Raw genomic sequence first — 57671 nt, forward strand, 5'->3', positions numbered from 1 at the left:
TGAAATCTCACTGTCTGAGAAGAATGCGGGAGTTCGGTCTGCACCAGAAGTAGAATTCAGTGCGACTTAACACGCATCCGGATCGGACACGTTCCGCGAACACTCCGCATGAGCCGTTCATCAGAAACAAACGAGGTCGCCTCCTGGAGGGGAAGGCGACCTCGTGGAGCGCGCGAATGCCCTCGCGCCGGTCCATGTGCTCTGGGGAAGAGCGCCATATCTGACCACGGCGCTCGCGCTAGGGTGTGACGACGACATGACACAGCATGTGACAGTTGATCGCATCGGCAGAGTCTTGGGTCGCTCGACCTGATGCCTTCACCACCAACGCGATATTTTATTGTCCCAATGCGTCGTTCTAGTTCTGGACATCCCGGCTAGGCATGACGGGCGTATTGCTCGATGCCCGCGCAGACTATCAAGCGGCTTGAGAAACCTCTGTTCAGATCTTCCACGTCGGCTGCGCGACGCGCAAGAACGGCGCGCTGATTGACGTAGCCCTTGTCAGTAATCTCGCCGCCATCGACAGATAACGGTTCTGCCAGCAAAAGCGCACAAGTGGCGTAGGTGGAAGACCCTCCGCCAGCCGCCTTCAGTTTAGCGAGCCCTTCCCCTATGGACGAACGCACATTTTCGCAACCGAGCGCGGCATCGATGCTCGCTGACTCCGGCAGGCCGGACACAGCACGGCAAGCAGCCAGATTGGGAATAAGCAGGAAGCGTACATCCTCGCCGCCATGCCCGGCCACGACAATATCCTGAACCAAGGGTGCCAATGCGGAGATTCCTGCAACGCGCAGCGCTCCGACGTTGACCCATGTGCCCGATGTCAGCTTGAAATCCTCGGCGATGCGCCCGTCGAACAGTAAACCCCGCTCGGGACGAGCCGGATCTGCAAATGCAACGGCATCGCCGATCAGATAAAAGCCGTCCGCATCAAAAGCTTTCGCGGTAAGGTCCGGCGCCTTCCAGTAGCCTGGCGTTACATTGGGCCCACGCACCCGCACCTCGAACTTGCCGTCCGATGGCACGAGCTTTAGCTCCGTGCCGGGAATCGGCACGCCGATGTTGCCAGATCTCGGCTCCTGAAAATGACAATCGGTCGCGAGCGGCGATGTTTCCGTCGATCCCCAGGCGGAGACCATCGGCAACGAACGCCCGATCGTCTCGATGGAAAGTGTCTCCAGCGCCGACCATGTGCTCTGTGGCAGAGCCGCGCCGGCATAGAAGACGAATTTTACTTCGTTGAAGAAGCGCTCTCGCAACTCATCGTCTTTCCGCAGGGCTGCAATAAGCATGTCGAAGCCGCGCGGCACGTTGAAATAGACCGTCGGCATGACGCTGCGCAGATTGGCGATCGACGTCGCGAACAGTCCGGGTGCGGGCTTGCCGCTGTCGATGTACAGCGTTCCGCCGTTGCGAAGCACCATGTTGAAATTGTGATTTCCGCCGAAGGTATGGCTCCAGGGCAGCCAGTCGAGAAGGACAAGCTCGTTCTGCGGAGCTTCGAGAAACGGCCAGGTCTGTGCCTTGGCCTGCTGGCTCGAGGTCAGCATGCGCTGGGTATTGATGACCGCCTTCGGCGCGCCGGTCGATCCCGACGTGAACAGAAATTTGGCGATCGTATCGGCATCGATCGCCGCAAAGGCACGATAGATGGCTGCGCTTACCGGCGTCGTAACCACGTCAGCATATGACCACTCCTCTCCGGCGGTCGCATCACCGCCAATGACGGCAGCGGTGTGAAACGGGGCAATCGCAGCAAGTGCCGGGCCGAACTGGTGCAAGTTCGAGACATAGATGGCACCGGGATCGAGAAGTTGAATCGCGCCGCGTAGCTTTTCGAAGTCCTTCGACATTAGCGAATATGCCGGGGAAATCGCCGCGACGGGCACACCGACATGCATCGCTGCCAGGGCCAAAACCGCATGCTCGATGCCGTTGTCCGATAGCACGGTGAGCGGCCGTTGCGCGCTCATCTCCTGCGAAAGCATCCAGCTACCCGCGCCGCGCACCCGCCGAAGCGTCTCGGCATAGCTCAGCGTCACCCAGGGCGAATCCGGGCTGGACCGGTCCGCCAGAAAGATCCGCTCCGGTGCCTGTTGCGCCCAATGTTCGAGCCAGTCCCCGACACAACGCGTATAAGGGCGCAGTGCTGTATCGGATCGAAGAAGGATCGTCCCATCGGATCGCTGTTCAGCGTGAACCGACGGCGTCAGAAAAAATAAACTGCCTGAGCCAGCCGCATTGTCGCGGTCCAGAGCCATCGCTTCTCTCCCCCATAACGTACCCGTCTTTGTTCTTATTCGGGCTGTTCAATCTAACTGGTCGTTGCCGGCTCGGATCGGATGCAACATCGATCAGTAAGTCTCGACGTGATATCTTCCACCGCCGCGCATCGCCGCTTTCAGATCCGACCAATCCATCGACGCGGCGCGGCAAATATCGGCGAAGGCCTCTTCAACGCCGCTTTCCATGCCTTTCAACCCGCAGATATAGACGTGGGTCTGCGCGTCGCGCAGCAGCGACGTGATCGCAGCAGCTTCGCTGCGGATACGATCCTGCACATAGATCCGTGGCTCGCCGGAGACGCGCGAATAGCAGAAATGTTTGCCCAGCAACGCATCCGGGACTTTCTGCAGCGGGCCGAAATAAGGAAGCTCCTCGGGGCAGCGCGCGCCGAAAAATAGTAACAGGCGCCCGGGCGCGCCGGGCATCGCACGCCGACGACGCTCCGTGAAGCCGCGGAATGGCGCAGAGCCCGTGCCAGTACAGACCATGAGAACATTCGCCGAAGGATCGTTCGGCAGCAGGAAGGTGGCACCGAACGGCCCAGTGACTTCGACCCTGGCGCCACGCGGCAGATCGCACAGGTAATTCGAACACAGTCCGCCGGGCTCACGTTTCACGGTCAGCGCAAGATTGTTGGTGTTCGGCTTCTCGCCGTCCCGCGAGCTCGCGATGGAATAGAGCCGCACCTGATGTGGCTTTCCGTCCGCGCCCAGGCCCGGCACGACGATGCCGATGCTCTGGCCTTCGAGGATGGGAAACGGCTGCTCGCCGAAATCCAGGATGATATGGCGCACGTCGGAGTCGGCGGTCGCGTGGGTGAGCCGGAAATTGCCGGTCACCGTGGCCAGTGCGGGCTTGCCGCGGTTGTAAAGGTTGACCGACGCCTTGCTTGATGACAGCGGCGCGACGGGCTTGCCGCCCAGTCCCTTGCGCGCTTCTTCAAGCAACGCACCGATCTCATCCTCGAGTGCCTCGATGGCGCCCGCGCCGGCACTATTGTCCGCGATCTCCTCCTGCGCCGGCAGGTCACTCCAGGAGAACTGCTCATCGAGCGAATACGGCGCCGCGACGACACGCCAGTTGTCGATCGCGCCGGTCGGACACGGCGAGATGCAATCCATGCAGTAATTGCAGATCTCTGCGTTGACGACATAGTTGTTGTCGTCATGCGTCACCGCATCGACCGGGCAGCTCTCCTCGCAGGTGTTACACCTGATGCAAATTTCCGGATCGATCAGGTGCTGTTTGAAAAGGGCGTTCATGGCAAATCCCGCGCGTACCATCGAGGACTGACAGCGGCGGAAGGAAGCTGGAAATCCTTCCGCCGCGTATGCTCGTTTCAGGCCGCAATCTTCACGTATTCGAAATCGCCGGGCTTGTTGTCGATGCCGACCTTCGGCGCCGATATCCAGTTGGCGAACTTGCCCGGCTCGCTGACCGCCGTCATCAGCGACGCGATGAAATCACCGTCCTCATTGGACGGTAGATAGTCGTTCCTGGCTTTCGCCCAGGCAGCATCACTCATGATGATACCCTTCGGCGAGGCGTTCACATCGCGGAATTCGCCGATCTGGCGATGGAACGCGGTGTGAGGCAGATCGAAGCGGAAATTGACGCCGGCCTTCTCGATAATTTTATTCCAGCGCTCGACGCCCTTGGCGCAATCCACCGTGTAATCGTCGCGCAAGCGCATGTTAAGGGCGGTGAGCGCCGGCTCGTCGACCAACTTGATTTCGCCATCGACGAATTTCAGGACCTGATAGATGTCGTTGGTGAGCTGGTGATCATCCTCGATCTTGGTCTCCTGGAAGCGTCCCTTCAGGCCGGAATTGTAGAAATTCGCGGCATTGGTGGATACTTCGGAGCCGAACAGATCGAGCGATAGCGAGTAATGCAGGTTCATCTTCTTCTGCATGGTCGGCAGATCGATCACGCCGAGCGCGCGGATTTTCTCGATGGCGCTCGGGTCTTCGATCCCCGCCGCCTTCATCGCTTCGCAGGTTCGCTGCAACACGCGGCCGACGCCGGTCTCGCCGACGAACATATGATGCGCTTCCTCTGTCAGCATGAAGCGGCAAGTCCGCGACAGCGGATCGAAGCCGGATTGCGCCAGACTCTCCAACTGCATCTTGCCGTCACGATCGGTGAAGAAAGTGAACATGAAGAAGGACAACCAATCCGGCGTGGCCTCATTGAATGCACCGAGCATGCGCGGCGCATCGGCATCGCCCGAGCGGCGACGGAGAAGATCGTCGGCCTCCTCGCGGCCGTCGCGGCCGAAATATTTCTGCAGCAGATAGACCATCGCCCAGAGATGGCGCCCCTCCTCCACATTGACCTGAAACAGGTTGCGCAAATCATAGAGCGACGGCGCGGTCTGACCGAGATGGCGCTGCTGTTCGACCGAGGCCGGCTCAGTGTCGCCCTGGATCACGACGAGGCGGCGAAGCATCGCACGATATTCGCCGGGGACCTCCTGCCAGGCTGGCTCGCCCATGTGTCGTCCGAAATTCACCTTGCGCTCGGTGTCCTGTGGCGCCAGCAACACGCCCCAGCGATATTCAGGCATCTTCACGTAGTCGAACTTGGCCCAGCCTTTGGGATCGACGGATATGGCGGTGCGCAAATAGACGAGGGATTCCTGAAAGCCTTCAGGCCCCATGTCGTTCCACCAATCGAGATAGCCGGGATGCCATCCCTCCAGCGCCTTGAGCACCTGGCGATCCTCGGCCAGATTCACGTTGTTCGGAATCTTGGTGCTGTAGTCGACATTCATGATGTTCATGACTGGAATCTCCCGCTGTATTTCTGATCGTTCGAATTGGGCAAGCCACCGACTTGCATTTATCCAAAGAGTGACACATGGCCGCGCTGTTCCAGTTGCGGAGGCTACACGCGCGTCATGTCGAACTGCGCCTTCTGGCCGGTGCCGTAACGTCCAAGCGCGCCGTTCTCGCCGACCGCATTGGGCCGCTGGAAGATCCAGTTCTGCCAGGCCGTCAGCCGCGAAAAGATTTTCGATTCCATCGTCTCCGGCCCGACAAAGCGCAGATTGGCTTCCATGCCCGTGAGGCTGTCTGGTGAGAAGCTGCAGCGCTCTTCGAAGAACACACGCACCTCGTCATCCCAGTCGATGTCATCGAGCGCGAAGGTGACGAGCCCGAGCTGCTCGGCGGCTTCCGCATCGAGCGGCTCGCCTATCCGCGCTTTCGCGCGGGTGACATCCTCCGGATCTGCCTGGAAGCGCGACTGCAGCCGCGTCAGCCCGTGGCTCATCGGGTAAGGCCCGAAATTCATCGCGCTCAATACGATGGCCGGCGGCGCGCGGTTGTCACCCTGCTTCTGGCCGACCAGCATGTAGGAGCGGTCCGCAGCGAAAACGAGTTCGGCCAGCGTACCGACAAAGCACGAACCCGGCTCAACCAGCGTCACCAGCGTGCGCGACGTCACATCGATGCGCTTCAGCACCCGCTTCCAGTATTGCCGGATCTCATTGACCAGCCAATGCGCCTTGTGCGCTTCGAGGAAGACGTCATGAGCCAGTACATTGGCGCCGTCACCATGCGACTTGAACACCAGCATAGCTGTCTCGAGTTCATTGATTCGCAGATGCAGAATGGCGTCGTCCAGCTCGCGTGCCACCTGCAGCGGCCAGAAAGCGGCACCCTGCGCCATCATCCCGTCGATATCCGATGGCGCCGCAGCGTCAGGCGCCTTGATCGAGATGGTCGCAATTCGTTCTGCGCGATTGATATCGACATTGACCATGCCGTAACGAATACCGCTGTCATCGAAGCTGCGGTTCAGCGGTGGCAGCTTAAGGCCCTCGCCCGTGCCATTGCGCTTTGACGTCGCCAGAAACTCCTTGGCGCGTTCGGCGACTTTCGCTTCCAGCTTGCTGTTGGCAACGATGTCATCGATCAACCGCCATGCCACTGCGCGCTTGCCTTTGATGCCTTCCTCGATGGTGCAGAAGTAATCGGCGTGATCGCGGCGCACCTTGCGCTTGTCGACCACGCGCGTCAGACCGCCGGTGCCGGGCAGCACCGCCAGCAACGGGACTTCCGGCAGCGCCACCGCCGCCGAGCCATCGTCCGCCATGATGATGTGGTCGGTTGCCAGCGCCAGTTCATAGCCACCGCCCGCAGCGGTACCGTTGATTACCGAAATGAAGCGCTGGCCGGAGTTCTCGCTGGAGTCCTCAAGACCATTGCGGGTCTCGTTGGTGAATTTGCAGAAATTGACCTTGTGGGCATGGGTGGCGCCAGCGAGCATGCGGATATTGGCGCCAGCGCAGAATACGCGGTTCTTGCCGGAGCGTAGCAGCACGACCTTGACCTCGGGATATTCGAAGCGAAGTCGCTGCACAGCGTCGGCAAGTTCAATATCCACGCCGAGATCGTAGGAGTTGAGCTTTAGCTGATAGCCCTCGAACAGACCGCCATTCTCATCGACATCCATGGTGAGTGTGGCCACGTCGTTATCGACACTGAGCTTCCAGTGGCGGTAGCGCGACGGATCGGTTTGGAAGTCGATAAATTTGGCGCCGTTCGAGAGAACGCGTTGCTCTGCGGCCATGCTCCACCCTTTGACAATCTTGATTTATGCGCATGTGCGCCTTGGTTACATGCACAATAATTCATGATATCGATGACGTCTAGGTAAATTCTCCAAAATCCTGCATTTTCTTTCATACTTCGCTGATCTGGATCAAAACCCGTTCGGTCTCTTCGAGAGCCAGTTGATGGGCGATCGCAGACGCCAGCACCACGACGGGAAAGTGCTCGGAAAAGCTTCCGGCAACATCCGCCGGCGGGCGTATAGCGAGCTCATCGAGCTCGGATAGTGCTTCCTGCAGCAATCGATATGCCGCACGCGGCCGCTGCAGACTGAGTTTCAGATTGGCATTGGCAACCTGAATACAGGCACGCAGCAGAATCCGGTCGCGCCCTCTTTGCGGAGCGACCTTCCACACGGCCTCGAGAATTTCGTGAGCCTCCCAGAAGAAGCCTGCATCGTTGAGCGCGAGCCCGTAGCGCAACGCCGGATCATCCGCCGGGACGAACCCTGCATAGCGCATCGGGACCAACGCCTTGGCCAGCGCCAGCGTGTCGTGATCAGCCTTCGTCTGCTGGCCGAGCCGATAGGGCCAGCGCGGCAGGGCGAGATAAGGAGTGACAGTCACGATCATGCCCGCTTACGCAGCGCGCAATTCGCCCTCGCCGTGAAAATGCAGCAGGCGATTGGCGAACTCCGCCGCGGCATCCAGAGTGACCTCGGGGGCTTCGCGATGGGGCGAATGCGCAGCGCCCGGAATGATGGCCACGTCCACCGGGCAATAGCATTCCGTCTCCGCGATCTCGATCTGCTTCATGGTGCCGTAGTGATCGTCCGCGCCCTGCAAAATCTGCACGGGCACGCGCACATAAGCGAGATAGTCGGAAATATCCCAGTCGCGAAACTGCGGATCGAGCCAGGCGCCGTTCCAGCCATAAAACGCGTTGTCGACGTCATCATGCCAGCGCGCCAGTTTGGCTTTCAGGTCACCCTGTTCGTAGGCCGTCTTGATATCGGCGATCGACGTGACGGAAATATCCTCAACGACGAAATGTGGCGCGATCATCGAGACACCGCGGATGCGATGGTCCTGAATGCCGCCGGCATAGATCGCCGCGATGGATCCGCCGTCGGAGTGACCGACCAGCAAGCCGCGGCGAAAGCCGATGGAGTCGAGCAACTGCGGCAGCACCTCAAGTGCTTCGACATGCATGTAGTCCAGCGGCCGCGGCAGCGCGACCGGCGTCGATGAGCCGTAGCCGGCGCGCGAATAGACGAAGACGCCGGCCCCGGTCGCGGCCTGAAGCTTGTCCGGGAAATCGCCCCACAGCGCGACCGAGCCCAATCCTTCATGCAGCAGCACAATGGTCGGCGCCACATCCGGTTGCGGGCCGATCATGCGGTATTCGAGTTCGGACGCACCGATGGTCAGCCGTCCCGCAGATTTCAATGCACTCATCTTGTCATCCATCTCTCGGTTTCAGGCTGCCGTTCCATCGCGCAGTTTGAAACGCTGGATTTTTCCGGTGGCAGTTTTCGGAAGGGAATCAACGACCTCGATCCAGCGTGGATATTTCCACGGACCGATCCGTTGCTTGACGTGATCCTTCAAGGATTCGCGCAGGCCCTCAAGCACGGCATTCGGTTTCAGCACCACGAAGGCCTTCGGCTTCAACAGCCCCTCGGCGTCGGCCTCCGGCACGACCGCCGCTTCGGATATGGCGGGATGGGCGATCAGCGCGCTCTCCACCTCGAACGGGGAGACCCAGATGCCGGACACCTTGAACATATCATCGGCACGTCCGCAGAACGTATAGCGCCCGTCGGCGTCGCGCACATATTTGTCGCCGGTGCGCGTCCAATGACCTTCAAAGGTGCGTCGACTCTTGCTGCGCTGATTCCAGTATCCCTCACCGGCGGAAGGCGCATCAACGAGCAACTCGCCGATCTCTCCATCAGCGATATCGAGGCCCGCATCATCGACGAGCCGTACACGATAGCCTGGCACCGGCCGGCCGGACGTGCCGTATTTGATATCGCCGGGAGCATTCGACAGAAAGATATGCAGCAGCTCGGTTGAGCCGACGCCATCGAGAATGTCGACGCCGAAGCGGCCCTTCCAGCCGTTCCCCACCGGCTCCGGAAGCGCCTCGCCGGCCGAGGTGCAAATGCGCAGGCGCGGGAGGCGAGCTTCCGTTTTGAAACCCTCATCGTTCAGCATCGCCGCGAACAATGTCGGCACCCCGAAAAAGATACTCGGCTGGTATCGGCGCATCAGACCGAATATGATGGCCGGCGTGGGTCGCTCCGGATTGAGCACAGTCGTGGCGCCAACCGACATGGGAAATGTCATGGCGTTGCCGAGGCCGTAGGCGAAGAACAATTTGGCCGCAGACAGTCCGACATCATCCTCGCGGATGCCGAGAACCTGCTTGCCATAGGTGGTCGCCGTTGCTTCCAGACTGGCGTGCAGATGGCGAACGCCTTTCGGCATGCCAGTCGATCCGGATGAATATAACCAGAAGGCAGGCTCGTCCGCATGGGTGGCGACCGTGGTGAAGCTTGTGCTCTCGTCCCTGACTTCATCGGCCAGACTCTTGTGACCATTGCCAGCGCCACCGACCACAATCACATGCTCAAGATCCGGCAAACGGCCAAGCATGTCGTCGACTGCCGGCACAAGCGCCGCGGAAATGAACAACACGCGCGCCCGGCAATCGGCCAGCACATAGGCGTATTGCTCCGAGGTCAGCAGCGTGTTTAGCGGCACCGGAACGATGCCGGCCCGGATCGCGCCAAGGAACACCACCGGAAAGTCGACGGTGTCGAGCATGATCATCGCGACGCGTTCTTCGCGCCGGACGCCGAGCCGCTTCAGCAGATTGGCCAGTTGGCAGCTTTTTGTCTGCAGGTCGCCATAGGTCAGTTCGGTCACGGTATCGGTGAAGGCGAGCTTGCTGCCGCGGCCCTCATCGATGTTGCGGTCGAGAAGCCAGGTCACCGCATTGTAAGAATTGGACGGCCCACTCATGATGCGTTTGCACCCTGGGCGATTCCACAACCGTTGTTCACGGTGCTCTCCCTATCGTCTTTTTGAATTATAATTCATATAAAGTCACCAACTCCGGTTGCTGTCAATCGCGTCCGGAATTATCTTTCCTGAAATCCTCGACGAGCACGCACGCCCCATGACCGACCAGGCCGATCCCGAAACCGCCTTTCTTGAACAGCTCGGCCAGCGTGTCCGCACCATGCGCGGCTTGCGCGGCATGTCGCGGAAGGTGCTGGCGAAAGTGTCTGGGATTTCGGAGCGCTACATCGCGCAACTGGAAAGCGGCAAGGGCAACGTGTCTATCGTGCTATTGCGCCGGGTGTCCGGCGCCATGGGTGCCCATCTCGAAGATCTGATTCCGGCGGACGAACCGACGACGGAGTGGCCGGTCATTCGCGACCTCGTTCGCAACGCGACACCGAACCAGATCGCCCAGGCGAAGGACGTTCTCGCCGGACGCGGGCACGGTCCGCTCCAGAATTATATGTCATTCAACGGCATCGCGCTGATCGGGCTGCGCGGCGCCGGAAAATCGACGCTTGGGAAATTGCTGGCGGACAAGATCGGCTGGAGCTTCGTCGAACTCAACAAGGAGATCGAGCAGCACAACGGATTATCGGTCGCCGAGATCATCGCGCTCTATGGACAGGAGGGCTTTCGCCGCATGGAACAGGCCGCGCTGAACGGCCTGCTGGGACGCAAGGAGCCCATCGTCCTTGCGACCGGCGGCGGCATCGTCTCGGAACCCGTCACCTTCGATCGCGTATTGTCGTCGTTCTATACAATCTGGCTCAAGGCCAAGCCCGAAGAACATATGGCGCGCGTCCGTCGCCAGGGTGACTTGCGCCCGATGGCGGACGACCGCTCCGCCATGCAGGAATTGCGCACGATCCTGCTGAGCCGCGAACCGCTCTATTCCCGTGCATCCGCCATTGTCGATACGGCCGGCCTCAGCAAGGACAAGGCTGCCGCGCAACTGGTCGGCGCAGTGTCGCGCGTGTTGAACACCAATGCCCAGGCTTTCGGACTGAGAAGCGCTGCGTCGTGACACTGGGCGAGCTTCTGCAAGCACGCGGCTTCGATCCCGTCGGTGTCATGGCGATCCGCAATACTCTGCATTCCGAAGACGTCTCAAACGATTTCCGCGATCTCGGCGATGTCATCAGCGCCAATGCGCTGCCGATGTATGACCGGATGCAGGACGGCCCACGCATTGCGCATCAAGCAGCCGTGCTCTCCTTTGCCGCAACTGACGACGGGCAGGCACGCCTGACAAGCCTGCGAACCTTCCTGCTGCGCAAGCCAGGAAACGTTCCCGGCGACATCGTCTATGACTACGAGGCCGCGCACCTGCTGCACAGCTTCATCGCGCGCGCCACGACGCCCTGTTTTTACGACGCCATCGAACGAGACGAGCTCAACGATTTGTTCGGCCGCCTGATAGTACAATGGCCCGAGCCGCTTTCCGACAATATCCTTGCGGCCAATGACGATGCGTTGACCGTCGTCGTGGCTTGATCGCTCAAACGCCGAGATGGCGTTCCAGCACATCCGGCTGCGCGGCTAATGCCGCCGGCGTTCCGTCGAACACCACGCAGCCTTTCGACAGGATCACCATTCTGTCGGCGACTTTCGCCAGACTCCGGAAATCCTTGTCGACGACGATGGTCGCGATGCCCTCGCCCCGGACGATCGCCAGGGTCTGCCAGATAGACTGCGCCACCAGCGGCGCCAAACCTTCCGTAGCCTCATCGATCATGATCATATCTGGATTGGTCATCAGCGCGCGACCGATGGTCAGCATCTGCTGCTCGCCCCCCGACAGTTGATGCCCTCCATTATTGCGGCGTTCGTGCAGACGCGGAAACAGCTCGAAGATTTTCGGCAAGGTCCAGGACTGACGCCCGTGATTGCCTGGTCGTGCAGCCATCACCAGATTTTCGGTGACCGACAGCGAGCCGAAAATGCCCCTCCCCTCCGGTACCAGCGCCATGCCGCATCGCGCGATCGTCTCGGGCGCTGCGTTGCGGATATCATGGCCGTGGAAGCGCAAACTGCCACGGCAGAGCGGCATCAATCCCATCAGCGAACGCAGCAGCGTGGTCTTGCCCATGCCATTGCGGCCGATCAGCGCGACCTGCTCACCGGGCGCGAAGGTCAGATCGATGCCGTGCAAAATCTGACTAGCGCCATAAAACGCATCGAGCTTTTCCACCTCCAGCAAGGCCGTCATGCGATGCCTCCATCAGCACCGAGATAGGCAGCGCGCACGCCGGGATCTACGCGCACGTCCTGCGGCAAACCTGTGGCAATGACACGACCGTCCTGCATCACCGTCAACCGGTCTGCGAGTTCGAACACCGCATCCATGTCGTGCTCCACCACCAGCAGCGCACGGTCGGCCTTCAGCGATGCGATCAATCCGATGATGCCCCTCGCCTCCGATGGTCCCATGCCGGCCAGTGGCTCGTCGAGCAGAATGACCTGCGGATTGGTCGCCAGCACCATAGCGATTTCCAACTGGCGCTGTTCGCCGTGACTGAGTTTATCGGCAATGACCTGCGACCGCGCGGATAACCCGACCCGGTCGATCGCGTCGGTGACCAACTGGTCATATGGCCGGTCGCTTCGCGTACCGCCAAACATCCGGAGCGGCGCGATTGAACGGGCCTGCGCCGCAAGACGCACATTCTCATGCACACTGAATTGCGCAAACAACGTCGTCTTCTGATAGGCGCGGCCGAGGCCAGCACGCGCGCGGCGGTCCGGCGACAACGATGTGATATCCGCACCATTCAGCAGGACCTCACCCGACGTCGGCAGCAATTCGCCGGCCAGCAGATTGATCAGTGTGGATTTTCCGGCACCGTTCGGGCCGATCACCGCATGGATCTCGCCAACGCGAATATCGATCGAGACATCGGAAACAGCCAGCAGCCCCCCGAAGCGCTTCTGCAATCCAGCGGCACGCAGCGCAATGTCATGCATGACGGGCTTCCGCAGCTGCAGGTTTGATCTCGGCCGCGCGTTGAGGCGACGCCCCGAACACCATCGGCCAGATCTGCCGGACACCATTCGGCAGCAGGATGACGATGCCTATGATGATCAGGCCTTCGACAAGCTTCCAGTTGTCGAGATGCGCCTTCAGCACTTCTTCCATGCCGATCAGAACCAGCGCACCGACGAGCGGCCCGGTGACCGAGCGCAGGCCACCGATCAGCACCATGACCAGGATTGTCGCCGATTGGTGCCATCCCAGCATCTGCGGCGCGACGAAGCCGAACTGCGCCGCAGCCAGATAACCGGCAACGCCCGCCAGCGCACCAGACAGGGTGAACGCCGTCAGGCGGAGGCGAAAGATCGGAAAGCCGAGCGACCGCGCCCGGCGCTCATTGTCCCTAGCTGCCGCCAGCGCCCGTCCAAAAGGTGAGCGGACCACTATTGTGAGTAGAGCGATCACGCCCACCAGGAAACCCAGGACGACGAAGTAGAAAGTCACGGGTTTGTCGAGATCGAGCAATTGGCGGCCGGCAATGGCGATCTCGGGCCGGATGTTGATGGAGATACCGTCCGAGCCACCCGCGAATTTGGTATCGTGGAAGAAGAAGAACAGCATCTCACCAAAGGCGAGCGTCACCATGATGAAATAGACGCCGCGGGTGCGCAGCACCAGCGCGCCAATCAGCAGGGCCGCGGCGCCGGAGCACAGGATCACAATCGGAAGCGTCGTTAACATCGACGTCGCATCATAACGAGGCGACAACAGCGCAAGTACGTATCCGGCTAGGCCGAAAAAGGCGGCATGGCAGAGGCTCACCAGACCGCCATGGCCGACCACGAGATTCAGTGACATGGCCAGCATGCCCATGATGAGCGCCTTGGCAAAAAATTGCGTGTAATAGGTCGATACGCAGAATGGCAGCGCAATCGCCATAGCCAGACAGGCGATGCCGAACAATCGGACCCGCAGATTGGGCATGCTCATATCAAGCATCCTGGCGTCCGAGAATTCCACTGGGCCGCCACAGCAACACGGCTGCCATCACCACATAGATCAGAATACTGGAGACGCTGGGAAAGAACACCTTTCCGAACGTATCCGTGAGGCCGATCAGCAGTGCGCCCACGGCTGCGCCGGCGACCGAACCGATGCCACCGAGCACGACCACGACAAAGGACAGGATCAGCATGCTATCGCCCATGCCGGGAAATACTGTCGAGATCGGCGCGATCAGGATACCGCCGAGCGCCGCCAGCGCGATGCCGGCGGCAAAGACGTAGCGATTGACCCGGTCGAACTTGATGCCGAGCACGCGCGCCATCTCACGATTTTCCGAACCTGCCCGTACGATCATGCCGATTTTGGTGCGCGCGATCACGAAGAAGATAACGAGCGCCGCTATCAGGCAGAATACACAGATCGCCAGCCGGTAAACCGGATAGGACAGGTTGTCAGTAAGCTGGATCGACCCCGACAACCACGCGGGTGGAGCGACCGCGTGCACGTCCTTGCCGAACAACAACTGCCTGATTTCATCGATGACCAGGATGAGGCCGAAGCTGAGCAACACCTGTGCCAGATGATCCCGGCCATAGAGAAGACGAACGAAGACGGTCTCAAGCAGAATGCCGGCGATGAAGGCAACCAGCACGCCGCCAAGCAGGGCGACGGCAAAACTGCCGGTCATCAACGTGATCCAGTAAGCCAGATAGGCGCCGAGCATATAGAACGCGCCATGGGCGAGATTGATGACTCCCAGGATGCCGAACACCAGCGTCAGACCGCTCGCGACAAGGAACAGGACCGCGCCGTACTGAACCGCATTCAGCAACTGAACGCCTAGTGTGATGAAGTCCATCAGATCAATCCAGTCACGGCGGGCCACCTTTAGTCGCCGGCGCAATCAGGCATGAGGCCATATCCGGCCGCGCAGCAACACGTCCTTCACGGACGGCATTGCGCGCAACAGGCTTCGACGATTCGATCTCCATCGACAGACCGCGCAACGATGCGTCAGGTCATCTTGCAGCCCCGCGCTGGATCGTCGACATCGGCCTGGGCGACCGAGATCATCTCGTTACGCCCGTTGCGGACCTCGCGCAGATAGATGTTCTGGATCGGGTTATGCGCCTTGTTGAAGGACAGCGGCCCGCGCGGGCTGTCGATCTTCGCAGCCCCCATCGCCGCGATCATCTTGTCACGCGCGTTGAAGTCACCGCCGACGGCCGTCAGCCCTATGTCCAGCAGGGCGGCGCCATCGTAGCCCTGTACGGCGTAGATATCGCCGTCCTTGCCCGTCTTGGCCTTAAAGGCTTTGAGGAAGGCAAGATTGGCGGGATTATCGAGATTGTCCGCGTAGTGCAGTGTTGTCCTGATGCCCTTGGCGGCTTCGCCCTGTGCTTCGATGGTGCCGTCGGTCAGAAAGCCTGCGCCATAAAGCGGGATGGTCTTGTTCAGGCCCGCCGCCGCATAGTCCTTGACGAACTTCACTGCGCCACCGCCTGCAAAGAAGCTGAACACGGCATCGGGCTTCAACTGCGCGATCTGCGTGATCAGCGCCTGAAATTCCACCTCTGGAAATGGCACCGTCAGATCCGCGACGATCTTGCCACCGTTCTTGGTGAAGTTTTCAGCGAAGGCGCCGATCATCTCGGCACCGGCCGTGTAACGCCATGTGATAGTGACAACGTTCTTGATACCGGCATCGGCCATCACCTTGCCCATCGGGTAGGTACTCTGCCAGTTCGAGAACGACGTGCGGAAGATGTTCGGCGCGCAAGCGGGACCCGTCGCATCATTGGCGCCGGCATTCGGAATGATCAGCAGTGTCTTGGTGTCGCGCGCGACCTTGACCATGGCCATGGCCACGCCGGAATGAACGGTGCCGACAACCACGTCAGCCTTCTCGCGGCCGACCAGCCGGTTCATGTTGTCGGTGGCTGCTTCCGGCTTCGATTCATCGTCCACCTGCACGAACGCAATGTCGCGCCCGCCGAGTTTGCCGCCCTTCTGTTCGACATAGAGGCGGAAGCCGTCATCGATGAACTGGCCGAGCTTCGCATAGGTCCCGGTGTAGGGAAGCATCATCCCCACCTTCAACGGCGCGTTCTGCGCGATGGCCGGGCTATGAAGCGGTGACGTCGCAATGAATGTTGCAGCGCCGGCGGTCCCGGACAGCATGGCGCGACGCGTCAGCGGACGCAGAAACCCCTTGGTGGTCATCAGCTCGTCTCCCCTCGGAATAATTGATGACCGGTTGACCCGGCCTAACAATGCAGACGGACGCCGGGCGGAGGCACTGCCTCACCCACGCTCGCTCACTTGCAGCATAATGCACGAAGCTGAAAAAGATCAAGAATTATAATTCATATTAGATCAGATCGCCGGTGCCCGGGAATTATTGATCGGCTCGTATCCCACGACTCTCATTCAAATCAGTCGCTGTTGACCATCATGGAGGCCGCCGGCGTTGCCGGCGCATAGTTGCGCAAGGCGGCAAGAATGGCGCGGGCTCCGCGCCGCGCGCCTTCGGTCTGTACCCAGACCAACGACAGAATAAGTTCAAGCCCGGGATCGACCGGCAGCGCCACGAGGCGTGCATCGAACGAGACGAGCGCGCTTTCGGGGAGTACTGACACGAAGCCGAAATCCAGCATCAGGTTGGCGATGATCGGGATCGAGTCGATTTCCGTGATTGTCAGCGCATCAATCTCTGCTTGAGGCAGCAATTGCGCGAGCAGTCTGTGGGCCGCCTGTCCGAGGCCAGTGCGTCGGCTGGGTAGCGCAAGCGGTTGCTGGCGAAGCACCCGCATGACATCGGGTCGGTCGCCCAGCACCTCGCGCGCACCCACGACCACGAGTTTCGATCGTACCAGCGCGCGGGACGAGACATCGGCGGGGATCGTGTCACTATCGATCAGAGCGACATCGCAGCGCTTGTCCTTCAGGCCGGTGAGAAGATCCTCCGCCGTACCATTGGTAACAAACAGCGGCTGCGTCGGCCGATCCCGCTGCCAGGCAGCGACGAGAAAGGCCAGCAACCGCGCGACATTGCTTTCATGACCGAGCGGCATCACCGCCCCGAGCCTGATCGTGGCATTGGTCGAACGGAAACGTTCGCGCGCGCGCCGCGACAGTCGCTGCATGGTTTTTTCAAGTTCAGCCAGTGACGCGACCAGCAACTGGCATGCCGGCGTCGGCGTGACACCGATACGGGAGCGATGAAACAACACGCTACCGAGTTCATCTTCGACGCGTGCAATCTGTCGCGCAAGTTGCGGCTGACCAAGACGGATGATGCGTGCGGCACGACGAACGCTACCGGTTTCCGCAACCAGTGCGACACGCTGCAAGGCCGTGAGGCTGACATCACGCTCGGCGCAGAAAGCCCGTGCTGCATCGCCTGCCCTGTCAGGCGCGATCATCCCCATCGCGATATCCGCTGCGGCTTCGATCTCATCCAGCATGCGCCGCGCCTCGAGCGTGAGAAAGCTCGCGGCACCCACACGATTCAACAGCGGCGCCGCAATGGAGCGCTCGAACCGTTTCACAGCTGCCGAGAGCGTACTTGGTGCGCGTCCAAGTTGGCGCGCGGCCTCCCGCACATTGCCGCAACGGAGCACCATGGCTGTCATCACCAAGGTCGCAATGTCCATTCCATTGTCATCCGGGTCGGTAGTCGATTTTTCCGCGCTGCAGCGAGAGCGTATAGGATGTCCATCAAATGGGATATCCCCCCGATACGCAATTGCGTTAGCGTTCATGACAGGGACTGCGGAGCCAGATGCCGGCTTGGCCTGGCCGCACCAATGGAGGTGTTCGATGAAAGCAATGATCCTTGCCGCCGGGCTTCTGGCCCTTGCCAGTCCCGCATTCGCTCAGACGCAGGAACCGCTGAAGTCCGCGATCGACTCGACCTTCGCGCCGCATGCCATGCCAAAACTGTCGGGCGGGCTTGAAGGCTTCAACATCGACGTCGTTGACGAAATGTCGAAGCGCATCAAGCGCCCGATCACGGTGGAAGGCGCTCAATTCGCGGGTCTCATTCCGGCCTTGCAGGCCGGCACCTATGACTTCCTGGCTGCCGTTGTCACTGTCACGCCCGAGCGCGCGCAGCAGTTGCTGTTCATGGAAGGCTTCGTCGACGCGGACTATCGCTTCATGACGTTGGCTTCGGCACCTCCCATCACCAAGCTCGAAGATCTCTCCGGCAAGACCATCGCCGTGCAGAAAGGCGCGATCTACGAGAAATGGGTCAACGACAACGCCGCCAAATATGGCTGGAAGTCGGAATCCTTCGCCACCAGCACCGACGCGGCGCAGGCCGTGCTCGCCGGCCGTGCCGACGCCAATATCTCGGCCGCAACCGTCGTCGCCTGGATCGTGAAGAACAATCCGCGGCTGAAGAATGCCTTTCTCTACAAGACGGGCCTCGTCTGGAGCATGCCGCTGCGCAACGGCAATACTGAATTGCGCAACAAGCTCGAAGACGCGCTGGTCTGCATGAAGCAGGACGGCACGCTGAAGAAACTCTACGTGAAATGGTTCGGTGTCGAGCCCGAGGCCGGTTCGGCGACCACCACCATCTATCCTGGCTATGGCGCACCGGGCGTTGCCGGCTATGACGCGACCGAGCAGAAGCCGACCTGTTCATGAGTTCGACAGCGGCAGCGCCTGTGTCCCGTTATCTGCTGGAAGCGCGCGGCGTCCGGAAGAGCTTTGGCCCAACCGAGGTTCTGAAGGGCGTCGATCTTTTGGTCGAGCCGGGCAAGCTGGTCTTTCTGATCGGCCCATCCGGCTCGGGCAAGAGTACCTTGTTGCGCTGCTGCAATCGTCTGGAGGAGCCGGATTCCGGCTCCATCATCATGGATGATGTGGACCTGCTGTCGCCGCGCGCGGACATCAACGCCGCGCGGCGACAGATCGGCATGGTGTTCCAGAGCTTCAATCTTTATCCGCACCTCACCGTGCAGAAGAACATCACACTGGCGCTGCGCAAGGTCGTCGGCATGAGCACGGCCGACGCCAATGCCCGTGCCGCGGAGATGCTGGCACTGGTGGGTCTGCCCGACAAGGCCGCGTCCTATCCCGCGCAACTCTCCGGCGGCCAGCAGCAACGCATCGGCATTGCGCGTTCGCTCGCGCTCAATCCCAAGATCATCCTGATGGACGAACCAACCTCGGCGCTCGACCCGGAACTCGTCGGCAGCGTGCTCGCCGTCGTCAAGGACCTGCGCGACCGCGGCATCACCATGGTCATCGCCAGCCACGAGATGAATTTCGCGCGCGAAGCCGCCGACAAGGTCGTGTTCCTCGATGGCGGGCTCGTCATTGAGGAAGGCTGTGCGGAAGACATCTTCTTGCGTCCGCAGGAAGATCGCACCAGACGTTTTCTCGCGCAGATCAGGCACTAGGCCATGACCGCCGCCGACGCGATGAGCAACTGGGACCGCTTCGTCTTCACCTTCTTCAATGCGGATATAGCGACGAAGTATGGCTGGGAAATCCTGCAGGGCGCCGGCGTTACCATTCTCGCCGGCCTCGCAGTGGTCATCACCGGTATCGGTGCCGGCTTCGGCCTCGCAGCGCTCCGGGCGATCGGCTGGAAGCCTGTCAACTTCTTCATCATCGTGTTCGTCGATATCTTCCGCTCGCTGCCGCCATTGGCGATCATCCTGGTATTATTCTTCGGCTTCCCAAATATCGGCATCGTCTTGCCCAGCCTCATCGTGCTGTGGATGTCCCTCGGCGCGGTGCTTGCGGCCTTTGCCGAAGAGATATTCTGGGCCGGCATTACCTCAGTGCCGAAGGGCCAGTGGCTGGCCGCGCGCTCAACAGGGCTCACCTTCGCTCAGACGCTGCGCTATGTGATCCTGCCGCAGGCGGTCCGCCTCGGCATTCCGCCGCTCACCAACCGCGCGATCTCCATCACCAAGAACCTCGCGCTTGGCAGCGCCATCGGTGTCAACGAGATTCTTGGCCGCGCCAATTCCGCGCTGTCGATGTCCGCCAATGCGACGCCGCTGACCATGGGCGCGCTGCTTTACGTGCTGGTCTTCATCCCGCTGGTGATCGCCTCCCGCACACTCGAACGCAACTATCGGTGGGGTGAGCACTGATGGAGCAGTTCACGCAGGAATTCTTCAATCTCGACGTCATGGCGAAGGTCGCACCGTTCCTGCTGCAGGGCTTGCTGCAGACTCTGCTGCTGTGCTCGTTCCTGATCCCGATCGGCCTCGTCAGCGGTATCCTCGTGATGTTGCTGACCACCAGCCCCTATCGCCTGTTGCGCTGGCCGGCGATCGTCGCGGTCGATTTCTTCCGCGCCTTCCCACCCCTTGTGCTGCTGGTGTTCGTCTATGCGGGCCTGCCCTTTATCGGACTGCGCGTGCCCGCACTGGTGGCTGTGGCCGTCGCCTTCCTGATCAATTCGGCAAGTTACTACGGCGAGATCTATCGTGCCGGAATGGTCAGCGTACCCAAGGGCCAGCGCGAGGCCGCGCGGTCGACCGGTCTCTCCGCGACGCAGACATTGCTTTACGTCACGCTGCCACAGGCGATCCGCAACGTTTTGCCTGATCTGTTGTCCAATACGGTCGAGCTGGTGAAGCTCACGACATTGGCCAGCGTCATCTCGGTGCCGGAGCTGCTGCATTCCGCCAATCTGGCGCGCTCGCTCACCTACAACTCATCGCCGCTGATCCTCGCGGCCATCATCTATTTGCTCCTGCTGTTGCCAGTCGTGCGGTTGATCGCGCGGCTGGAGCACAGGCTCTAGGACACACGGTCCCGCGGGACCATCACGACAAGCCGGCTCGCCGGCGGCGAATGTGGAGTTGCACATGGATTTCGATCTGGTTCTCACCGGCAAGGTGATCGGTCACGACAGCATCATCGAGAACGGCTGGGTCGCGGTCCGCGACGGGCGCGTGGCTGCCGTCGGCGAAGGCACGCCGCCTGCCGCCCGCGCGCGGCAGGATTTCAAGTCAGGCATGATCATGCCGGGCGCCATCGACGCACAGGTCCACTCGCTGTCGCAACGCAATCAGGAAGACTTCGTCTGGTCGACGCGCTCCGCTGCAGCCGGCGGCGTGACCACCATTGTCGACATGCCCTATGATGAAGGCGATCTGGTCTGCTCGGCTGCTGCGGTCGAGCGCAAGATTGCCCATGCGAGCAAACAGGCGCGCGTGGATTTCGCGCTCTATGGCACCATCGACCCCGAAGAAGGTCCGGCACGCATCGCCGAACAGGCCAAGGCTGGCGTCGCTGCCTTCAAGTTCTCCACCTTCGGCACTGACCCGAAGCGCTTTCCGCGCATCCCCGCGCCGCTGCTCGCCGATTGTTTCGCCGCCATTGCGCCGACCGGCCTCGCCGCCGGCGTCCACAACGAGGACGACGAATTCATCCGCGATGCCGTCGCCAAAGTGAAGGCAAAAGGCATTACCGACTGGCGTGCGCATGCAATGTCGCGCCCGCCGCTCGCCGAAATCCTGGCGATGCTGCAGATCTATGAGACCGGCGCCGAGACCGGTTGTCCCGCCCATGTGGTGCATTGTTCTGTCGCACGCGGTTATGACATTGCGGCGTGGTATCGCTCCGAGGGTCATCACGCCACGGTGGAATGCTGCATCCACTATCTCGTGCTCGACGAGGAGAATGACGTCTCCCGCCTCGGCGGCAAGGCCAAGATCAATCCGCCGGTGCGCCCGCGTGCCGATGTCGAGGCGCTCTGGGCAGAGCTTGCAGCCGGACGCGTCTCGCTGGTCTCGACCGATCACGTCAGTTGGTCGGAAGATCGCAAGATCAATCCGGACATGCTCGCCAACGCGTCCGGCGTCCCCGGCCTCGAAGCCATGGTGCCACTGCTGGTAAAGGGCCTCGTCGAACGCAAATTGCCGCTCACCCATGCCGCGAAGCTGATGTCGTTCAATCCGGCGCGGCACTTCCGCATCGACGATCGTAAGGGCGCGCTGGCGCCTGGCCTCGACGCCGACATCACCGTGCTGGTGGACAAGCCCATCGTCTATGACGGTGCCGCAAGCGGCAACAACGTGGTCGGCTGGTCCCCCTATAACGGCATCACGCTGCCGTGGACCGTGGCTGCGACCTACGTGCGCGGCCAACTTGCTTTCGACGGCAGCAAGGTTCTCGCCGAGCCCGGCAGCGGACAATTCGTGCGGCCGCCGCTGCTTCTCCCGGAGCGACTGCCGGTGGCCTGACGCCCGCCGTTCCGATCACCGAACACGTATCGAACACAAGAACATCTGCCGAGGAGACATTCCGATGGGACGTATTCTGACCGAACGCGATATTGAAGCCGCCGTGCGCGGCGGCGGTGTCTACGCTGCCGGAGGCGGCGGCTGGGCGGATCACGGGCGCATGCTCGGCCGCGCCGCGATTCTCGTCGGCAAGCCGGAACTCGTGTCGATCGACGAACTCAACGATGACGACTGGGTTGCCACGGCTGCAGCGATCGGCGCGCCGGCATCAACCACCGCCTGGGAGATGCAGGGCAAGGATTACGTCCGCGCGGTGCAGCTGCTGCAGGATGCGCTGGGTGAACCGCTGAAAGGCCTCATCATCGGCCAGAATGGCAAGTCCTCCACCATGAATGCGTGGCTGCCATCGGCACTGCTCGGCACCAAGGTGGTCGATGCCGTGGGCGACATGCGCGCGCATCCGACCGGCGACATGGGATCGATCGGCCTCGCCGGCTCGCCCGAGCCGATGATCCAGACCGCAGCCGGCGGCAACCGCGCCGAGAATCGCTACATCGAGCTCACCGTCCGCGGCGCCACCGCCAAGGTCTCGCCGATCCTGCGCACAGCCGGCGACATGTCCGGTGGGTTCATTGCCTCCTGCCGCAATCCGGTCCGCGCCTCCTATGTGCGTGACAACGCCGCGCTCGGTGGAATCTCATTGGCACTCCGTCTGGGTGAAGCCATTCTCGCCGCCGAGCCGAAGGGGCCCTCTGCGGTAATCGACGCGATCTGCAAGGACACCGGCGGCTCGATCCTCGGCAGCGGCAGGATTACCGCGAAGAATGTCGTCTATACACCCGAGGCCTTCGACATCGGCACACTGACTATCGGCGAAGGCGACCGCGCCATCACGCTGCATGTGATGAACGAATACATGGCCATCGTCGATGCATCGGGCAATCGTCTCGCGACCTTCCCCGATATCATCGCAACGCTGTCCGACGGTGCGGAGCCGATGAGCGTCGGCCATCTCAAGGTCGGCATGAATGTGCATCTGTTCCATGTGCCGAAGACGATCATTCCGCTTGCCTCCAGCGTCAAGGATCCGGCGGTCTATCCCTCCGTCGAACGCGCGATGGGCATCGAGATCGCACGCTACGCACTGGCCTGAGACACGAAAGGAGTCCGCCATGACATCAGCGAATCCACGGCACCCCGATTTTCCGATTCCTGGCGGCCCGAGGCTGCGCGCCAAGGGCTGGCGGCAGGAAGGTCTGTTGCGACTTCTGGAAAACGTGCTCGCGGTCGGTGAGGATCCATCGAACCTCGTCGTCTATGCGGCGCTGGGGCGCGCGGCCCGTAACTGGCCGGCGCACAAGGCGATCGTGCAGGCGCTGACGACCATGGAGGAAGACCAGACGCTGGTCATTCAGTCCGGCAAGCCGGTCGGACTGCTGCGTACGCACGCCAAGGCGCCGCTGGTGATCATGGCGAATTGCAACATCGTGGGACAATGGGCCAAGGCCGAGATCTTCTACGAACTCGAACGCAAGGGCCTGATCTGCTGGGGCGGCCTCACGGCCGGCGCCTGGCAGTATATCGGCTCGCAGGGCGTCATCCAGGGCACCTACGAGATCTTCATGCGCATCGCCGAGCGTCGCTTCGGCGGCACCCTCGCGGGCCGCTTCGTGTTGACGGCCGGGCTCGGTGGCATGGGTGGCTCGCAGCCGCTGGCCGGCCGCATGGCCGGCGCCGCGATCCTCACCGTCGATGTCGATCCGGAGCGCGCCCGCAAGCGCAAGGAGATCGGTTACCTCGAAGTGATCGCCCCCGATCTTGATTCTGCACTGGATATGATCGCCGCCGCGAAGGCCGAGCGTCGGGCGTTGTCGGTCGGGCTTGTCGGCAATGCCGCCGATATCTATCCGGAGATCGCGTACCGGGGCATCATTCCCGATGTCGTCACCGATCAGACCGCGGCCCACGATCTCGTCTACGGTTATGTGCCACGCACGCGTTCACTCGACGAGGCGCGCGCCATGCGCAAGACCGCGCCGGAACAGTTGATGGAGGAGAGCCGCACCTCGATCGTCTCTCACGTCCGCGCCATGCTGACCTTTCAGGCGCGCGGCGCGGAAGTGTTTGACAACGGCAATCTCATTCGTACCCACGCCAGAGAAGGCGGCGTCACGAATGCTTTTGATATCCCCATTTTCACCGAAGCCTATCTGCGCCCGCTCTTTGCGCGTGCCATCGGTCCGTTCCGCTGGATGGCGCTTTCGGGCGATCCCAAGGATATCGCGGCCATCGACGATCTCGTGCTGCGCCTGTTCGGCGACAACCAGATCGTGTCGAACTGGATCAAGCTTGCGCGCCAATACGTGCCTTTCGAAGGCCTGCCGGCACGCATCGCCTGGCTCGGTCATGGCGAGCGCAGCGAACTGGCGCTGGGCGTCAATGAACTCGTCGCCGATGGCACGCTCAAGGGGCCGGTCGCCTTTTCGCGCGATCATCTCGACGCCGCCGGCATGGCGCATCCGAACATCATGACCGAGAATATGCGCGATGGCTCCGATGCCATCGCCGACTGGCCGCTGCTCGACGCCATGGCATTATGTTCGTCTCAGGCCGATCTCGTTGCCGTCCACTCCGGTGGCGGAGGCTATGCCGGCTATATGACCAGCGCCGGCGTCACCCTGATCGCCGACGGCACCGCCGCCGCGGCAGAACGTCTTGCTATGAGCCTCGACAACGACACCGGCCTCGGCGTCATCCGCTACGCGGATGCCGGCTACGACGAGGCCCTCGATGAGGTCTCACTCAAGCGCGTCCCGCATATACAGCTCTAGATCAGTCGTTCCGACCACGCCATCGTGCGTTAGGCCGGAGCCTGCGCCTGCGGACAGGCTTCAGGAACGTCGCTTTGTGCCAGCTCAGCCGATATCGCCCGTTACGCGAACGCAAAAATCGGAAAATTCAGGGAGCTAGGCGCTTGCGCCGGCAGAAGTCCCAATTGCACAAAAGTCAGTCGCATCCGGAGGGGGGAAACACCGCTGGCAGGTGGTTGAAATTGCGGAGCTCTCTCTATAGACCGACGGAGCCAAAGCGATCCGCGGGTTCGTCCCGCCCTTTATCGCCTTGGCCGTTGGGGCGTCGCCAAGTGGTAAGGCAGGGGATTTTGATTCCCCCATGCGGAGGTTCGAATCCTCCCGCCCCAGCCAAATAGTATAGCAAAATCAAATATTTAAAAATTAGGCACGTTCTACTCCGGAAAGTGATCCCCTGTCTATTCTGGAAAACTGTTTCCAGAACGTTCTCAGGCTGAGCCAGGCCACCAAAGAGGCTGCAAATGAAGCCGACCGACAACGCCTGCAGATTTCTAGACAGCCTATCTGATCTGTCGACGCTGGTGAGGGTCTGCCGAGTCAGTCTCGATCAATTGGAGGTTGATGATGGGTTCTGGGGCAAAGACCTAATCGAAATGGTGGCCGCTAAGATCCGCGGCGCGGTGCGTTTCGCATAGCCGGCATAGCTCTCACGAGTGCGGTGTGCTGACAGCGCGCGGCGATGTTGTTTGCCGATCAGGCACCCCACTTCAACCAGAAAGCCACGATGAACGAATGTGACTAGAAGGTGCTAGCTCGGCGACCAATCGGAAGCTCATGTCAGTTTTGCGCCAGAATTGGTTATCGGCGCAAGACTGGTCTGACCCAGCCCCGCCGTTCCGTTCTCGACCTAGCGAGACGGCACGAAACCTAGAAACGCAAGCATCATCTCGGTGGCGTGCCGGCGCCGCTGAATTTTCCAGGACGGCGACGAAAGGTTGGCGCCGAACAAATGCGACAAGGTCGGCGCGTTAGAAATGTGGACATAGCTCATCGCTACCATGCTGACGTAAAGTTGAAGCGGATCGATGCCGCGCCGAAAGACCCCCTCCTTTTCGCCTCGTGAAAGCACTTCCTTAATCGCCAACAGCAGTGGCGATGACAACGTCGATACGCGCTGAGAACGCGTCAGGAATTTTGCGCCAAGAAGGTTTTCACTTGCGAGAATCCGAATGAAGAGCGGATTCGCCGCGAAATGGCTGTAGGTGAAATCAAAGAGCTTTATCATGGCCTCCAGCGGCGCCATGTTGTTCAGCTTGAGCCGCTGTTCCTGCACGCGAATATCGTTGAACACGGTTTCCAGCACCCGGATATACAGCGCATCCTTGCTGCCGAAGTAGTGATAGAGCATGCGCATGTTGGCATTGGCGCCGCGGGCGATGGCATCGATCCGCGCGCCGGCATAGCCGTTCTCGGCAAACTCGGCGATCGCGGATCGCAGAATGCGTTCGGCGGTGGCCGCGGCATCGCGCGGCCGTTGCGCCGGCTTGGCCGGACGCCCCCGCGCCTGCTTGGCGGCAACCGCCGTCTTGCGGTCCTTCGGTCGTGTCGCAGGCTTGGCCATTCGTCGCGTCTTCCCCAGAGCCGTCATGCGGCGTGATCTTTCTTCAGGGCCTCGAGGGCTGCCAGCACCTTGTCCGGCGACAGTGGCAGCGAGGTGATGCGGACGCCGACAGCGTCCTCTAGCGCATTAGCAATGGCGCTGGCTACGCCGAGAATGCCGGCCTCGCCCACGCCCTTTGCACCCAGCGGCCCATGCGCCAGCCCCTGTTCGAGGGTTACCGATTCAAAGATCGCCGGAACGTCCGACATGACAGGCACCCGGTATTGCTGCGGCGTCGCGCTGACCAGGCGGGCGCCATCAAATACTAGTTGCTCGAACAATGCTTGACCCAGTCCCTGGATGGCGCCGCCTTCGATCTGGCCGCGCACGGCCTCGGGGACCAAAGCTCGTCCCGCGTCCGCGATCGATACAAGCTTGAGCACAGTGATCTTGCCGGTCTCGGTGTCGACCTCGATTTCGGCGGCGACCCAGTTCGGCATCCAGTAAACAATCGGGGCATTGAGCGCGGCGGCGGAATCCGCCTCGACCTTGAATTCGCCGTCGCCGGAAAACTCCGCGCCCATGCCGCCGTAGTAGCCACGCATCAGCGCCGCCAGCAGCGTGGCGGTGTTGCCGCGGACAATCTTGCCTTCGACAAGATCGAGTTCTTCCTTGGAGCAACCGAGTTGCCTGGCGGCGAAGGTCAAAACCTTGTCGCGCACCTCCACCGAGGCGCGCCGGATCGCTTCGCCGGTGACCGCCGTCGCCGAGCTGGCATGGGTGCCCTGGTCGAAGGCGGTCTGGTCGGTGTCGATCGCCGCCCGCGCGATCCGCTCCGGATCGAGCTTCAGCACCTCGGCCACGATGCGGCGGAACGCTTCCGTCGCGCCCTGCCCCATGTCAACTGTCGCGCAGTTGACAATCGCGCTGCCGTCGGCGGTGACCTTGACGCGAGCCTGGGCGAACCTGCCCTGGCCGCCGCCATCCTTGAAGCCGATCGACAACCCCTTGCCGCGGGACAGATGCCGCCGACCCGGCGGCGCGCGGACACCCCAGTCGATCTTTTGCGCGGCCAGATCCAGTCCAGCAACGAGATCGCAATCGATGGCGCTGTCGCCGGCGCGATAGGGCTCGCCGGGCGACAGTAAATTGCGGCGCCGGATCTCGAACGGGTCGAGGCCAAGCCGACGCGCGATCATGTCGACCTGACTCTCCGACGCCCACGACGCCTGGGTACCGCCGAAACCGCGAAACGAGCCCGCCGGCACGGTATTAGTGCGAACGGCGATCGCCCTGCTGTCGAGCGCCTGCCAGCGATACGGACCACCGATGCGATAGCCTACCTTGTCGGCGACCAGCGGACTGGCATCAGCATAAGCGCCACCGTCCAGCACGATGTAGGAACGGCGGGCGAGGAAATCGCCGTCCCGCGATACGGCGGTTTCAAGCCGCAACGTCGCCGAATGCTGCGACAGCGATGCAAAACCTTCATCCATTGTCTGCGTCAGCCGCACGGGCTTGTTGATCTTCAGCGCCAGCAGCACGACCAGCGGTTCGATCTTGCAATAGCTCTTGGCGCCGAAGCCACCGCCGATCGGCAGCGTGCGGACCCGCACCGCGTGCTCGGGCAGGCTGCAGATCTCGGCGATTTCCTGGCGCAGCAGGAAGGGATCCTGGTTGCACGACCACACCTCAACGCCCTCGCCAAGCGGACGCGCGCCGGTCACCGACGGCTCGAGGTGAACATGCGCCATCCGCGAAAACGCGAAGTCGTCGGTGAAAACGTGATCGGCCGCGGCAAAGGCGACATCGAGATCGCCGAGCCGGTGGTGAAATTCATACAGCACGTTCGGTGCGTGCTCCATCGCCGTAGTCACGCTGACGCCGTGCGCGGGAATGCCGCCGCGGCTTGGCGTCTCGAACAACAATGGCGCGCCGATGGCCATCGCCTCGTCGGGAGTCGCGACTGCGACGAGCACGTCGTATGACACGGCGATCAGTGACAGCGCCCGGATCGCGGTGGCCGCGTCCACCGCAGCCACGGCGGCGACGGGTTCGCCGACGTGCCGCACACGATCGATCGCGAGCAGCGGCTGGTCCTTGATCCACAATCCGTAGGTATGGACCGGGAGCCGGCGCAGGTCGTCGCCGGTGACGATAGCCAGCACGCCCTCCAACGCCAGCGCCGGTGCCACATCGATCGCCAAGATGCGCGCATGCGGATGCGGGCTACGAAGGAGCTTGATCTCAGCGCCACCGGCTGTCGGCGTATCGACGAGAAAGAATGGTTGGCCAGTTACCTTGGCGGTTTCCTCCGGGCGCCAGCGCCGGCCATCAGGCGTCGCCCGACCCTTCATCGCGATGGCCCTGACGACGGCTTCCTCGATCACCTGATAGCCGGTGCAGCGGCAGACATTCGCGCTCATCCAATTGCGGATCTGCTCGCGGCTGGGTTCCGGATGGCGTTGCAGCAGGGCTTCAGCGAGCAGGATCATGCCGGGCGTACACATGCCGCACTGGAATGCGTGAGCCTCGACAAAGGCGCGCTGCATCGCGCTCGGCGCCGCGCCGGGCGGCTGCAACCCCTGCACTGTGGTGACGTTGCTACCCGCCACCGCGTCGACCAGCGTGCTGCAAGACGTCACCGGTAAGCCATTGACCAGCACGGTGCAGGCGCCACAGACACCATGGTCGCAGGCGACGCGTACGCCGCTGCGCGCGCAGCTTTGCGACAGCGCGTCGGACAGCACGCGCGGCGCGCCGGCGGCGAGCGTCACTTGCTCGCCGTCGAGCATAAAGGACAGCGTAGTCTCGGTAATGCTCACGCGGCTATCTCCCGGATCAGGCGGGACAGCAGAACCGAAGCCACGGTCTCGCGATAGTTCGCGACCCCGAACCAGGGTACTGTCGGCGCCGGCATCTGCCGGACCGCGCCCCGCGCCGTGTCGTCGGCACGTGCATGCAGCTCGGACAATGCGACGCCGGCAACTGGCAGGTCGCAGGTGAACGGCCATCGATGGCACCCGCCTATCACCGCGCACGCACTCACCACCGCGCCGCCGGCGCAATCAATGCACAGCGCCACCGACAGGACTGGCCGCAGGCTGCGATCGTAGAGAAGCCGCCGCGTCGTTCCCGCCACCGGCAGAGGCACGCGCAGTTTCTCGGCTAGACCGCCGCGCTCGAAAAATGAATCCGCGGCCTCGCCGAACTTCCGCACCGCGATCATGTCGCCGCGAGAATCGCGTGTTGAATACAACATGGACGCGCCGAGCGCCGACAGCAGCACGGCGCCTTCGTAGCCGGACATCAGCGCGAGCAGATTACCCGCCACCGTCCCCTGCATCCTAATCCGGATATTCGCGATCCGCTCCCAGCATCGCGCGAGATCGGGAAGCCATGCGAGCAGCACGTCACTGTTCGCCACGGCATCATGGCGGGCACCCGCGCCGACCTCGATTGCGTCGCGCTGCGGCGACAGGCGGATGGCGTCGATATCGGCGACACCGCCGAGGAGCACCAATGCGGGAGGTGCCAACCCATCTTTCATGCGGTTGACGACATCGATCCCGCCGGCCATCGCCATCGCCCCCGGCTCGCGAGCAAGCATCCCGCGCGCCTCATCGAGGTCTCGGGGACGAAGCAACAGGAAATCGGGAATTCGGCTGCGCGATCGATGACTGGCGACATATGAAGAGTGTGACATGGCTTCCAATAATGTGGGCCGTTTCCAGTTCGGCACCGGACTTGCAAAGACGTTTGCACCCTCCTTGCAAAGGGCCTGCCAACACAGAAAGCTTGCGCAATGACAGACAGACTTGGCTACCGTCTCAAGATCGGAATCGTAATTCCATCGACCAACACGACGGTGCAGCCGGAGACCGACGGAATGCGTCCGACCGGCGTCACCAATCACATTGGGCGCATTCATATTCCCGATCTACCGCTCGGCAACGATGCGGAGTTCGAGACCATGGTCGATGCCATCGGGCCCGATCTCTATCCTTGCATCGACCGCGTGATGACCTGCAAGCCGGCGCATCTGGTGATGGGGATGTCGATCCCGACATTCTGGGGCGGCAAGGCCGGCAGCGAGCGGTTGCTCGCCCGTCTCGAAGAGCGCGCGAAAGTGCCGGTCACTATGGGCTCCGCAGCATGTATTGCAGCGTTGAAGTGCTTTCCGGCCGTCAAACGCATCGGCCTTCTGACGCCTTATCAACCGGTCGGCGACGCCAACGTCGCGCGCTATTTCAGCGACCATGGATACGAGATCGCCGCGGTGCATAGTTTGAAACGACCGAGCGAAGTGCAGATCGCCCACGCCACCGAGCTCGACATCATCGACGGGTTCAAGACGCTTGCGGCAATCGGCGTGGATGCCATCGTTCAGGCCGGGACGGATCTCGCGGCGATCGATCTCGCTGCCGAGGCGGAGCGCTGGCTTGGTATCCCCGTGATCGCGATCAACGCGGCCACTTACTGGTACGCGCTTCGCCGCAGCGGAATCGACGATCGCATGCACCACTACGGTTCTCTTCTCGCACTTCACTAGTTGTCGCGGCGCTGTTTGCACAAGGTTCGTCCATCCGACGAGAAAAACGCGCATCCCATAAGCAAAAGCGCTGCAAAGCCCTCTCATCCGCTCGTGCCGACGCTTCCTCCGCACACCGCCTTTCACCACAAAATTCAATTATCATAGAGAGTTATCGTCATGCCTCTTCTTCCCGGCGCCGCCAGGACCTGCTTCATAAGTAAGCATCTTATGCATATATATCCGATCCCGTTGGCCTCCCGCGCCCGACAGCCTATGCAGCAGGAACCAGCACAATGACCAGAAACGCCGAAGCACAACTCCGCGCCCTGGGCCTTGAACTGCCACCGGTGCCACCGGCGCGAGGCGCGTTCAAACCGTATTCGCGATCGGGATCGCTTATCTTTCTCGCCGGCCAGATCTGCGAGTGGAACGGCGAGGTCCGCTTCGCCGGGCAGGTCGGGGTGACGCATGATCTGCCGACCGGACAGAAGGCCGCGCAACTGTGCGCGCTAAATCTGTTGGCTTCACTGAGCCTTGCGCTCGATGGCGAGCTTGACCGCGTGGTTTGCTGCCACCGGCTAGGCGGCTTTGTTTGCGCGCAACCCGGCTATCCCGATGTCCCCAAGGTCGTGAACGGCGCTTCCGATTTGATGTTTGCCGTATTCGGCGAGCGCGGTCGCCATGCGCGCACGGCTGTCGGCGTCGCCACGCTTCCCGCCGGAGCCAGCGTCGAGGTCGATGGAATCTTCGAAGTGTCCTGACACGAAAATGAGCACGCCTCCAACTGGCACGTTTCTCGCTAGAGATCGTCCAGCCGTAAGTAAGCGTCTTCTGCATTCAAATCGTGCACTCACTCAGAAAGCAGTTCCGTCATGACCGATGATACGCGCCGCCCCGCCACCTTCCCGCACACCGGTCTCACGCGACGCTCGGCGCTCAAGGCCGCTGCCGCGCTCGCCGTTACCGGCGCCACGACACGTTTAGCAGCGCCGGCGCTCGCGCAGGCCGCTCGGCCCGTCAAGCTGACGCTGCCATGGCTGGCCAACGGCTCGACGCTGTTCGCTTACGTCGCCAAGAACCAGGGCTTCTTCAAGAAGCGCGGCATCGACATTACGATCAGCCGCGGCTTCGGCTCGGTGGCAGCCGCTCAAGCGGTCGGCGCCGGCGAGTTCGACTTCGGCTTTATCTTCGCCGGCGGTACCATTCTCGGTGCCGCCCGCGGCCTTCCGCTGGTAGCGGTATCGACGCTTGGCTACGACGCAACGATGGGTATCGCCCTGCGCGGTGACAGCCCAATCAAGACGGCGAAGGATTTGCAGGGCAAGAAGATCGGCACCGTGCCGACCTCCGCGGAGTCGCCGTACTGGCCTGCCTTCGCGCGCAAGGCCGGGATCGATACCGGTGCCGTCACCATGGTCCAGATGGACAACCGGGTGCTCGAGCAGAGCCTGGTCAACAAGCAGGTCGACGCCATCACCGCGATCGGCACGTCCAGCATCCCCGTGATCATGGCCATGAAGGAGCCGTGCCGTTTCATGCTGTGGAGCACGGCGGGCATCACGCTCTATGCCGGCCAGGTGGTGACGCGGCAGGATGTGTTCGCCAAGGACAAAGAACTGTGTCGCGCCGTCAACGACGCGCTGACGGAGGGACTGGCCTACGCGCTGAAGGATCCGGAAGCCGGCGTCGATATCTTCCTCAAGGAAATTCCGGAAATGGGCATCACCGCGGGCGGGAAGGAAAACGCCAGAATCTCGCAGGGTTTAATGCACTACACCGTAATTTCGAAAGAAGCTGAAACGCAGTCGATCGGCTATACCGACATGACGAAGGCCAGCGAAATGGTCGACATGGTGATGGAATTCGGCGCGCCGAAGGATGCTAAGAAGCCCCTGGTCAGCGAGTTGTTCACCAACGAGCTGGTGGGTTCGGTGAAGTTCTCGCCTGAAGAATGGGCGAAAGTGAAGAAGAACGTCGCCGAATACGCCGCGATCCTCGGCTGAGCGCATGCTGGCCCAGGTCGAGACATTCAAGGCGATCACCGCCGCGCGGGTTCGCAAGGTCTATGAAACACCCTCCGGTCCGGTGGAAGCCGTGGCGGAGGCGGGCTTCGAGATCGCACGGGGCGACTTCGTCTCCATTCTCGGCCCATCCGGCTGCGGCAAGAGCACGCTGATGCTGATGATCGCCGGATTGGAGTCCACGACATCGGGAACCATCACCTTGGACGGGCTGCAGGTGTCAGGACCGCAGACCGACGCCGGCATGATGTTTCAGGACCCAACGCTGCTGCCGTGGCGCAGCGTGCTGGATAATGTGCTATTCCCGATCGACATGCGCGGCGCGGTATCTTCCGAAAGCCGGACGCGCGCCGAAAGCCTATTGCGGATGGTCGATCTGTGGTCCTTTCGCGACAAGCGACCGCGCGAGCTGTCCGGCGGGATGCGGCAGCGCGTGGCGCTGGCGCGCGCACTGGTCAACGACCCGCGCATCCTGCTGATGGACGAACCGTTCAGTGCGCTGGACGCCATCACCCGCGACGAAATGGGCTACGCGCTGGCCCGCATTTGGGACACCACGCGCAAGACTGCCATCTTCATCACCCACTCCATTCGCGAGGCGATCTTCCTGTCCGACCGCGTGCTTGTCATGGGGCGCCGTCCGTCTACCATCATCGAGGATGTCAGAATTCCGTTCGAGCGCCCGCGCGATCCGTCCATCGAGGCCGACCCGCGCTTTAACGAACTTTATCTTCATCTGAAGGCCTCGATTCACCGAACCACGGGTGCGCAGTGAACGGGATTGTAAAAAATTCAGATCTGGCGCCGACGAGCGCGGCTTCCGCGCGGGCCCCCTTGCCGGCGCCGAGTCCGCCGTCGCGCCTCGGCGTGCTGCGCGGGCAGGCCCGCCTGGTCGTACTGCCGGTCATCGCCGCGGCGCTGGTGATCACGGGCTGGGAAGCCGTGGTCCGCATCAAGCAGATCCCCAACACCCTGCTACCCGCGCCGTCCGCGGTGGCGATCCGTCTGACGGAGACATTGCCGTTTCTGCTCGGCCAGGCCGTACCGACGACGCTGGAAACCATCGCCAGCTTTCTGATCTCGATGGTGCTCGGTATCAGCCTCGCGGTGCTGATTTGCAAGTCGCGGCTGATGCGCGACGCGCTGTATCCGAACATCGTGCTGTTCCAGTTGATTCCGAAGATCGCGCTGGCGCCGCTGTTCATCGTCTGGCTCGGCATTGGCAGCACGTCGCGCATCACCTTCGGCGTATTCATCTCGTTCTTTCCGGTGGTGGTAGCGACGCTGACCGGCCTGACGTCGGTCGACCGCGACCTGCTGCGGCTGTGCAAGGCCGTCGGCGCAGACGAGTCGCGGATCTATGCCAAGGTCCGGTTTCCCGCGGCCGTGCCGCATCTGTTTTCCGGACTGAAGATCGCCATCACCTTTGCCATGATCGGCGTCATCGTCGGCGAGTTCATCACCGCGCAGGCCGGGCTCGGCTACATGATCCTGTTCGCGGCCTCGCAGGCGGAGATGACGTTGATCTTCGCGTCGATTGTCGTGCTCTGCGTGATCGGCCTCGTTCTCTACGGGATTATCGTCATGGCCGAAGCGCTGGCGCTCAAGAAGTATGGAGCCTGATCGATGGACTCAACCAGCCCGGCCATCGTCCTGTCACACGCCTCGGATGCGGTGACGATCACGGCCGAACCGGAGAGCCTCACCATCGGCCAGGCGACCACGGCGCTGGTCGTGGTAGACATGCAGAACGCCTATCTGTCCAAGAGCGGCTATCTCGACCGCGTCGGTTTCGACGTCTCGACCAGCGCGCCGGTGATCGACAAGGCGGCAGCCGTTCTGGCGGCCGCACGCGGTGCCGGCATGTTCGTCATCCATCTGCAGAACGGGTTCAACGCGCTGCAGACAGAAGCCGGGGGGCCAACGTCACCGGTCTGGCACAAGTCGAATGCGCTGAAATACATGCGCGCCAACCCGGCCGAGCGCGGCAAGCTGATCACCCACGGCACCTGGGACCATGACTTCGTCGAGCCGATGCGCCCCATCGCCGGCGAGGCGGTGATTCCGAAGGCGCGCTACAGCGGCTTTGCCGGCACCCACCTCGAACAACTGCTGCGCGCGCGCGGCATCACCACCATCGTGCTGGTCGGCGTCAACACTAATGTCTGCGTCGAAGCCACCCTGCGCGATGCCTATCATCGCGAATTCTTCGCCCTGATGATTCCGGACGCCACCCTGCAGGCTGGATCCAATTCTATCTTCGAGGCAACAGTGTTCAATGTCACCCGCTTCTTCGGATGGGTGACCTCAAGTGAAAAAATGATTGCCGCACTGGCGAGCTTACCCAAACGAGTATGACAATGCCGAATTTTCTCAAGCGTCCCGATGGGCGCCTCGCCTACGATGTCAATGGCAGCGGCCCGCCGCTGTTGCTCGTAACGGGGCTGGGCGGGTCGCGGCACTACTGGGCGAACGTGGTGCCGGCGCTGGCGCGCGAATTCACCGTGATCACCCACGACCACATGGGCATCGGCGACAGCCAGGGCGACCGCATCGCGCACACGGTGGAAGCCCTGACCGATGACGTCGTGGCGCTGATGAACCACCTCGGACTCCCTCGAGCCAATCTGCTCGGTCATTCGACCGGTGCCGCCGTCGGCCAGATCTTGGCACAGGATCATCCACAGCGATTGCTCAAGCTGGCGCTGTCGGCGGGATGGGCCGGTCCCGATTCCTACTTCGAACTGTGCTTCGCAGCTCGAAAATCCCTGCTGTTGGGATCCGGCATCGCTGCCTATCAGCGCTCCTCCGCCATATTCCTGTACCCGCCGTCCTGGATCAGCGCGGATGCCGCGCGTCTTGAAACGTTGCTAGCCGGCTTCATCGCGTCGACACCCCCTACCGACGTGCTTGCCGCCCGCATCGACATGATCGTGGCGTTCAATCGCCGCGCGCGCCGGCACGAGATCGCTGCACCGACCTTGGTGATCTGTGCCGCAGACGACCAGTTGACGCCAATGCATCTTTCCGAGGAGCTTGCCTCCGGCATCCCGCAATCACGGCTGGTGCGCCTCGCCTGGGGCGGCCACGCCTCATCGCAGACCGCTCCGGAAGGCTTTCTGAACGCCGTGCTCGACTTCTTTCGAACTTGATTGACAGTCTCGTTTCAGAAAACACGGCCGGAAGGAATCCCATCGATTGGCGGCTCTGGGCCAGGAGCAGCCATTCATCTGAGCCCGCCTTGGACTTAAATTGAGATGAAAACGTCGGCTAGGTGATTCTACTGAGCAATTCGCCTGCTTTCTCTAGATCTGCTGTCTCGTGGCCCTCCGCAAAAACGAGGTACACATTCGCCAGAAGTTCTTTGGCGTTGTCTTGCCTTTTTGTGTCTAGCATCAGTTTAGCTAGGTCGGTCGCCGCGCGAAGCTCCCAGGCCCGCGATCCCTGCAAGCGAGCCAGATCGAGCGATTCCCGGAAGCATGATTCAGCTTCGTGCCGACGCGCTTCTGGAAGCTCGCAAAGCAGCTTTCCCTTCACGCGCAACAGTTCGGGCAGTTGGATTAATTCTCCGCTGCTCTTCACGCGATCAATCGATTCGTCGATCAGTGCCAGTCCCTCGCCGGCCTGCCCGAGCTTCATGAGCCCGAGCGCCAGTTCCATATTGAACTCCGTCGTCAACAATTCATGGCGTGCCGCATGGATGGGCCGGAGTGCAGCCTTGAGATCGTGGACACCTTGCCTCACCGCTCCCCCGCGGATCGTCAGCTCCGCCTTGCGGCATCGCCCAATGGCCATCAGCGGTCCCATCGCATTCGCTTCGGCCAGTGAATATGAACGGTCGGCATAGTGCTGGGCGGAAGCGAGATCGCCGCGCCAGAGAGCGACGGTCGTGGCACCGGCCAGTACCAGAGCGAGTGCGGCTGAATGCCCCGTGGCTTCGGACGCTTTGACAGCCTCGCTCGCACGCTCCGCTGCCTGATCGGAGTAACCTTGCAGCCAGAGCGTCCGCGCCAAAGCGATAAGTGACCGATAATGCGGGTCGTAGCCAAGAAAGATCGAACTATGCTGCGAATGAGCAAGCACACTGATCAGGCTTTCGAGTTCGGAGCGCGATCGATCGAGATCGCCCGAAAACTGCAGGGCCATTCCAAGTGCCGAATGTGCGAGCGCCATGATCGCTGGGTCGTCTGACCGTTCGGCCAGAGCGCGGCAACGTTCGGCATATTCGAGCAGTATGCTGAAATGCCCGGTTCGGGCGTGAAAGACGTACTGCATGTTGAGCAGTCCCGCCTCGTAGATGGTGTCGCCATTCGTCTCAGCGATCGTCAGACTTCTGTTGAGTGCATCGTTGACGCCTTCGTTATCGCCATACATCTGGGACAAGGAGACCCCGAGACCAGCCTGCAGGCGCATCTCTTGGGAGCTGCCGACGACGTTCGTATCAAGCGCGATCAAGGCGCGCTCGGACCAGCGATGGCATTCCGGAAGCAACGACATGGCGAGAAAGATCTCGACCGCCGCTGCGGCCAGTCGAATGCCGAGCTGAGTATCGCCGTCCTCTCCGAAGCACCAGTCGAGCGCCGCACGCACGTTGTTCATGTTCGCAAAGTGCGACACGCGTTCGAAGCCGCTCGAAAAGGTCGACCAATCTCGTCCTCTCTGCTCAAGCCATGCCATATAATGGGTAGCATGCCTGACAGCGAGGTCACGCGACTCGTCGTCTTCGATCTGGATGTCCAGGGCATAGGCCCGCGTCGTATCCAGAAGACGATAGCTCATCACTGTACCAACAGGTCGGGCCGCGACGATCGACTTGGCAATCAGGGTATCTATCGTATTGGGCACATCCTTTCGATTGATACCGTTTCCGCAAACCGCTGCTACGGCGTCGAGCGTGAAATGCCCGACAAAGACCGCTAGGCGGCGAAGGATGGTACGCTCCAGATCAGAAAGAAGGCTATAACTCCAGTCAATGGTGGCGTGCAGGGTCCTTTGGCGCGGCGGCGCGCTCCTTGGTCCGAGCCAGGACAAGGCAAGCCTCTGGTCCAACAACTGGGCGGTGCCGTGAACGCCATAGGTCTCGACCCGTCGCGCCGCGAGCTCGATTGCGAGCGCCACGCCATCGAGCCTCCGACACACACTCGCCACAACCGGTGCCTCATCGTCGCTGAAATGGAGCTGCGCCCCGCTCGCGCGGGCCCGTTCGACAAAAAGCTGGATCGCCGGAAATCGCCTGGCCGCTTCTGCCGTCAACTCCACACCCATTGGCGGACATGCCAACGTATCGAGCCGATAGACGTTCTCTCCTTCGGCCTGCAGCGCTTCACGGCTGGTTGCGAGAATGTGGACATTGGGAGCGTTCGCAAAGATCAGAGACGCAAAAGCAGCCACCGGCTCGATGAGATGTTCGCAGGTGTCGAGGATCAGCAGGATCCGCCTGTCTTTCAGAGAGGCGAGGATGCTAGGCGCCGCATTATCGGATTGCACCGACAGTCCGAGCAGGGACGCGACAATCGTCCCGACCAAAGCGGGATCACTGACCACGCTGAGGTCAACGAAGAGCAGCGCTCCCGAGAAGCTTTCCATCAATTGATGCCCCACGGCGATGGCAAGCGTTGTCTTTCCAACCCCGCCAGCCCCGACGATGGTCACGAAGCGGGTGGCGCGTAGCCGTGCGGGTATCTCCTCAATCTCGACCTCGCGATCGATCATCGGCAGGCGTATCGGCAAATTGGCGTGCTGGAATGACACCACATGCGGCGCGTCGGAAGGCCGAGTACGTGCGCTCGACAGCTCCGCCACAAAAGAATAACCGCGCCCGGGTGAATTGACGATGTAACGCTGGCCATCGACGCCGTCGCCAAGCGCCTTGCGCAAATTGGCCATATGAAACCGCAGGCTGCCTTCCTCGACAACCAGACCGGGCCAGACTTCGCGCAGCAGATCGGCCTTGCTGATCAGTTCATTTGGTCGCGACACGAGCGCAACCAGCAGATCATAAGCCCGGCCGCGAAGCTCCACGCGGATATCGTTTTTCGTCAGCAGCCGTTCGCTGGGATTCAAGCAGAACGGGCCGAACGAAAAGGTTTCCTTGCTCTGCACTGCGGGCATCGACTGGTGTTGGCTTTGCGGATCGTGACCGAGTTGGGCGGGTCACGGCATTTCCGATGACGGATAGTTCCTCTTATCCGATCTCCGGCAAAAATAGTAGCTGCCGTGCGACATCTACCAGCGCAGCTCTCGGCTCTACCCGGGCATCCTCTTTCATTTTCATCATAAAAATCAACAATTTGATAGCGCACCTGCCCAAGCCTCATCCAAATGCGCGAAAGTCGGCAGGCGCTTACAACCGCGCATAACACGGCCAACTGCGCGAAAACTAACGGACCATAACAATCCATAACGGGCCAATTCCGGCCGTCGGCGTCAATGTGTCTCCAGCGCGAACGACCTGCCGAACACGACCGGTCGGTGTCGCCGGCAGCGATCAGGGAGACACAGATGAACAAGCAATCAGACGACAATCGTGTAGACGCCGACCGCCGACAACTGCTCGGCGTCGTGGCAATGGGAGCGGTCGCCGCCAGCATGTCCAGCCTGCTTTCGGTGCAGCCGGCACCCGCTGCAACGAATGCAACCATCAAACCATTCCGCGTCATCGTGCCGGAGCGCGATCTCACCGACCTCCGCCGGCGTCTGGCGGCCACCCGCTGGCCCGATCGCGAGACCGTCGCGGATCAATCGCAAGGTGTGCAACTGTCGACGATACAGCAGCTCGTTCGCTACTGGCACAGCGACTATGACTGGCGAAAGGTCGAGGCTCGTCTCAATGCTCTGCCGCAATTCACCACGCAGATCGACGGCGTCGACATCCATTTCATCCACGTCCGCTCCCGTCACGACAATGCGCTTCCAATGATCGTCACGCATGGCTGGCCAGGATCGATCATCGAACAGATGAAGATCATCGGCCCGCTGACCGACCCGACCGCCCATGGCGGCTCGTCATCGGATGCGTTCGACTTGGTCATCCCGTCGCTGCCGGGTCATGGCTTCTCGGGCAAGCCGACGACGCCCGGCTGGGATCCGCAACGCATCGCACGCGCCTGGGCCGCACTCATGAAGCGCCTTGGCTACACCCGCTACGTTGCCCAGGGCGGCGATTGGGGAAATGCTGTGACGGAGCAGCTGGCATTGCTGGCGCCGCCCGGGCTGCTCGGCATTCACACCAACATGCCGGCGACCGTTCCTGCCGACATCGCCAAGGCGCTTCAACCTGGCGGATCTCGGCCATCCGGCCTGTCGCCCGACGAGGGGCATGCCTATGACCAGCTCGACGACTTCTACAAGCATGGTCTCGGCTATGCGATCGAGATGTCGAACCGACCGCAGACGCTTTACGGGCTGGTCGATTCCCCTGCAGGCCTCGCATCCTGGATGCTCGATCACGACGCGCGTAGCGCCGCCATGATTGCGCGAGTGTTCGACGGCAAGACCGAGGGCCTATCCCGCGACGACGTCCTCGACAACATCACGCTCTACTGGCTCACCAATACGGCGGTCTCGTCGGCGCGGCTGTATTGGGAAAACAAGCTGGTGTTCTTCGATCCCAAGCACGTGCAGATCCCGGTCGCCGTCAGCGTCTTTCCGGACGAGATCTATGCCGCGCCGCGGAGCTGGGCCGAGAAGGCCTATCCGAAGCTGATTTACTTCAACCAGGCCAGCAAAGGCGGCCACTTCGCCGCCTGGGAGCAGCCGAAACTGTTCTGCGCGGAAATGCAGGCAGCGTTCCGCTCCCTTCGCCAGCCCACGTAGGTCCCGAATGCGACCTCCGCTTGAAATGCTTCGGACCCGCAAACACCGCTCAGCCCGAAGCCACCTCCAACCCAAAACATAACACCCGTTCTCACAGCAAACAGGAGACACCAAAATGACCACCAACCAGATTGTCGATTCCAGCTTCACCGCACTGATCAATGCACCGATCGAAAAGATCGACATTCCAACCTGGTGCTTCAATCTTTCCGAGCGCGAGTACCAGGGCTGCTCGCCCGCGCATATCGCCGCGGGATTTACCACGGCGCCTGACGGAAAACGCATGTCCATCAACGTGGAGACGATCGGCGGCAGCCTGATGGTGCAACACTATGTCGAGACCCTTGGACAAAAGGATCATCTGGTCTTGGATTCCACCTCGGATGTCTTCACGCCTACCGGCCGCACCACGATCCACGTAACTTGGGAGCTGCGCGTTCGGGAGATCGAGCCCGGCAAATGCGAGTTCACCAACCGCGTCCAGTCATATGCGACAGATGAATTCATGACGTTCATCGGCAAGCAGGGAATTCCGTTCGACGTGTTCCGCGCCCAGCGGCAACCATCCTCGATCGCACATAACCAGAGCGAGACGCCGATGTTCGCCGCCAGCATCGAGCGCGCCGCACTGAGCATCGGCTGAGATCAAACGCGGCCGCCCGCCGCAACGGAGAGCATCATGACATACCCATCCTACGACAAGAACATCACCGGCCTCCTGGTCGTCGATCCCTATAACGACTTCATTTCGGAAGGCGGCAATATCTGGCCCCGGATCAAGGCCGTGGCCGAAGCGAATAATTGCGTACCGCACATGCAGCAAGTCCTGAACGCTGCGCGTGCCGCGGAGCTTCGCGTCTTCTATGCCATGCACCATCGCTACCGTGCCGGCGACTATTCCTCCTGGAAGTACATTGCGCCTATCCAAAGGGCGGCATGGAAGAACAAGAGCTTCGAGTTCGGTACATGGCGCGGCGAATTTCGCGCCGAATTCGTACCAGAGCCAGGCGATATCGTTGCCAGCGAGCACTGGTGCTCCAGCGGCTTCGCCAATACCGACCTCGATCTGCAGCTCAAGAAGCACGGCATCCATCAGCTAATCGTAATCGGACTGATCGCGCACACCTGTATCGAGGCGACCGTCCGATTCGCGGCCGAACTCGGCTACGACGTCACCGTCATCAAGGATGCCGTAGCCGATTATTCGGACGAGATGATGCACGCCGCGCTCGAATTCAACATACCGAACTACGCCAGCGCCATCGTCACGACCGAGGAAATCCTCGCAGCATTGGCGCCGGCGGCTGTCGAGCCTACCGCACCATAGAGCACTGACATGCGAGACGCCCCGTCCGGCTGGAGCGTCTCACGACCCTTCACGAGGAGGTCCCAATGACAAGACAGATCGCTTTCGAACAGCAAGCCGCAGGGCTATGGACTGCGACGTTCGATAATCCGCCAATTAACCTGATCGACCCGGACACAGTTGGCGAGCTGTTGCAGGTCGTTGCCTCGATGGAAAACGACGAAGAGGTCAAGGTCGTCGTTTTTCGAAGCGCGGACCCCGACTTCTTCCTCGCTCACTGGGATGTCGCCGCCGATCAGGCGAAACTTGCGGCAATACCTCATGGTCCGACAGGACTGCCTCCATGGGCCGACTTGCTGATACAGCTTTCGCGCGCACCCGCCATCTCGATCGCCGAGATCCGTGGACGTGCGCGCGGTGCCGGAAGCGAATTCATTCTGGCCTGCGACATGCGTTTCGCCAGCCGCGAGCGAGCAATCCTGGGGCAGCCCGAGGTCGGCCTCGGCATGATACCTGGTGGCAATCCGATGGCCCGCCTAGCCGGCCTTACGGGACGCGGGCGCGGGCTGGAGATTATTCTCGGCGCTGATGATTTCTCTGCCGAGGTTGCGGAGCTGTACGGCTACGTCAACCGAGCAGTGCGCGACGACGAGATCGAGACCTTCGTCGACTCATTTGCCCGTCGCTTGGCATCTTTCGAAAAACACGCGCTGACGGGCGCCAAGGCGCTGATGAACGACGTCTCGTTACCGCCGGACGACGTCTTTCCGCCTGCATTGACGGCCTTCCGCACCTCGTCGGCACATCCCAAGACCCGAGCGCGTGCTGCGTCGCTGTTCGAACACGGTCTGCAGCAGCGTTCTGAAACCGAACTCCACCTGGGTCGGGAATTGGCCCGAACCAACTTCAATCAGAAAGAAAGGACTGCATCATGACCACGGATTCAAAGGTTCTCTACACCGCCAAAACCCACACTACCGGAGGCCGGGCGCATGGCGTCTCCCGCAGTTCAGACGGCCGCCTCGACATCAAGCTCTCGACGCCAGGAACGGCCGGGGTTGGCACAAACCCGGAGCAATTGTTCGCCGCTGGTTGGTCTGCGTGCTTCGAAGGCGCGATGACGATCGTCGCACACAAGCGCAAGATAGCACTTCCGGACGATCTCGCCATTGATGCTGAGGTGGACCTGAACCTCTCAGGTGACGCCTACTTCCTTCGCGCGCGCCTCAATATCAGCGCGCCCGGCATGGACAGGGAAATCGCCCACTCGCTGGCGGAGGAGGCACATGGGGTTTGCCCCTATTCAAAGGCCGTTCACGGCAACGTCGATATCACCACCACCATCATCTGAGGCCCGCATTGCCGCTGGTCGGCGCAGAACAACATGCACACAGCTTCATGTAAGATAAGGGAGATGCACGATGATCCAACCCATTCATCGCAACAGACGCCAGTTCCTCGGTATCGCGGCGGCGAGTGTTGCCGTCGGCCTGAACTTGTCCCGCACCGCCGATGCGCGGGCGGCCAACGCCGCATCGCCCCGGCAGCCTAAGACAACAGCCGGCAACAGCGCTTCGTTCGACACATTGAAGCAGGTCGATGCCGGCCTGCTCAATGTCGGCTATGCCGAGGCAGGCCCCGCCGACGGCCCGGTCGCGATCCTGCTGCACGGCTGGCCCTATGACATTCATAGCTTCGTCGATGTGGCACCTTTACTGGCGCAGGCCGGCTATCGCGTCGTCGTGCCGTATTTGCGCGGCTACGGGACAACACGGTTTCTCTCACCGGATACCCCGCGGACAGGCCAACCCGCGGCACTTGCGGATGACATCGTCGCGCTGATGGATGCACTCAAGATCCAAAAGGCGACAATCGCCGGCTTCGACTGGGGTGCGCGGACCGCCAACATCATTGCAGCAGCCTATCCGGAGCGCTGCAAGGCCATGGTTTCGGTCAGCGGCTACCTGATCTCCGGCCAGGAAGTCGGGAAGGCACCACTACCGCCGTCGGCTGAATTGCAATGGTGGTATCAATTCTATTTCGCCACCGAACGAGGCCGGGATGGCTACAACAGGTATCGGCGCGAGTTTGCCAAACTGATCTGGCAGCTGGCCTCGCCGGGATGGGCATTCGACGACGCGACCTTCGAGCGCAGCGCACAGTCGTTGGACAATCCCGACCACGTCGCTATCGTAGTCCACAATTATCGCTGGCGGATGGCACTAGCCCAGGGAGACGGACACTATCCTGAACTGGACCGGATCGTCGCAGCGACGCCTTCGATCGCGGTGCCCACTATCACGATGGAGGGTGACGCCAACGGTGCTCCCCATCCGACTCCTGCAGCCTATGCGAGGAGGTTTTCGGGCAAATATGAGCACCGAGAGGTCCGCGGCGGCATCGGCCACAATCTACCGCAGGAGGCCCCGCAAGCTTTTTCCGCTGCCGTGATCGATGCCGGCAGGATGGCGTAGTCGATCTCATTGAGGGAGCCACGCCGTGTTAAAAGGACCCATCGCGCGAAGACTTGCGGCTGTACTGGCGGCGGACATCGTCGGCTATTCCCGCCTGATGGGAGATGACGAGACCGGGACCTTGTCGGCCTTGAAGGCGCTGCGACACGAGCTCGTCGATCCCGAGATCGCTGCACATCGAGGGCGGATCGTCAAAACGACCGGCGACGGCATATTGGTTGAATTCGCCAGTTCCGTCGACGCTCTGACGTGTGCGGTCGAGATCCAGCGGAATGTTGCCAAGCAAGCCGCCGGTACGGCTGGCTCGAAGCTCCAGTATCGGATCGGGATCAACATCGGTGACATCATTGTCGAGGACGACGATATCTTCGGCGACAGCGTAAATGTTGCCGCGCGACTTGAAAGCATTGCCCCGCCTGGCGGAATCTGCCTGTCGTCTTTCGCCTATGAGCAGGTGCAGGACAAGGTCAGTTTCAATTTCGTGGATATCGGCGAGCAGAGTCTCAAGAACATCCGACGCCCGGTTCGCGCCTACGCCGTGGAGCACGACGCGTATCGTGAACGAAGTGCGGCAATTTCGTCTTCGATCCCTCGATTGTCGATCGTCGTCCTGCCATTCGCCAATTTTGGCGATCCCGCAGAGGATCACTTCGTGGACGGACTGACCGAGAGCCTGACCACGGATCTCTCGCGCATTGCGGGTGCCTTTGTCATTGCGCGCAACACGGCATTCACATTCAAGGGGAAGTCCGTTGACGTCAGGACGCTCGGGCGTGAGCTGAATGTCCGCTACGCGCTCGAAGGATCTGTGCAATTCGGCGGCGACCGATGGCGCGTCAACGTTCAGTTGATCGACGCGATGACCGGGAGCCATCTTTGGGCCGAGCGCTTCGATCAGCCCATCATCGATCTGTTCGAAGTACAGGACGAGATCGTTGCAAGAATCGCCAACGCGTTGGGTGCCCAACTGATTGCGAACGAAGCGCGACGCGCCGCATCTGCGACGCATTTCGACGTGATGGACCTCTACTTCCAGGGGATGGCTTGCCACAACAAGGGGGCGGCCCCCGAGCATCTGGCGGCGGCAAAGCGCTTCTTTGAGAAAGCTTTGACGCTGGAGCCCGACAACGTGGAATCCCTCGTTGGATACGCATATGTCGATGCAATCAGCGCAGGCTCCTTCGTTACTGACGACCGTTCCGCACGTTTTACGGCGGCGGAGATGAATCTGGTCAAGGCTCTGTCCCTATCCCCGGAACATGCACAGGCGCATATGCTTCTAGGCTTTGTCCAGATCTCGACAAACCGAGCGACGCAAGGAATTGCCAAATGTGAACAGGCGTTATCCTTGGACCGAAACCTCGCAACCGCACATGGATGGATGGGCCTTGCTAAGGTTTATATGGGGCGCTCAAACGAAACTGAGTCTCACATCCGCGAGGCGCTTCGGCTTTCTCCCCGTGACACTGGAGCTTTCCGTTGGACCCATTTTCTTGGTGTTGCAAAAATGAACCTCGACGCCAACGTGGAAGCTGCCCTTTGGCTGCGCCGCGGCATTGAACTCAATCGCAACTACGCCATTGGACATTTTCGTCTCGCTGCCGTCTTTGCGCAACTTGGCGAGCTGGATCAAGCGCGAGCGGCAACTCAGCTGGGTCTCTCGCTCGATCCTCACTTCACAATCCGTCGGTTCTCTTCCCATCTGGCAAGCGATGATCCCACTTATCTGTCTGGCTGCGCGCGGACGTGCAGCGGTATGCGGTTGGCTGGGGTTCCGGAGGGGTGACCCGATTCTCTCTGCAAACGGTGCATTACCTTACTGCATTTGCAGAGAGACTGCCTGCAAGGCTCGCCTTCTGGGGATGGCCGCTTTGCGCCAATAGCGGTCATTGTCGAGGGCGAAGACCTACCCGGGTTTTCGGATTCAAGGTTGGCTTCATTCCACGCAGCAATATTCGGCAGCTACGAAATCGCCTTTCTCTCTCGCCCCAAGCGTCCCAACAGGATCAATCCGGCGAAGATCGCCGCGATCCCGACGACGTGATACCAGGCGAGATGTTCGCCCAGCCACCAGATCGAGAACACTGCCGTACACAGCGGGCTGAGATACAGAAATCCTGCAGCACGCGTTGGTCCGTTGGTGGCTACGCCGTACATATAAAACACGTTACCAAGCATGGTAGGACCTAATCCGGTATAGGCGATCGCGCCGAGGGCTATGGCCATGTCAGCGTCGGTCCAAGCGTACCATGGACCGCCGCTGGCCACCCATATGACGTAGACCGGCAACGACACGAGCAAGAGACCTGCCCAGGCAGTCACCACCGTGAGCGGCAAGGTTTCGATCACGCGCGACCATTCGCGTACACGGATCGAGAACCACGCAAAGAAGATCGCTGCGAGAAGCGACCAGAGATTTCCAAGATTCAGTTGCAGCCCGGTCAGTAGCAGCAGATCGCCTTTGCTGATGATCAGGAGCGTGCCGACAAAAGCCATAGCGAGCCCTACTTGGCCCATTCGGGCGATCTGCGCCTGCCCCACGATCCAGCCGATCAACACGATCCATACCGGCGTCGTGGCATTGATGAAGCCCACTTCGATGGCTGGGCTTTGATAGGCTCCGCCGATCAGAAGAAACGAAAATAGGCCGACGCCGACAATGCCACCGATCGTCAATTCGCCCAGCCGCGGCCGGATCTCAGGCCAGCCGCGCCGCAGGGATGGCCACCCAATGACTGTGAGAATGATGAGAGCGGGTAGCCAGCGCCAGAACACTAGCGCCGGTAAAGGCGCCGCGTCACGCGCGGCCCGCGCGACCACATGGTTGCTGCCCCAGAGTGCCGCAGTCACTATCAGCGCAAGCGTACCGAGTGATCGCGAGCCGCCGTTCATGCCCGATCGGCGGATGACTGATGACGCCCGCGTTGCGAGACGTGCCATGGCAGGGATAGCCGCTCAGCATAGTCGACGAGAAAGAAGAGGATTGTTCCGACTACGCCCAACAACAGTAACGACACGAACACACGAACCGTGTCGAATTGCCCTTGCGCAACGAGTATCTGAAAACCGATCCCCCGGCTGCCGGCCACGAACTCTCCGACGATGGCGCCCACCAGCGCGAACGAGATCGCCACTTTCATGCCCGCGAACAGACTCGGCAAAGCGCAGGGAAAGCGGATTTTGATCAATACGGCCCAAGGCGATGCCTTTGATACCTTGGCCAGCGCCAGCATGTCGGGATCCACCGACCGCAGGCCTAGAACCATATCGATGACGATCGGAAAGATCGCCAGCATTAGCGCAATCGCCACCTTGGGTTCAGGACCGGTGCCCATCCAGATAACGAACAGCGGCGCCAATGCCACTTTTGGGATCGAGTTGAGCGCCACGAGCAGCGTATAAATAGTCCGCTCGAGGAATTTTGAGTAGACAATCCCGACCGCCAACGCGACGCCGATGACGACCGCCAGTACAAAGCCGAGGCATGTCATCCAGAGCGTAAAGCCGAGATGACGCAGGAACAACCCAGGCGTCTCCAGAAACGCGGCAAAGATCGCCGACGGCGCTGGCAGGATCAGCGGCGACGGCTGGAACACGTAAACCCCGATCTCCCACAGAACAAGAGCTGCGGCGAGCACGACGACGACGTCGCGTGTTTCGTTATCGCCCAGAAACAGACGCCTTGCGAAACTCATCATTCCTTGACGATCCCCAACTCGGCGAAGTGGTGACGAATCCGGTGCACATAGGCGGCGAATTCCGGCGTGTCGCGCACTGCAAGCAGGCGTGGCCGCGGAAGGTCGATGGTGATGACATCGACCACCATGCCCGGCGCCTTGCTCATCATGACAACGCGATCCGACAGGAAGACGGCTTCCGCAATCGAATGCGTGATGAACAAGAGCGTCTTGCGCGTGTCCTGCCAGATCTGCGCGAGCTCGATGTTGAGATCATCGCGGGTCATGGCATCGAGCGCGCCAAATGGCTCGTCCATCAGAAGCAAATCGGGATCTGCCAGCAGTGCACGGCAGATCGATGCGCGCTGTCGCATGCCGCCCGACAATTCCCACGGAAACCGATGCTCGAAGCCACCGAGGCCGAACCGGTTCAGCAAAGCCACCGCCCGAGCGCGTTCATCGGCGGTCGGTTTGCGGGTGAATTCGATCGACAGCAGGACATTGTCGAGAATGGTGCGCCAGTCCAGCAGGACATCGCGCTGGAACACGACGCCAAGCCGATCCGGCGTGCCGTCGAGCGGTTTGCCGCCGATGTCGATCGTTCCAGAGGTCGTCCCTTCGAGGCCGGCTACCAGCTTCAGCAAGGTGCTCTTGCCGCAGCCGGACGGGCCGACCACGCTGACGAATTCCTGCGGCCGGATATCGAGATTGATGTCGACCAGAGCCGCGACCGGCCCGCGCGGGGAAGCGTAGGTCTTCCCCACGCGGCCCAGCGCGACATAGGCCGCCGCATCTGTTGAAGCAGGAGCAGTCATGTTACTCGACAAGGCTGTTGGTGTAGAAGTCAGTCGCCTTCCAGCCCGACGGCAACACGCCCGCGGCTTCCATCGACTTGCCCGCGGCTTCCCAGTCCGCCTGCGCCTGCCAGCCGATCGATTTGCCCTGCGAGGACGGCGTGTCGAAGTAATCCAGCGTCAGCTTGATCTGACCCAGCAAAACAACAGGATCGAGCTTCGCGTCCGGACGCTCGGCGATCATCGCCTTCACGCCGTCCTCGGGATTGGTGCGCAGATGCTGCCAGGCACGCTGCTGCACTTCGATCAGGCGCTTCAACGCAGGTCCCTTGCTGGTGATAACTTCATCGCGCGCGACCAGGCCGTAGCTCGGGAATGCGATGCCCGCGTCCGACGCCAGCAGGCACTTCGAAGGTCGCGATGCTTCTGCGAGTGGAAGCGCCGAACCGACCGTGGACATCAGCCCATCGGACCGCTTGGCGATATACGTCCCCCACAATGCGGCGGGATCGACAACCTCGACCTTGAGATCGTCGCGCGTGAGCCCACCCGACTTCAGATAGACATCTATGAAGGGCGCCCATGGGCTTGCCGCAAAGACGACAACGCTCTTACCGCGCAGATCGGCGACCTTCTGCATCGGTGAAGTCTTGTCGACCAGGATGCAGAGATCAGTCTTTCGCTGAAACGTCGCGATAGAACGGATAGTGGCGCCCTTGGCACGCGCTGAGCCAACCAAACCCACCTGAACCTGACCGACATCCGCCTGCCCGGCATTGACCAGCTGAATCGTATTGCCAGAGCCGCGACCATCCTGAATATCAACGTCGAGCTTGGCTTCCTTGAACCAGCCGCGGTTCTGAGCTAGATGCATGGCCGCCTGCACACCCCATGGCGAGAAATCCAGCCGCACCGACAATTTGTCCTGAGCCAAAGCGGGCGAAACACCCGCGCCAGCCGCAACACCTAGAAGCATCAGGGTCGATAGAAAAAGTCTTCTCATATCCCAATCTCCGGTTTGATCACTCTGTGTCGGCGCCATCCGCTTCTGCCGGCGAATTCTGCGTCAAATAGCTCAGCACCATCTCGACGACGTGCTGGCGTCTCTTGAGCACACGTCGGCGCGCCGCGAGATCGCGGTCGAGCAGCCAGGACAATGTGTGCTGATTGGACAGAAAGAAGTAAGCGAGGCCGGAGATCGACATATAGAGATCGACTGCATCGACGTTAGCGCGAAACACGCCCTCGGTCTGGCCGCGTTTCAGCAGGATCTGGATCGTGTCGAGCAACCCGCGATAGAGCGGCTTGATGACGCTCGAACTTTTGAGGTGCTGCGCATAATGGATGTTCTCGATGCTCATCAGCCGGATTAGATCCGGCGTCGCAACGAAATGATCGAACGTGCTGCTGACCAGTCGCTTCATGCCTTCGACCGGCGGCAGACCGCGCAGGTCTTCGTCCTGCTGCTTAGTACGCAAGTCCGTATAGATGCGCTCGAGCACTGCCAGATAGAGCTCGTCCTTGGAGCCGAAATAATGGTAGATTAGGTTCTTGTTGACACGGGATTGTTCGGCGATGCGATCGACGCGCGCGCCGTTAAGCCCGTTGGAGACGAATTCGATCCGTGCCGCGTCCAGGATCTTGGCACGGCTCGCTTCCGGATTGCGGGTGATCTTGCTGGGCACGGCCACATTAAGCTCCATGGCGCCCTTCCGGTGATGGCGGGGCGTTCCGTGCGGATCGTAGTGCCGCAGTTCCCTTGGCGTCCAGCACGCCACGCGGGCCGAATGTCACAGCATAATGCTTTCGCGCGAACTCGGCCGTGATCTTGCCGTCCAGGAAATCCTCGCGCACATCGGAGGGATCACGCAGCAGCGGATTGCCGAAGCCGCCTGCACCGGCCTGCTCGTGGATCAGGAGCGCGCCCTCAGTGACATTCCGCGTGATCTTGCCAGGAATGGCACTACGCTCATTGCCGATCTCGATGTAGTTCTTCGACAAGCCGCCGGGCTCGCCCCCATTGAGACCATAGGGATGAAACTTGACGCGGTCAGTGCGCAATTGCAGCAGCGCTTCCGGCGCGAGGATACGATAACTACGGCGAATGCCGACACCGCCGCGATATTGTCCGGCACCACAGCTGTCCGGCACGAACGAGTAATCCTCGATTCGCACCGGATGCTCAGCTTCCATCACTTCGACGGGCATGTTCGAGAGATTTTGCGAGGCATTGGTAACCGCTTCAAGCCCGTCCTTGTCGGGACGACCGCCCCAGGCGCCGCAGATCATGTCGACGATGATGAAAGGCTGGCGGTTAGGTCGCAGGCCGCTGATACAAATGACACTGTTGCCGCCCTCACCTGCGGCTGGCACCTTGTCCGGCACGATCTGCGCAAGTGCTCCGAGCATCGTATCGAACACGCGATACCCCGTCAGCGCACGTGCCGCGCACGGCCCAGGCATGACCGGGTTGAGCACGGAAGCTTCCGGCGCTTTCACTGTAATGCAACGAAACAGGCCGACATTGTTCGGCACGTCCTTAGCCAGCACGCAGCGTACGCTGAGATAAGTCAGCGAATGTGTGAAACTGAGCGTCGAATTCAACGCTCCTTTCACCTGTGGCGAAGAGCCCGTGTAGTCGACCAGCAGCGTACCGTCGCCGTTGACGGTGATTGCAACCTTGATAGGGATCGACGTATCGGAAAATCCGTCATCATCGATGTAGTCGATGAAACTGTACGTACCCTTCGGCCAGGTCTTGATCTCCTGCCGGGTCAATCGTTCCGCGTAGTCTAGCAGCTCCTGCATATAGGCGTCGACATCGTCCGCGCCGTAACGCTGCATCAGCTTCTCCAAGCCGCGCTTACCGACCTGAGCCGCCGCAAATTGCGCCGAAAGATCGCCCCAGACCCGATCCGGAACCCGGACGTTAATCTTGATCAGCGCCTCCAGCGTCGTGTTCAGCACACCGCGGTCATAGAGCTTGAGCGGCGGAATCCGCAGCCCTTCCTGATAGATCTCGGTCGAATCCGACGCGTTGGAGCCGGGCACGCGGCCGCCGACATCAGTGTGATGGCAGATCACCACGGCGAAGGCGCGCCGCTTGCCGCTGTGGAAAATCGGCACGAACATGAAGATATCGGGCAGATGCATGCCGCCATGATAGGGATCGTTCATGATGACGACGTCGCCATCGTGCAGATCGCCTTCGTATTTGCTGAGCACGGAGGCCATGGCTTCCGGAATCGCGCCGAGATGCTGGGCGATGGTCTTGGCCTGCGCCACCATCTGGCCGTCGCCAGCACAGATTGCCGCGGAAAAATCCATTACATCCTTGACGATTTCCGAACGCGCTATGCGCACGACCGTATAGGCCATGTCGTCGGCAATGGAATCCAGGCCGCTCTTGATGACCGCGAAGGTGATCGGATCGACTTTCATACCTCGAACTCCAGCACGATGCAGCCGATCGCATCCTTGTGCACCCGAGCATCGGGCGGCACGATGATGGTGGCGTCGAACTCCTCGATTATCAGAGGTCCCTGCAGTGGCGACATTCCGACCGCGCCGCGATCGACGATCTCGACCGCGACAGCGGCCTCGCCACGCGCGAAGGAAACGTCGCGGGTTCCGGAACGCGATGCACCCTGCCGCGCGGCGATCTTCATGGCCGCAAAATCCAGGCGGTTCTCGCGCAGGCCGCGCCCGGCCACGCGCACCTTCATCAGTTCGATCGGCGTGGCGTCACGATAGCCATAGGTCTTGAAATACTCGGCGATGAACCGCTCACGGATCTGATCGAAATCTTCGCCTTCGAACGGCACCGTGAGTTCGGTGGCCTGACCTTCATGGCGCAGATCGGCTTCCCACAGAAACATCGTGCGTTCGGCCTGATAGCCATCGCCGTCGAGTTGCCCCGCCACTTGCTGTTGCAGCTCGGACTTGATCGCCTTGAGGTCGCTGACCTGCATCCTGTCGAGATACAGGCTGACGGTTTTCAGTGCGGTATGCTCAATATCGGAAGCCAGCATGCCGAGCGCGCTGAAAATGCCTGACATCGGCGGCACCACGACGCGTGGAATGCCCAACTGACGCGCGAGATCCGGCGCATGCACGCCCCCGTTGCCGCCAAATGCCATCAACGTGAGATCGCGCGGATCGCGACCACGCTCGACGGTGACGGCGCGCACGGCACGCGCCATCGCCGCATTGGCGACGGCACGAATGCCATGTGCGGCGTCCAGTAGAGTAAGGTCGAGAGGGTCGCCGACAAGGGTACGGATGGCAGTCTCGCTTAGCTTGCGATCGATATTGAGATTGCCGCCAGCCAGCGAGGTGGCGTTGATAAAACCGAGCACAACATTGGCATCCGTCACTGTCGGCTTTGTGTTGCCAAGCCCATAGCAGGCCGGGCCCGGAACGGCGCCTGCGGATTGCGGGCCGACGAACAGCAGGCCGCCTTTGTCGATGCCAGCAATGGAGCCGCCGCCGGCGCCGACCTCAGCGATATCGATAGCCGGCACCTTGAGCATATAGCCGCCGGCCTTGATGAACCGGCTCGATGTCGAAATTCCGTCGCGGAATTCGTATTCCGACGTCATGGTCGGGCGGCCGTCCTCGATAATGACCGCCTTGGCCGTGGTGCCGCCCATGTCGAACACGATGACGTCGCGATCGTCACGCGCGATGCTGAGCCGTGCTGCGCCGATGACACCGCCCGCAGGACCGGACGCCACCACCAGCACCGGCTTCTCGCAGGTCACATTGGCAGCCAGCATGCCGCCATTCGAGGTCATGACCAGAATGGGCGCAGCCACGCCGATCGAGCGCAGACCCGATTCAAGCTTCTGCAGATAAGTGCGCATGGCCGACAGCAGATATGCATTCACCACCGTCGTGCTGGTCCGCTCATATTCTTTCATCTCGGGCAGCACCGCGCAGGATGTCGTCACCAGCAACTGCGGGAAGTTGGCCCGCAAAATCGCTTCGGCTTGCAATTCATGCGCCGGATTACGATAGCTGTTGATAAATGCGATAGCGACGGCCTCGATATCCTCGGCGACCAGCGCCACTCCGGCCGCGATGACGCTTGCTTCGGAGAGCGGCTCAACCGTCGTTCCGTCGGCCGCCATGCGTTCGGTCACTTCCATACGATACCGGCGCGGCACCAATGGCTGCGGCTTCACCCATGTCAGGTCGAACATGTCGGGCATCCGGATGCGCCCGATCTCCAGCACGTCCCGGAAGCCGCGCGTCGTGATCAGCCCGGTCTTGGCGCCCGACCGTTGCAGGATGGTATTCGATCCGACGGTGGTGCCGTGCAGCACTTCGGCCACGGCGGAAGGCTCAATCGACAGCTCTGCCAATAAGCTGCCCACGCCGTCGACTACCGCCCGGCTAGGATCCTCAGGAGTCGAGGAGACCTTGCTCTGATGGATCACGCCAGACTCAAGGAACAATGCGATGTCGGTGAATGTCCCACCGATATCGACCGCAACCCGGATTTTTCCGCCTGACGCCACAGCCACGATCGCCCACCTCGTCATTACTAACTAGTTAGTCAACAATCTCGACTACAGAATGCAGAGTGTCAAGCTCCTGTTTTCAGCGCCTCGCGTCCGAAAAACAGGCTAAAAGCTCACTTTTAATCATGAGGGATTGGCTAGCGATGCACGACCAAGCATTAGGTCCGGGTCCGGGTTCGGCTTCTTGATAGCTACGCTAACGTTCGCTGATACGTCAGTCGGTTCATTGGATGAGTATTTGACCGGCTGAAAGGCAGTAGCCAATAAGGCGAAGGCTATTTCTTCGCTTTCCCCTTCTTCCTTACAGCCTTCAAGGCAGCGGCTTGCGCGCGGAACGCTTCAACCAGATTCCGCATCCGTTCAGCATGCTCGGTGTCTTCCGAGCGATGAGATACGGCCTCGGCTTTCTCGGCCTGCTTCCTCAGCGACTTCGTTGGTTTCATGCCGATGTTATACCGCAACGCGGGAAGTTGTTCCACGCTTCCACGCTCCCTCCGGACAGCGTATGATCCGACAATGAAACAGTCCGACACTTACCGGGCGAATGCAGAGAACTGCGCGGAGATGGCTGCTGCAGCCGATAGCGAGCCAGCCAGGAATCGTTTCAAGCGCATGGAAGCTGCATGGCTCGCGTTGGCCGAGGAAGAGGACTGGCTCGACGGCGGGACACCGCTGGAGAAGTCACCAGTTAATCGATAGTGACACTCCGCGAGCGGCGCCGGAGTTCATGACCCTGGCACCCTTCCGGGCAATCATAATGGCGCGACCGATGCATCTGCAGCAATGCCCCGGTGCTTCACGATCGAGTCCTCATTTGCGGCCAAACATTCCACGGTGGCAGGACCAGCGCGACTAAGCCGCAGACGGGGAACCCTCTTACCGGCCTCCAAAAAAGAGCGAAGGAACCGCGTTGATCTGCCGCAGAATGGAGGCTGCACCTTACTGAAAGGGTTGAAACCTCTCGCTCCTGCCTTCGTATTTGGATCAACGATGCAGCAAGGGGTGATGTTTTGACTTATGCCGATCAGATCGAAACCGCGATTGCAGATCAGGACATCGACAGGTTGATAAAATTTGCATACGGCGACATATGCAGGTGCACCACCGTCAAAGGTGAACCGATGTGCGTCTGCAAGATGTTAGCGACAGCACTTCGCTCCAAAGTTGTTCCGCGCTTACTTTTCGAAAACAAGATTGAGCGAGTTACCTCAATCTAACGGTCGATAGATTTCCGACTCGAGTTAACGCAGGATGATAGCGCCCGAATCTTGATCCCAGAAGCCTCGCTTCGGTCGGCCCGGCGGTAGAGCGACCTACTCTGCAGGCGATCAGCGCCCGCAGCAGTCAATGGAAGTGGGTCGCCCCGTTGATATCGAAGATCGCACCGGAGGCGTAACCACTGCCAGCGCCGCATAAGAACACCGCGGTGGCGGCGATCTCTTCCGGCTTGGCCATGCGCTTCAACGGATAGAGCGATGTGTCATAGCCTTTGCCCTCGGTCATCGCGGTCTCTACCGGCCCCGGCGCAATGCCGTTCACAAGGACGTTGCACGGTGCGGCCTTGTTCGCCAGCCAGCGCACGAAGGAATGGATGCCGCCTTTGGCAAAGGCATAATGCGGCCCGGTGCGCAAACCGCCCATCCAGCCGGCAACTGATCCGCACAGCACGATGCGGCCTTCGCCGGCCTCCATCATGCCGGGCAGGAAGGCGCGGGTCAGATTGATCGGACCCTTCACATTGGCGCGAATGACGCGGTCAAGCGACTCTTCCCAGTCCTCGGCCATCCAGTCGTCATGCGGTGCGATCGCCGCCATATCGATCAGTCCATAGACGCAGCCCGTCTGCTTCGCGAGCGCGGTGACGTCCGCGCGCGAGCCGGTATCGAGGCTGTGAATGTCAGAGCGGTCCGCAAGCTCGGCACCCACGCGCTCACGGATGCGATCTTTTCCCGCGATATCGACCAACACAAGCGTCGCGCCTTGCTGCGCGCATAGCTTCGCCGTGGCGCTGCCGATACCGCCGGCCGCGCCCGCGATCACAATGCGCCGTCCGGTGAGATCGAATGGGGACTTTTCAGACGACATCATGACGACAATTCCCGCTTGTGTTGCCACATCTCTGCAAACCCACGCAAGGTACGGTGTTCAATTCGGTTGACGTGACGGCGTCAGCGCGCCGGCGGCACACCGCCATAGGTCGTGAGGTGCGAACTCGCGAGCCAGCCGGCATCGATCGGAAGATTGATCCCGGTGATCGCCGACGCATCGTCGGACAGCAAAAACGCGACGCCGCGTCCGATTTCTTCCGGATCGACCATGCGTCCCAGCGCGGAGCCTTCGATCAGCAGTTTCGGATCGCGCGTCCCGCGTTCGATGTTGGCGAGCACCGGTGGGGTTCCCACATAGCCCGGCGACACCGCATTGACCCGCACACCCGAACGGCCCCAATCGGCCGCGAGGCACGCCGCCATATGAACCGCCGCAGCCTTCGAGGGCGCATAGGCGTGTAACGGCGCTGTGCGCGATGCCGTGACCGAGCCGGTGATCACGATGCCGCCGCGGCCGCGCTTGGTCATGCGCTTGCCGGCCGCGAGGCAGGACACGTAAACGCCGCGCAAATTGGCGGCGATGACCTTGTCGAATTCGGCGAGCGGCAGGTTCTCTGCACGGCCGCCGGACTGGATCACGCCGGCATTGGCGAACAGCGCCTCGATCGGCCCCAGCCGCGCCTCGATATCCGCGAAGGCCGTTTCGGTCGCGTGTTCATCAGTCACGTCGAACGGCACTGACTCGGCGCCGATCTTCGCTGCGGATTCCTGATTGGCCTTCGCATTGATGTCAGAAATGACGACGCGCCATCCGCGCTCGATCAACACGCTGGCGGTGGCCAAACCGATCCCGCTCGCACCGCCCGTCACCACGGCAATGCGGCCGCGCCCCTCGTCTCGTTTCATCGTTGCACTCCCGTTGTCCATTTCTTGTTGCGCGCAGC

At 61.2% G+C, this 57671-nt stretch carries 52 protein-coding genes and 1 tRNA gene; 26 read left to right on the plus strand and 27 right to left on the minus strand.

Annotated elements, in window-relative coordinates; translation table 11 throughout:
- Positions 1-377: 377 nt before the first annotated feature.
- The 7 genes from CIW50_RS26850 to CIW50_RS26880 form a co-directional block, all read right to left on the minus strand.
- Positions 378-2267, minus strand: a complete 1890-nt coding sequence (locus CIW50_RS26850; RefSeq protein WP_149534214.1) for a feruloyl-CoA synthase — start codon at positions 2265-2267, stop codon at positions 378-380.
- A gap of 93 nt (positions 2268-2360) precedes the next feature.
- Positions 2361-3554 (minus strand): benzoyl-CoA 2,3-epoxidase subunit BoxA, encoded by a 1194-nt coding sequence (gene boxA, locus CIW50_RS26855; RefSeq protein WP_149534215.1) that lies wholly within the window; start codon positions 3552-3554, stop codon positions 2361-2363.
- Positions 3555-3631: 77 nt separating this feature from the next.
- Positions 3632-5077, minus strand: a complete 1446-nt coding sequence (gene boxB / locus CIW50_RS26860; protein WP_149534216.1) for a benzoyl-CoA 2,3-epoxidase subunit BoxB — start codon at positions 5075-5077, stop codon at positions 3632-3634.
- Positions 5078-5181: 104 nt separating this feature from the next.
- On the minus strand, positions 5182-6870 hold the full coding sequence (gene boxC, locus CIW50_RS26865) for a 2,3-epoxybenzoyl-CoA dihydrolase (RefSeq protein WP_149534217.1): 1689 nt from the start codon (positions 6868-6870) through the stop codon (positions 5182-5184).
- Positions 6871-6982: 112 nt separating this feature from the next.
- Positions 6983-7477, minus strand: a complete 495-nt coding sequence (locus CIW50_RS26870; protein ID WP_246664468.1) for a DUF309 domain-containing protein — start codon at positions 7475-7477, stop codon at positions 6983-6985.
- A 12-nt stretch (positions 7478-7489) separates the two neighbouring features.
- Entirely contained in the window at positions 7490-8308 is an 819-nt protein-coding gene (locus CIW50_RS26875) for an alpha/beta fold hydrolase (RefSeq protein ID WP_149534219.1), read from the minus strand.
- A 21-nt stretch (positions 8309-8329) separates the two neighbouring features.
- Complete coding sequence (locus CIW50_RS26880) at positions 8330-9880, minus strand: benzoate-CoA ligase family protein (protein WP_149534220.1); 1551 nt, start codon at positions 9878-9880, stop codon at positions 8330-8332.
- A gap of 157 nt (positions 9881-10037) precedes the next feature.
- On the opposite strand from CIW50_RS26880, the gene CIW50_RS26885 reads away from it, so the two are divergent.
- On the plus strand, positions 10038-10949 hold the full coding sequence (locus CIW50_RS26885; RefSeq protein WP_149534221.1) for a helix-turn-helix transcriptional regulator: 912 nt from the start codon (positions 10038-10040) through the stop codon (positions 10947-10949).
- Positions 10950-10996: 47 nt separating this feature from the next.
- Entirely contained in the window at positions 10997-11419 is a 423-nt protein-coding gene (locus CIW50_RS26890) for a hypothetical protein (RefSeq protein ID WP_246664469.1), read from the plus strand.
- A gap of 4 nt (positions 11420-11423) precedes the next feature.
- Here the strand turns inward: CIW50_RS26890 and CIW50_RS26895 are convergent, their stop codons facing one another.
- From CIW50_RS26895 to CIW50_RS26920, 6 genes are all read right to left on the minus strand, one after another.
- Positions 11424-12134: an ABC transporter ATP-binding protein gene (locus tag CIW50_RS26895; protein WP_149534223.1), complete on the minus strand. Its 711-nt coding sequence runs from the start codon at positions 12132-12134 to the stop codon at positions 11424-11426.
- Positions 12131-12889, minus strand: a complete 759-nt coding sequence (locus tag CIW50_RS26900) for an ABC transporter ATP-binding protein (RefSeq protein ID WP_149534224.1) — start codon at positions 12887-12889, stop codon at positions 12131-12133. Before CIW50_RS26900 ends, CIW50_RS26895 begins: the two co-directional genes overlap by 4 nt.
- Positions 12882-13886 carry a branched-chain amino acid ABC transporter permease gene (locus CIW50_RS26905; RefSeq protein ID WP_149534225.1) on the minus strand — a complete coding sequence of 335 codons (1005 nt, stop codon included), beginning with the start codon at positions 13884-13886 and terminating at the stop codon, positions 12882-12884. Before CIW50_RS26905 ends, CIW50_RS26900 begins: the two co-directional genes overlap by 8 nt.
- A 1-nt stretch (position 13887) precedes the next feature.
- Positions 13888-14760, minus strand: a complete 873-nt coding sequence (locus tag CIW50_RS26910; protein ID WP_149534226.1) for a branched-chain amino acid ABC transporter permease — start codon at positions 14758-14760, stop codon at positions 13888-13890.
- Positions 14761-14915: 155 nt separating this feature from the next.
- On the minus strand, positions 14916-16124 hold the full coding sequence (locus CIW50_RS26915; protein ID WP_093756987.1) for an ABC transporter substrate-binding protein: 1209 nt from the start codon (positions 16122-16124) through the stop codon (positions 14916-14918).
- Positions 16125-16336: 212 nt separating this feature from the next.
- Complete coding sequence (locus tag CIW50_RS26920; protein WP_172980474.1) at positions 16337-17557, minus strand: LysR family transcriptional regulator; 1221 nt, start codon at positions 17555-17557, stop codon at positions 16337-16339.
- 166 nt (positions 17558-17723) lie between these two features.
- On the opposite strand from CIW50_RS26920, the gene CIW50_RS26925 reads away from it, so the two are divergent.
- The 9 genes from CIW50_RS26925 (at position 17724) to CIW50_RS29250 (ending at position 25628) form a co-directional block, all read left to right on the plus strand.
- The gene (locus tag CIW50_RS26925) at positions 17724-18557 is read left to right on the plus strand and encodes a transporter substrate-binding domain-containing protein (protein WP_149534228.1); all 834 of its coding nucleotides are present in this window, start codon (positions 17724-17726) and stop codon (positions 18555-18557) included.
- Complete coding sequence (locus tag CIW50_RS26930; RefSeq protein WP_149534229.1) at positions 18554-19315, plus strand: amino acid ABC transporter ATP-binding protein; 762 nt, start codon at positions 18554-18556, stop codon at positions 19313-19315. Before CIW50_RS26925 ends, CIW50_RS26930 begins: the two co-directional genes overlap by 4 nt.
- 3 nt (positions 19316-19318) lie before the next feature.
- Positions 19319-20020: an amino acid ABC transporter permease gene (locus CIW50_RS26935; RefSeq protein ID WP_197738404.1), complete on the plus strand. Its 702-nt coding sequence runs from the start codon at positions 19319-19321 to the stop codon at positions 20018-20020.
- Entirely contained in the window at positions 20020-20679 is a 660-nt protein-coding gene (locus tag CIW50_RS26940; RefSeq protein ID WP_115030452.1) for an amino acid ABC transporter permease, read from the plus strand. Before CIW50_RS26935 ends, CIW50_RS26940 begins: the two co-directional genes overlap by 1 nt.
- Before the next feature lie 64 nt (positions 20680-20743).
- On the plus strand, positions 20744-22123 hold the full coding sequence (ertD, locus tag CIW50_RS26945; protein ID WP_149534230.1) for a hydantoin-5-propionate amidohydrolase: 1380 nt from the start codon (positions 20744-20746) through the stop codon (positions 22121-22123).
- A 64-nt stretch (positions 22124-22187) separates the two neighbouring features.
- Positions 22188-23276, plus strand: a complete 1089-nt coding sequence (gene ertC, locus CIW50_RS26950) for a thiohydantoin desulfurase (RefSeq protein ID WP_149534231.1) — start codon at positions 22188-22190, stop codon at positions 23274-23276.
- A gap of 19 nt (positions 23277-23295) precedes the next feature.
- Positions 23296-24954, plus strand: a complete 1659-nt coding sequence (gene ertB, locus CIW50_RS26955) for a thiourocanate hydratase (RefSeq protein ID WP_149534232.1) — start codon at positions 23296-23298, stop codon at positions 24952-24954.
- 297 nt (positions 24955-25251) lie between these two features.
- A tRNA-Gln gene (locus CIW50_RS26960) sits at positions 25252-25326 on the plus strand.
- A 128-nt stretch (positions 25327-25454) separates the two neighbouring features.
- Complete coding sequence (locus tag CIW50_RS29250) at positions 25455-25628, plus strand: hypothetical protein (RefSeq protein WP_172980475.1); 174 nt, start codon at positions 25455-25457, stop codon at positions 25626-25628.
- 212 nt (positions 25629-25840) lie between these two features.
- Here CIW50_RS29250 and CIW50_RS26965 read toward each other — a convergent pair whose 3' ends face one another.
- Genes CIW50_RS26965 through CIW50_RS26975 form a run of 3 tightly spaced genes read right to left on the minus strand, consistent with a single transcriptional unit; the run spans position 25841 to position 30239 of the window.
- Positions 25841-26554 carry a TetR/AcrR family transcriptional regulator gene (locus CIW50_RS26965; RefSeq protein WP_172980476.1) on the minus strand — a complete coding sequence of 238 codons (714 nt, stop codon included), beginning with the start codon at positions 26552-26554 and terminating at the stop codon, positions 25841-25843.
- A 23-nt stretch (positions 26555-26577) separates the two neighbouring features.
- Positions 26578-29358 carry a molybdopterin-dependent oxidoreductase gene (locus CIW50_RS26970; protein WP_172980477.1) on the minus strand — a complete coding sequence of 927 codons (2781 nt, stop codon included), beginning with the start codon at positions 29356-29358 and terminating at the stop codon, positions 26578-26580.
- On the minus strand, positions 29355-30239 hold the full coding sequence (locus CIW50_RS26975; protein WP_283808869.1) for an FAD binding domain-containing protein: 885 nt from the start codon (positions 30237-30239) through the stop codon (positions 29355-29357). The genes CIW50_RS26970 and CIW50_RS26975 overlap by 4 nt, the downstream gene beginning before the upstream one ends.
- Before the next feature lie 99 nt (positions 30240-30338).
- Here CIW50_RS26975 and CIW50_RS26980 point away from each other — a divergent pair, with 99 nt between their 5' ends.
- The 7 genes from CIW50_RS26980 (at position 30339) to CIW50_RS27010 (ending at position 36240) form a co-directional block, all read left to right on the plus strand.
- Positions 30339-31085 carry a maleate cis-trans isomerase family protein gene (locus tag CIW50_RS26980; RefSeq protein WP_149534236.1) on the plus strand — a complete coding sequence of 249 codons (747 nt, stop codon included), beginning with the start codon at positions 30339-30341 and terminating at the stop codon, positions 31083-31085.
- A gap of 275 nt (positions 31086-31360) precedes the next feature.
- A complete protein-coding gene (locus CIW50_RS26985) occupies positions 31361-31828 on the plus strand; it encodes a RidA family protein (protein WP_149534237.1) in 468 nt (155 codons plus the stop codon).
- Between the two features lie 111 nt (positions 31829-31939).
- Positions 31940-33070, plus strand: a complete 1131-nt coding sequence (locus CIW50_RS26990) for an ABC transporter substrate-binding protein (protein ID WP_149534238.1) — start codon at positions 31940-31942, stop codon at positions 33068-33070.
- Between the two features lie 4 nt (positions 33071-33074).
- Positions 33075-33863, plus strand: a complete 789-nt coding sequence (locus CIW50_RS26995; RefSeq protein WP_149534239.1) for an ABC transporter ATP-binding protein — start codon at positions 33075-33077, stop codon at positions 33861-33863.
- 59 nt (positions 33864-33922) lie between these two features.
- Entirely contained in the window at positions 33923-34711 is a 789-nt protein-coding gene (locus tag CIW50_RS27000) for an ABC transporter permease (RefSeq protein ID WP_149534240.1), read from the plus strand.
- Between the two features lie 3 nt (positions 34712-34714).
- Positions 34715-35446 carry an isochorismatase family protein gene (locus tag CIW50_RS27005; protein ID WP_149534241.1) on the plus strand — a complete coding sequence of 244 codons (732 nt, stop codon included), beginning with the start codon at positions 34715-34717 and terminating at the stop codon, positions 35444-35446.
- A 2-nt stretch (positions 35447-35448) separates the two neighbouring features.
- On the plus strand, positions 35449-36240 hold the full coding sequence (locus CIW50_RS27010) for an alpha/beta fold hydrolase (RefSeq protein ID WP_172980478.1): 792 nt from the start codon (positions 35449-35451) through the stop codon (positions 36238-36240).
- A gap of 118 nt (positions 36241-36358) precedes the next feature.
- On the opposite strand, the gene CIW50_RS27015 is transcribed toward CIW50_RS27010, so the two are convergent.
- Complete coding sequence (locus CIW50_RS27015) at positions 36359-39199, minus strand: ATP-binding protein (RefSeq protein ID WP_149534243.1); 2841 nt, start codon at positions 39197-39199, stop codon at positions 36359-36361.
- Positions 39200-39589: 390 nt separating this feature from the next.
- Between CIW50_RS27015 and CIW50_RS27020 the strand changes: the two genes are divergently transcribed.
- The 7 genes from CIW50_RS27020 (at position 39590) to CIW50_RS27050 (ending at position 46469) form a co-directional block, all read left to right on the plus strand.
- Positions 39590-40903, plus strand: a complete 1314-nt coding sequence (locus CIW50_RS27020; protein ID WP_149534244.1) for an epoxide hydrolase family protein — start codon at positions 39590-39592, stop codon at positions 40901-40903.
- Positions 40904-41018: 115 nt separating this feature from the next.
- On the plus strand, positions 41019-41546 hold the full coding sequence (locus tag CIW50_RS27025) for a hypothetical protein (RefSeq protein WP_149534245.1): 528 nt from the start codon (positions 41019-41021) through the stop codon (positions 41544-41546).
- A gap of 36 nt (positions 41547-41582) precedes the next feature.
- Positions 41583-42230, plus strand: coding sequence for a cysteine hydrolase family protein (locus CIW50_RS27030; RefSeq protein ID WP_149534246.1), 648 nt, complete (start codon positions 41583-41585; stop codon positions 42228-42230).
- A 65-nt stretch (positions 42231-42295) separates the two neighbouring features.
- Positions 42296-43144 carry an enoyl-CoA hydratase/isomerase family protein gene (locus tag CIW50_RS27035; RefSeq protein ID WP_149534247.1) on the plus strand — a complete coding sequence of 283 codons (849 nt, stop codon included), beginning with the start codon at positions 42296-42298 and terminating at the stop codon, positions 43142-43144.
- The gene (locus CIW50_RS27040) at positions 43141-43560 is read left to right on the plus strand and encodes an organic hydroperoxide resistance protein (RefSeq protein WP_149534248.1); all 420 of its coding nucleotides are present in this window, start codon (positions 43141-43143) and stop codon (positions 43558-43560) included. The genes CIW50_RS27035 and CIW50_RS27040 overlap by 4 nt, the downstream gene beginning before the upstream one ends.
- A gap of 70 nt (positions 43561-43630) precedes the next feature.
- On the plus strand, positions 43631-44683 hold the full coding sequence (locus CIW50_RS27045; RefSeq protein WP_149534249.1) for an alpha/beta fold hydrolase: 1053 nt from the start codon (positions 43631-43633) through the stop codon (positions 44681-44683).
- A 25-nt stretch (positions 44684-44708) separates the two neighbouring features.
- Positions 44709-46469, plus strand: coding sequence for an adenylate/guanylate cyclase domain-containing protein (locus CIW50_RS27050; RefSeq protein WP_246664471.1), 1761 nt, complete (start codon positions 44709-44711; stop codon positions 46467-46469).
- Between the two features lie 176 nt (positions 46470-46645).
- On the opposite strand, the gene CIW50_RS27055 is transcribed toward CIW50_RS27050, so the two are convergent.
- From CIW50_RS27055 to CIW50_RS27090, 8 genes are all read right to left on the minus strand, one after another.
- Positions 46646-47623, minus strand: coding sequence for a DMT family transporter (locus tag CIW50_RS27055; protein ID WP_149534250.1), 978 nt, complete (start codon positions 47621-47623; stop codon positions 46646-46648).
- Complete coding sequence (locus CIW50_RS27060) at positions 47572-48381, minus strand: ABC transporter permease (protein ID WP_149534251.1); 810 nt, start codon at positions 48379-48381, stop codon at positions 47572-47574. The genes CIW50_RS27055 and CIW50_RS27060 overlap by 52 nt, the downstream gene beginning before the upstream one ends.
- Positions 48378-49175 (minus strand): ABC transporter ATP-binding protein, encoded by a 798-nt coding sequence (locus CIW50_RS27065; protein WP_149534252.1) that lies wholly within the window; start codon positions 49173-49175, stop codon positions 48378-48380. The genes CIW50_RS27060 and CIW50_RS27065 overlap by 4 nt, the downstream gene beginning before the upstream one ends.
- 1 nt (position 49176) lies before the next feature.
- Complete coding sequence (locus CIW50_RS27070; RefSeq protein WP_246664472.1) at positions 49177-50157, minus strand: ABC transporter substrate-binding protein; 981 nt, start codon at positions 50155-50157, stop codon at positions 49177-49179.
- Positions 50158-50176: 19 nt separating this feature from the next.
- Positions 50177-50857 carry a TetR/AcrR family transcriptional regulator gene (locus CIW50_RS27075; protein ID WP_149534253.1) on the minus strand — a complete coding sequence of 227 codons (681 nt, stop codon included), beginning with the start codon at positions 50855-50857 and terminating at the stop codon, positions 50177-50179.
- Entirely contained in the window at positions 50847-52595 is a 1749-nt protein-coding gene (locus CIW50_RS27080; protein WP_149534254.1) for a hydantoinase B/oxoprolinase family protein, read from the minus strand. The genes CIW50_RS27075 and CIW50_RS27080 overlap by 11 nt, the downstream gene beginning before the upstream one ends.
- Positions 52592-54682, minus strand: coding sequence for a hydantoinase/oxoprolinase family protein (locus CIW50_RS27085; protein WP_246664473.1), 2091 nt, complete (start codon positions 54680-54682; stop codon positions 52592-52594). Before CIW50_RS27085 ends, CIW50_RS27080 begins: the two co-directional genes overlap by 4 nt.
- A 272-nt stretch (positions 54683-54954) precedes the next feature.
- On the minus strand, positions 54955-55158 hold the full coding sequence (locus tag CIW50_RS27090; protein WP_149534256.1) for a hypothetical protein: 204 nt from the start codon (positions 55156-55158) through the stop codon (positions 54955-54957).
- A 37-nt stretch (positions 55159-55195) separates the two neighbouring features.
- On the opposite strand from CIW50_RS27090, the gene CIW50_RS27095 reads away from it, so the two are divergent.
- On the plus strand, positions 55196-55378 hold the full coding sequence (locus CIW50_RS27095) for a hypothetical protein (protein ID WP_149534257.1): 183 nt from the start codon (positions 55196-55198) through the stop codon (positions 55376-55378).
- Between the two features lie 645 nt (positions 55379-56023).
- Here the strand turns inward: CIW50_RS27095 and CIW50_RS27100 are convergent.
- Together CIW50_RS27100 and CIW50_RS27105 are read right to left on the minus strand one after the other, a co-directional pair.
- Complete coding sequence (locus CIW50_RS27100; protein WP_149534258.1) at positions 56024-56767, minus strand: SDR family NAD(P)-dependent oxidoreductase; 744 nt, start codon at positions 56765-56767, stop codon at positions 56024-56026.
- A gap of 80 nt (positions 56768-56847) precedes the next feature.
- Positions 56848-57633 (minus strand): SDR family NAD(P)-dependent oxidoreductase, encoded by a 786-nt coding sequence (locus CIW50_RS27105; protein ID WP_149534259.1) that lies wholly within the window; start codon positions 57631-57633, stop codon positions 56848-56850.
- Between the last annotated feature and the right edge of the window lie 38 nt (positions 57634-57671).

This window comes from Tardiphaga sp. P9-11 (genome assembly GCF_008329525.1).
Classification (GTDB): domain Bacteria; phylum Pseudomonadota; class Alphaproteobacteria; order Rhizobiales; family Xanthobacteraceae; genus Tardiphaga.

Excerpts from the sequence above, each read along its gene's own strand:
- CIW50_RS26850 (WP_149534214.1), bottom strand. The coding sequence starts at position 2,267 with ATGGCTCTGGACCGCGACAATGCGGCTGGCTCAGGCAGTTTATTTTTT.
- CIW50_RS26900 (WP_149534224.1), bottom strand. The coding sequence starts at position 12,889 with ATGCATGACATTGCGCTGCGTGCCGCTGGATTGCAGAAGCGCTTCGGG.
- ertC (WP_149534231.1), top strand. The coding sequence starts at position 22,188 with ATGGGACGTATTCTGACCGAACGCGATATTGAAGCCGCCGTGCGCGGC.
- CIW50_RS27005 (WP_149534241.1), top strand. The coding sequence starts at position 34,715 with ATGGACTCAACCAGCCCGGCCATCGTCCTGTCACACGCCTCGGATGCG.
- CIW50_RS26880 (WP_149534220.1), bottom strand. The coding sequence starts at position 9,880 with ATGAGTGGGCCGTCCAATTCTTACAATGCGGTGACCTGGCTTCTCGAC.
- CIW50_RS27010 (WP_172980478.1), top strand. The coding sequence starts at position 35,449 with ATGCCGAATTTTCTCAAGCGTCCCGATGGGCGCCTCGCCTACGATGTC.
- CIW50_RS27020 (WP_149534244.1), top strand. The coding sequence starts at position 39,590 with ATGAACAAGCAATCAGACGACAATCGTGTAGACGCCGACCGCCGACAA.
- boxC (WP_149534217.1), bottom strand. The coding sequence starts at position 6,870 with ATGGCCGCAGAGCAACGCGTTCTCTCGAACGGCGCCAAATTTATCGAC.
- CIW50_RS27025 (WP_149534245.1), top strand. The coding sequence starts at position 41,019 with ATGACCACCAACCAGATTGTCGATTCCAGCTTCACCGCACTGATCAAT.
- CIW50_RS26995 (WP_149534239.1), top strand. The coding sequence starts at position 33,075 with ATGCTGGCCCAGGTCGAGACATTCAAGGCGATCACCGCCGCGCGGGTT.
- CIW50_RS26895 (WP_149534223.1), bottom strand. The coding sequence starts at position 12,134 with ATGACGGCCTTGCTGGAGGTGGAAAAGCTCGATGCGTTTTATGGCGCT.
- CIW50_RS27055 (WP_149534250.1), bottom strand. The coding sequence starts at position 47,623 with ATGGCACGTCTCGCAACGCGGGCGTCATCAGTCATCCGCCGATCGGGC.
- CIW50_RS26920 (WP_172980474.1), bottom strand. The coding sequence starts at position 17,557 with ATGGACATTGCGACCTTGGTGATGACAGCCATGGTGCTCCGTTGCGGC.
- CIW50_RS27105 (WP_149534259.1), bottom strand. The coding sequence starts at position 57,633 with ATGAAACGAGACGAGGGGCGCGGCCGCATTGCCGTGGTGACGGGCGGT.
- CIW50_RS26990 (WP_149534238.1), top strand. The coding sequence starts at position 31,940 with ATGACCGATGATACGCGCCGCCCCGCCACCTTCCCGCACACCGGTCTC.
- ertB (WP_149534232.1), top strand. The coding sequence starts at position 23,296 with ATGACATCAGCGAATCCACGGCACCCCGATTTTCCGATTCCTGGCGGC.
- CIW50_RS26910 (WP_149534226.1), bottom strand. The coding sequence starts at position 14,760 with ATGGACTTCATCACACTAGGCGTTCAGTTGCTGAATGCGGTTCAGTAC.
- CIW50_RS26885 (WP_149534221.1), top strand. The coding sequence starts at position 10,038 with ATGACCGACCAGGCCGATCCCGAAACCGCCTTTCTTGAACAGCTCGGC.
- CIW50_RS27035 (WP_149534247.1), top strand. The coding sequence starts at position 42,296 with ATGACAAGACAGATCGCTTTCGAACAGCAAGCCGCAGGGCTATGGACT.
- CIW50_RS26915 (WP_093756987.1), bottom strand. The coding sequence starts at position 16,124 with ATGACCACCAAGGGGTTTCTGCGTCCGCTGACGCGTCGCGCCATGCTG.
- CIW50_RS27045 (WP_149534249.1), top strand. The coding sequence starts at position 43,631 with ATGATCCAACCCATTCATCGCAACAGACGCCAGTTCCTCGGTATCGCG.
- CIW50_RS26875 (WP_149534219.1), bottom strand. The coding sequence starts at position 8,308 with ATGAGTGCATTGAAATCTGCGGGACGGCTGACCATCGGTGCGTCCGAA.
- CIW50_RS26975 (WP_283808869.1), bottom strand. The coding sequence starts at position 30,239 with ATGTCACACTCTTCATATGTCGCCAGTCATCGATCGCGCAGCCGAATT.
- CIW50_RS27060 (WP_149534251.1), bottom strand. The coding sequence starts at position 48,381 with ATGATGAGTTTCGCAAGGCGTCTGTTTCTGGGCGATAACGAAACACGC.
- CIW50_RS26935 (WP_197738404.1), top strand. The coding sequence starts at position 19,319 with ATGACCGCCGCCGACGCGATGAGCAACTGGGACCGCTTCGTCTTCACC.
- CIW50_RS27030 (WP_149534246.1), top strand. The coding sequence starts at position 41,583 with ATGACATACCCATCCTACGACAAGAACATCACCGGCCTCCTGGTCGTC.
- boxA (WP_149534215.1), bottom strand. The coding sequence starts at position 3,554 with ATGAACGCCCTTTTCAAACAGCACCTGATCGATCCGGAAATTTGCATC.
- CIW50_RS27080 (WP_149534254.1), bottom strand. The coding sequence starts at position 52,595 with ATGAAAGTCGATCCGATCACCTTCGCGGTCATCAAGAGCGGCCTGGAT.
- CIW50_RS27065 (WP_149534252.1), bottom strand. The coding sequence starts at position 49,175 with ATGACTGCTCCTGCTTCAACAGATGCGGCGGCCTATGTCGCGCTGGGC.
- CIW50_RS26890 (WP_246664469.1), top strand. The coding sequence starts at position 10,997 with ATGGCGATCCGCAATACTCTGCATTCCGAAGACGTCTCAAACGATTTC.
- CIW50_RS26925 (WP_149534228.1), top strand. The coding sequence starts at position 17,724 with ATGAAAGCAATGATCCTTGCCGCCGGGCTTCTGGCCCTTGCCAGTCCC.
- CIW50_RS27015 (WP_149534243.1), bottom strand. The coding sequence starts at position 39,199 with ATGCCCGCAGTGCAGAGCAAGGAAACCTTTTCGTTCGGCCCGTTCTGC.
- CIW50_RS27075 (WP_149534253.1), bottom strand. The coding sequence starts at position 50,857 with ATGGAGCTTAATGTGGCCGTGCCCAGCAAGATCACCCGCAATCCGGAA.
- CIW50_RS29250 (WP_172980475.1), top strand. The coding sequence starts at position 25,455 with ATGAAGCCGACCGACAACGCCTGCAGATTTCTAGACAGCCTATCTGAT.
- CIW50_RS27100 (WP_149534258.1), bottom strand. The coding sequence starts at position 56,767 with ATGATGTCGTCTGAAAAGTCCCCATTCGATCTCACCGGACGGCGCATT.
- CIW50_RS27095 (WP_149534257.1), top strand. The coding sequence starts at position 55,196 with ATGAAACAGTCCGACACTTACCGGGCGAATGCAGAGAACTGCGCGGAG.
- CIW50_RS27040 (WP_149534248.1), top strand. The coding sequence starts at position 43,141 with ATGACCACGGATTCAAAGGTTCTCTACACCGCCAAAACCCACACTACC.
- CIW50_RS27070 (WP_246664472.1), bottom strand. The coding sequence starts at position 50,157 with ATGAGAAGACTTTTTCTATCGACCCTGATGCTTCTAGGTGTTGCGGCT.
- CIW50_RS26940 (WP_115030452.1), top strand. The coding sequence starts at position 20,020 with ATGGAGCAGTTCACGCAGGAATTCTTCAATCTCGACGTCATGGCGAAG.
- ertD (WP_149534230.1), top strand. The coding sequence starts at position 20,744 with ATGGATTTCGATCTGGTTCTCACCGGCAAGGTGATCGGTCACGACAGC.
- boxB (WP_149534216.1), bottom strand. The coding sequence starts at position 5,077 with ATGAACATCATGAATGTCGACTACAGCACCAAGATTCCGAACAACGTG.
- CIW50_RS26980 (WP_149534236.1), top strand. The coding sequence starts at position 30,339 with ATGACAGACAGACTTGGCTACCGTCTCAAGATCGGAATCGTAATTCCA.
- CIW50_RS26985 (WP_149534237.1), top strand. The coding sequence starts at position 31,361 with ATGACCAGAAACGCCGAAGCACAACTCCGCGCCCTGGGCCTTGAACTG.
- CIW50_RS26930 (WP_149534229.1), top strand. The coding sequence starts at position 18,554 with ATGAGTTCGACAGCGGCAGCGCCTGTGTCCCGTTATCTGCTGGAAGCG.
- CIW50_RS26965 (WP_172980476.1), bottom strand. The coding sequence starts at position 26,554 with ATGGCCAAGCCTGCGACACGACCGAAGGACCGCAAGACGGCGGTTGCC.
- CIW50_RS26905 (WP_149534225.1), bottom strand. The coding sequence starts at position 13,886 with ATGAGCATGCCCAATCTGCGGGTCCGATTGTTCGGCATCGCCTGTCTG.